The organism is Rhodoluna sp., from assembly GCF_036721215.1.
Classification (GTDB): Bacteria; Actinomycetota; Actinomycetes; order Actinomycetales; family Microbacteriaceae; genus Rhodoluna.
On the sequence record NZ_DAIMLM010000002.1, the window covers coordinates 344648 to 394060 of the forward strand.

Below are 49413 nucleotides of genomic sequence, written 5' to 3' on the forward strand. Positions count from 1 at the left end.
CTTGAGCTTGGCGCGGTACTCGCGCTCGAAGCTCTTTAGCTCTTGGATCCTGTGCTCGACAACAGCCTTCTCCTGCTCAAGGCGGTTTAGCTCGGAACGCTGCTGGGCCTCGGCTTCACGAACGATTCTGGCAGCGGTTGCGTGACCTTCGGCGATCAGCTCATCACGCTTGACCATACCTTCGCGAACGTGCTCATCGTGGAGCTTTCGAGCAAGCTGTAGCAAGTTGTTGGTGTTTGAAGAATCAAGTGTGGATGGGTCAGACACTGCCTCTGGGAACGGGGTTACCGCCACTGGAGCACTTACCGATGGAGCTGAGGCAAGTTGTCCTGGCAAGGCCGCGCCACTTCTTTGAAGCTCGGCAATACGGCCATCAGCTGCAAGAAGCCTTCTCCGAAGATCCTCGTTCTCCTGATAAACGCGTCTTAGCTCAACAACGATTTCATCTAGAAAATCATCAACTTCGTCCTGATCGTAGCCCTCGCGAAACTTGGTTGGCTGAAATCTCTTATTGACAACGTCTTCGGGTGTAAGTGGCATTGGGGATATCCTCTTTCGGTTGGCCCTATAGGCCGTAGCTCAAAAAGTCTAACGCAAGATTCTCTGTTGGGCTAGACGAGGCCTAGGGCCAAGTTTCGAAGCAAAATTACCACCAAAACCAATAGAGTCCAGGCAAAGTCTAGAGAAATTGCCCCGAATCTGACAGGTTTTATGAACCTTCTCAGAAATTTAAGTGGTGGGTCAGTTACGGTAAAAATGATCTCCGAAACCGGAAGTAGCAAGCCCTTCGGCCTGAATCCCGGCCTGAATGAAATTAAAAGATCAAGGATTAGTCTGCCGATTAAGGCGTAGAAATAAATCTGCAGAGCCCAGTAAGCAATCAGAGCAAGCATGCTCATATAAGGAATCTAGGGACGAACTAGAAGCTCGTCCACCTCGTTCAGTTGTTGTTCTGGCTCTTCCTGATTCACGGCTACATGAGTCGGGGTCAGTAAGAAAACTTTTGAAGTCACACGACGCATATGTCCTTCAAGACCTTCTTTTAGGCCCAACATGAAATCAAGCATGCGGCGTGAATCGACTTCACTCATCTCACCCATGTTGACTATCACCGGGATACCGATTCGGTAGTGAGCTGCAACCATTGGAGCCTCTTCGTAAGTTCTTGGCTCAATTGTGAAAATTTCTGCAACGTCGCTTGAACCGCGACGAGACCTTTGAGGGATGACTCTAGCTGGACGCTGGGTATTGGTCACCGGCTCCGCACGGGTTGGCAAGTCATTGGACTCCTCAGCAAAACCAAGAAATTCCATGCTGCGCTTCAGTATTCCGGCCATTAGTTCCTCCTGTTATTGGTACAAGCCAAGAATATGCCCACTAGGGCCGCTTGCCCGTTATTGCCGTGCCAATGCGCAAGTGTGTCGCGCCATAGCCAATTGCCACCTCGAAATCGGATGACATGCCCATTGACAGAGATTTGGCCTCAGGGGCAATGCTCTGAAGCTTGGAAGAGAGCTTTGCCAGGCGGTCAAACTCAATTTCGGGGTCTTTATCGAGGCCACCAACGCCCATTAGACCCTCAAGCCGGAGACCTTCGGACTCAAGCACTTTAGTGGCGAATCCGTCCAAATCATCGACTCGAACCCCTCCACGAGCCGGATCTTCGGTCAGATTGACCTGAATGAAAACGCCAAGAGCCTTGGCCCGGCCAACTGTTCGCTTCTGAAGTTCAACCAGAAGAGACTCTCTATCCAAAGAATGAATCGCGTCTGCGTAGTCGAGCACAGACCTGACCTTATTGGTCTGAAGTTGCCCGATGAAGTGCCATCGCATTTGCTCAGAGGACGATTCAAGCACCTCTTTGGCCTTAGGAGCGGCTTCCTGATCGCGGTTTTCGCCAAAGTCCCTAGCACCCAGTGCGATTAAGTCAAAAACAAGCTGCGGAGGGTGATTCTTTGTGACAACAACCAAAGTGATGTCGCTTGCGCTCTTTCCAATGGCGGCAGCGGCAGCGGCAACTTGTTCAACTATTTGGTTATATCGTTGAGCTAATTCGCTCACTTACCCTCTTAGAAATTCTGGGATATCCAGGTCATCACCAAAAGTTCCGTCGGCAGTTTGTGGTCTGCGAGGAAGCTCTGGCGACTCGTCAATCTCAATTTGATCGTCCGACTCATACTCGGAAGCAAAAGACGGTGTTGGGGCCGGGGTTGGCTCAGCCTCAACTAAGTCAAAAAATGAATTCGCTTCGGCAATCACTGGTTCGGCAACAACTGGTGCAGTAAGTGGTTTCGCCTCAGCTACCTCAGCGAATACGGTTCTAGGAATCTTTCTTGGCTTCGGGGCTCCCCCATCAAACCCAGCCGCAATAACCGTGATGCGAACTTCGTCGCCCAAGGTGTCATCAATGGTAGTTCCATAAATAATGTTTGCCTCTGGTGATACCGCTTCCTGGACCAATCTGGCGGCTTCATCGATTTCGTGAAGTCCAAGATTTGAAGCTCCCTGAACCAACAAAAGAACACCGTGAGCGCCATCAATGCTTGATTCAAGAAGTGGTGAGGAAACCGCCATCTCGGCCGCGCGTACCGCTCGGTCTTCTCCCTTGGCTGTTCCAATTCCCATCAGCGCAGAGCCAGCACCTTGCATGACGGACTTGACGTCTGCAAAGTCAAGGTTAATCAGACCTGGTGTGGTAATCAGGTCGGTAATACCTTGGACACCAGCGCGAAGCACGTCATCAGCAGTGTTGAATGCATCAACAACCGAAACCGTCTTGTTTGCAATCTCTAGAAGTCTTTGGTTTGGGACAACAATTAAAGTGTCAACTTCGGCGCGAATTGCCTCAATGCCTACCTCGGCTTGCTGCATGCGACGCTTTCCTTCAAAACCGAATGGTTTGGTGACAACACCAACAGTTAGTGCTCCGACTCTTTTCGCAACCCGGGCGACAATCGGGGCTGCGCCTGTTCCGGTTCCTCCACCCTCACCTGCTGTTACAAAAACCATGTCAGCACCACGAAGTGCTGCTTCAATCTCGTCCTCGTGATCTTCTGCGGCTCGTTTGCCGACCTCAGGATCTGCGCCTGCCCCAAGACCACGTGTTAGTTCGCGACCAATGTCTAGTTTTACGTGGGCTTCGCTCATCAGCAGGGCCTGGGCGTCTGTGTTGATTGCGACGAATTCAACGCCACGAAGTCCTGACTCGATCATGCGGTTAAGTGCGTTTACGCCACCGCCGCCTACTCCTACGACCTTTATAACGGCCAGGTAGTTCTGGTTCAAGCCCATGATGCTCCTTCAAATCCCTAGTCTCGCGAGGTAAAACGCATACTAGCTAAAACCCTCAAGCTCGCGTATAGGGTTAAGCTACGAATGCTTTTATACACCGCGCCAAAAAAATAGGCCCTAATTGCACTGGATTGAGGCAAGAGCGCCTGGCGTGTCTAAAAATTGTCGAAGCGCACGACGGGGGCGTTTGGTGAAGAAACATCAAATGTGACTCCAGTGACATCTTGGTTATTTGCGATGAGCGCTTGAAGAACCTTTGACTTCAAAACGGCATCTGAGCTATCACCCCAGCTGATTCGCTGGCCCAAACTACCACGCAAGCTCATCTGCACATCGTCTCTGGTGTTTGCCTGAATAATCTCCACTTCGGCAAGCAACTCAACAGGCAAAGCAAGCAGCACATCAACAGAATCTTTGAAGGGTTGCGAACTCGAAGGTCCCCCAGTAATCAAAATTCTCGGAAGCAAATCCGTAGGCTCTGCAACAGCGATTCTTACGCCGGCCGGATCGTGCAGCCACAACGCACCTTGGTATTCGACTATGCAAAGTGCCTGGCGCTCTGAAACGCTAACCTGCAAACCGTTGGGAGGAACAGCCGTAGCGGCAAAACTTTCAATCAGAGTAAATCCCGCAAGTGATTTTGCAATCTCATCCTGATTCAGAAGTGGCAGTGGTTTTCCAATCTGTCCGGAAAGCGCCTTGGAAATCTCGTCTGGATTTAGGCGTTGGGTCCCGACAACGTTGATTTGCTGGATGGCAAGCAACGGAGAAAAGGTTGCGACCGCAGTCAGAATTCCCAAGATGAAAATAGAGCCAACCGTTAATGAAGCCGCGATGCGCCTAGCCCTACGAGCCGAGATCATTCTAGAAAAAACAGAGTTTTCAAGATCACGAGCCATTACTCTGCGGGGTGCTCTGGTAAGAGGTGTGCCATAAGTGGCAGCCTTCACCTGCTTCTTCTTTTGATTCGGACGTTCCATAGCTTCTACTAGCCCTCGAGAGCTTCGAGAATTTCTGGGACCATCTTGTAAACATCTCCGCATCCCATTGTGAGTACAAAGTCACCTGGTCCTGCCAAATTCGAGGCAACCTTCGGAGCCTCCGACCAGTCTTTAACGTAGTGAATCTTTTGTTGATCTGCGAAAGCGTTCAGAATCAGTTCACCGGTTACTCCAGGCTCAGGATCTTCCCGGGCTGCGTAGATATCCAAAAGAACAACTTGATCACTGGCAGCTAGAGCTTGTGCGAACTCCGTAGCAAACAACCTAGTTCTTGAATAAAGATGAGGTTGAAACACGGTTATAAGTTTTCCTTTTCCCACAACCGCTCGGGCACCGCTTAGCGCTGCCGCCACCTCCGTTGGGTGGTGTGCAAAATCATCGTAGACCTTCACACCTCGCCTCTCGCCATGAAGCTCAAAACGCCTCTCCGTGCCAGAGAATTTGGCTACCTCCAAAAGTGATTTTTCAAAGTCAAAACCCAAACCAATCAATGTGGCAACTGCACCAGCCGCATTTATTGCATTATGCCTGCCTGCTATACGAAGAGTCGAAGTGATTGTCTTATCTTTGTAACTTAAGCTAAAGCTAACTTGGGCGTCATCAACAATGTCCCTTACCCTCACATCTGAAAAAGCGGATTCACCAAAGCTAATCATTGGCTTACTAACTAGCTTTGCAACGGCTACTGATCCAGCATCGTCTGAGTTGATGACAACTAGTTCTTTTGATTTGTTGGCGAAGTCGGCGAAGACCTGATGGAAAGCCTCAATACTGCCGTAGTGATCAAGGTGGTCGGGATCAACGTTGGTAATTAGCGCAACCGATGTGTCGTAATGAAGAAATGATCCATCGGATTCATCGGCCTCGATTACAAATAGTTCACCCTTACCGCTGCCCGAGCTAGCTCCAATAGAGCTGATGACTCCACCATTAACAAAGCTTGGATCTTGACCTAACCCCAACAATGCGGTGATGACCATGCCGGTGGAGGTGGTCTTGCCGTGCGCCCCCGCTACAGACACAAGTCTTTTCTTGGAAGCTAAATGCGCCAGTGCCTGAGAGCGATGAATAATCGGAATCTGATTTTTGCTCGCGAGCAAATACTCAGGGTTATTCGGCCAGAGCGCGCTGGTGACAATTACGGTGTCGGCATCGGCTACATTAGCCTCATCGTGCCCAATGGTTATCTTGGCACCAAGCTGCTCGAGTGCCACAATGTTGGGGCTGGACCTAACGTCGCTTCCTGATACCCGGTGCCCCAAACCAATAAGGATCCGTGCAATACCGCTCATTCCGGATCCACCAATGCCGATGAAATGGACATTGCCAAGATTGTTTGGAACAGGAACAGAGTAATCGGGTTTTATCATCTCCTTGACACTACCTCTTCGATCAAGGCGACAAATCGCTCGGTTCCATCTAGCACACCAGCCTGCTTGGCCGATTCCGACATTTGGGCGAGCCGCTTTGAATCAGAGATCAAAGGAATCAGTATCGCCCTTACGTACTGCTCATCAAATTCCTTATCTGTGGCTGTTATGGCTCCTCCGGCAGCAAGAACATCTAGAAGGTTAAACTTCTGTTCTCCATTGCCAACCCCGTACGGAATGTAAAGGGCAGGCAAGCCAACCGCGGAAAACTCCGAAACCGTTGCAGCTCCTCCGCGAGACACCGCAAAGTCACTGGCTGCAATAGCTAACTCCATTTGGTTAACGTAGCGAACCCTTTTATACTCGGGCTCCGAAAGCTCTGATAGATCACTCGATGCTCCAATGATGTGCAGCACCTGAACACCAGCTGCTGCGAGAACCGCTCTAGATCTATCAATTGTTTCGTTGATGCTTCTGGCCCCTTGCGATCCCCCTGTTACTAGCAGCGTTGTCGTTTGAGCTTGGAGTCCAAAGAACTTTCTTGCAGCTTCAACATCTTTGGACCTTGCCAGTTTTGTGATTGCCGGTCGGATTGGCATACCAACGAATTCCGAGTTAGCCAGGTTGGCAGATCTAAACGCCTTGCCGGCAGCCGATGCGAAGCGATTGCCAAGACGGTTCGCTATACCAGGCAGAGCATTCCCCTCATGCAAAATAAGAGGAACTTTCAATTGTTTTGCCGCGAGATAAGCAGGGGCGCTAACGTAACCGCCAAACCCAACAACGGCAGAAATACTGTGCTCTTTGATGTAACTCTTAACCTTCCTCACACAAGCAAGAAAGCGAAAAGGAAAGGCGATTGCATAAAACCCTAGCTTGCGCGGAAAAGGGAGCTTTTCAATAAGTAGCAGCGGCAGTCCCGCCTCTGGAACAAGCCTTGACTCCAATCCGGAACTAGTTCCCAGAACAAAGACCTTATCGCCTTGGTTTTTTGCTAGCAGAGCCGAAGCAATGGTTAGTAGCGGGTTAACGTGCCCCGCTGTGCCGCCACCTGTCAAAAGATAATTCGTCATCGCCTGCTAGACCTAGAGCCATTTCGATGATTGTCTTTTTCAATAGCCAGAACTATTCCGATTGCCCCAAGCGTGGCAATCAAAGATGAGCCACCTGCAGAAATCAACGGTAAAGGAACTCCCAGAACGGGAAGAACACCAAGAACAACGGCAATGTTCACTGCGGATTGAGCGACAATCCATACGATGACTCCAATAATTATGATCCTGCCGAAGCTCGAATCAGATCTATTCATTATCCCTATCAGTGAAGAAACTAGCAGCGCAAAAATTCCAATCACCACTAAAGCTCCGATGAGACCAAGCTCTTCCCCAATAACGGCAAAGATAAAATCGTTTTCCACTTCAGGAATCCAGGACCATTTCATCTTGGAATTGCCTAAGCCGACCCCAAACACTCCTCCGGCAGCTAGAGCCCAAGTGCCATGTTCGTATTGCCAGTTGAAAGCGTCGGACGAGGCAGCGTCAGGGTTAAGCCAAGCGTTGATTCTTGCCATACGCGAGGCGCTTGAAAACGCAGCCAACGCACCTGCAATAGCTACTCCAACAAAGACTTGAACCAAAGGCCTGAGCGGAGCTCCAGCGATAACTAGAGTGCCAAAGACGATGAGGGCAATAATGATTGCTGTACCTAGGTCCCTACCAAGCATCACAAGCGCCAATGCCGCGCCACCGACAATTAGAACTGGGAGCAACACTCTTCTCGGGTCATCAAGCTCATGCTCTCGGTTGCTTACAAACCAGGCCATGTACATAATTAGAGCCACTTTTAGAAACTCTGCAGGCTGAAGGGTAAAACCAGCAATCGAAATCCAGTTAGTGTTTCCGTTGACTGTGATTCCAATAAACGGAACCGAAAGCTGAAGCGCGAATCCAAAAACCACCGCGGCTTTCACTAGATTCTGAATTACTTTGAGCTTGAGACTTGAAATGAAAAGCATCACCGCGAGACCAACCACAGCGTACAGCGACTGCCTAGAAAAGACGTAGAAAGCATCTCGGTTTGCAACTAGCGAATCGATTGATGATGACGAAAGCACCATGACAAGACCAAAAACGACCAGAAACCCGGTTAGCCCTGCAAGTCGATAGAAGTAAATCGATTCTGCCTGGAAGTTATCACGAAGCCACTCGGCTATTCTTTGACGCCTTTCACCCTTTGGGCGAAATGACTTGGATTTCTTGCTAGATGTGACTTTGGATTTTCTCAAGTCCTTTACTTTAGGCATTTGAGCCTCCGACTATTTTCACAACTGCTTCCTTGAACTTCATACCGCGATCTTGGTAGCTCTCAAACTGATCCATTGAGGCCGCTGCTGGAGCCAGTAAAACGACGTCGCCAGCTGCTGCGGAGCTATAAGCAAATTCAACTGCTCGTTCCATAACATTCTCACCGTCGCCAACTTCGACCACGGGGACAGCGGGTGCTAAGGCTGCAAAATGCTCGAGAATTTCCTGACGATTGACACCAATTACAACGGCTGACCGCAAACGCTTAGCGAACTTCCCAATCAAGCCCGAAATGTCTACTCCCTTTAGCTGTCCACCGAGAATCCAGACCACGCTCTCAAAGGAAGATAGCGAAGCCGTCGCAGCGTGGGAGTTAGTTGCTTTGGAGTCATTAATGTAGCGAACACCACCATGTTCCAGAACGAGCTCGATTCGATGTGAAGAAACCCGAAAATTCCGCAACGCCTCTCGACAGGCCGCAGGTGGCACCCCAAAGGACCTTGCCAGCGCAGTTGCTGCCGCAATGTTGCTCAGTAAGTGAGGTGTAAGAACTCCCAATCCATGAAAGTCATCAAGGCTGGCAATCTCCAAAGCGCTATCGGCACGTTGGTCCAAAAAAGCTCGGTCGACTAAGAACTCGTCGACGTATCCAACATTGCTAGGTTTTGGTGTTCCGAGCCCAAAACCAATTGCTCTGGCACCATCTTGCACCGTGGCGGCCTGAACCATCTGTTCGGTAGCGGCCTCTTCAAGGTTGTATATGCACGCAACTTTTGTGCCGTCATAAATGCGCTCTTTGCTAAGGCGATAGGCTTCAAAGCTGCCGTGCCAATCCAGGTGATCCTCGGCAATGTTTAGGCACGTAGCGCTAAATGGCTCAATGTGATTCATGTAGTGCAGCTGAAATGAAGAAACTTCGACAACCAGTACTTCAAACTCTGCAGGGTCTCGGATGCAATCCAGAATTGGTTTCCCGATGTTTCCACATGCCACAGCTCTAACTCCAGAAGCCAGCAGCATTGCTTCGGTTAACTCAACCACTGTGGTTTTTCCATTTGTTCCGGTGACGCAGATCCACTCTTGTTTGACATCAAATCGGTCTCTGAGTCTCCAAGCCAAATCAAGATCTCCCCAAATGGGAATCTTCTTCTCAACAGCACTTTGCACAAGAGCATTGGTGGGTGGAACCCCTGGTGAAACAACAATAAGATCCGGGTTGAATTCCTCGATTGCAATTTTTTGATCGGCTAGTTCACCAATAACAGAAGGTATCCCCAGCACTTCGACAATGTCCAAAATTTCAGCAGAAGCCGAATCAGCAACCACTAGCAGTTTGGCGCCAAGCTCATGAAGGGTGTCTGCAACTGAGAATCCAGTTTTTGCCAAACCAACAACCACGACTGAGAGTTGAGTCCAATCGGAGTGCCAACTGGAAAAGTGATCCAGGGAATCCAACTTGTTAGCCATAAATCCACTCAAGGTAGAACAGTCCGATTCCAGACAAGACCGACAGTCCTGCAATAATCCAGAACCTCACCACGACAGTAATCTCGGCCCAGCCCTTCAGCTCAAAATGATGATGCAGTGGGCTCATCAGGAAAATACGTTTACCCTTAGTCATTTTGAAGTAAGCCCGCTGCAAAATAACAGAACCGGTAACAATCACGAACAAGCCACCAACTAGCACAAGCAGAATTTCAGTTCTTGAAAGAATCGCTAGTGCTGCAAGAGCACCTCCCAAGCTCATTGAGCCAGTGTCCCCCATGATGATTTGAGCTGGTGTGGTGTTCCACCAGAGGAACCCAATTCCCGCTCCGGTGATTGCAGCGGCAATAACAGCAAGGTCTAGAGGGTCTCGAACTTCATAGCAGCTGGCGACATTTTCAATAACACGTCCGCAGGCCTGATTAAATTGCCAGAACCCAATCACGGCATAAGCTCCGATGGCCATAATGCTGGCACCGATGGCTAACCCATCCAGGCCATCGGTAATGTTTACGCCATTCGAAGTTGCTGAGATGAGCAGGAAGATCCACAGGACCAGCAAAATCGAGCCGACAACACTGCCAAACATCATCAAGTCAAATCCGGTGTCTCGGATAACAGAAATCTCAGTGGATGCTGGAGTTACCCCACGCTCGTTTGGGCTTCCAAATGCGAAGAACGCAAAGGCCACAGCCACGACAGCTTGACCAGCGATCTTGGCCCAACCGCCAAGGCCCAGTGACCTCTGTTTGTGAGTCTTGATGAAATCATCAATGAATCCCACAATTCCTAGACCAACCATCGCCAGGATGACAAGCAGGGCAGAAATTGAAGGTGTTTCACCGTTCATCAGCTTTCCAGTGAAGTAACCAATGACAGATGCGAAGATAATGACAACGCCACCCATCGTGGGAGTGCCGCGTTTGACGTGATGGGTCTTTGGTCCATCCTCGCGAATGAACTGACCCCATTTCCACTTCCGGAACAGCCAGATAAAGGCCGGGGTTAAGAACAATGTGAAAGCCAAGCTGATAGCGCCAGCGGCAAGTAATGCTCTCACTTGACTGCCTCCATAAGCTGGTCTCCCAGAAACCTTAGGTTTGCTGACTTGGAGGATTTAACCAAGACAGTATCGCCTTGAGAGAGTATCCCACGCAGATACTCCAAAGCCTCGTCAATCGAGGGGAAAAACTTCGATTCGCCGTCCCATGAGCCTTCTTGACTAGCACCCATGTGAATCACTTTGGCTTGCTCGCCGACCACAACGAGTTGGTCAATGTTTAGCCGCACCACAAGTCTTCCAATGCTGTCGTGCTCCGATACCGACAAGTCACCAAGCTCGGCCATGTGTCCAAGCACTGCAATAGTTCTTGACCCGAATCTGCCAAGCTGTGCCAACGTCTGCAGCGCGGCTCTCATGGAATCAGGGCTCGCGTTATAGGCGTCGTTGATTACCGTCACGCCGTCGGCTCTAACAACCCGTTGCATTCTCCAGCGCTCAGCCAGCTGCATCGACCCGAGTGTTTCAGCGATGATCTGTTTGCTCACTCCAAGTAGCTGCGCCGCGCAAGAAGCGGCAAGTGCGTTCATGACGTGAACGTCTCCGAGAATGTTCAGCCTAATAGTTTGCTCATCGCCATCTGGCCAGTGCATCGTGTAGCTGGTTCCATCAACCATCGTGGTCACATTCGAAGCTCGGTAACTTGCCTCAGCGCTTGTTCCAAACCAACTAACTTCTGCCTTGGTTACCTGCTGCATGTCGCGAACGTAGCTGTCATCAACGTTTAGTACCACTTTGGCCCCTGGATGAAGCGAGCTAGCAAGTTCAGATTTGATCTTTGCGGTGACATCAATGCCGCCGAATTCTCCCACGTGGGCCAGGCCAACTTTCAAGATAATTCCAATGTCTGGGTTAGCCGTTTTGGCTAGATATTCAATGCTGCCAATGCCCTCGGCGCCCATTTCAACAACAAGAAACTCGGTCTTCTCGTCGGCACGCAAAATTGAAATCGGAGCACCGACGCGATTGTTAAAGGATTCGATCGGGGCAATGGTTGGTCCCACCCGACTAAGAATTTCTCGAAGCATGTTCTTTGTGGTTGTCTTTCCATTTGAACCGGTGATCCCAACAACTTTTAGCTTGCCCTTAGCCTTAAGCTGCCCAACCAACCAAGAAGCCAAGACGCCAAGTGCTTCTTCGCTGTTATTTACAACTATCTGATTTATTGTCTCCGGTAACTGCCGTTGCACGACCGCGGCAATAGCGCCCCTAGCCAAAGCATCACCAACAAAGTTGTGACCATCTGTGACCTCGCCAGGCCTTGCAAAAAACAGGCTGCCTGAGCTAATTAGCTTGGAATCGGTCTCGACAGTTCCAGATACTTCGGAAGTTGGATCGCCCACCAAGGTGCCATTCAAAATTTGTGCCAGATCGCTGAGCCTTAGATTTATCATGTTCTACCACTCCGTTGGAATGTCTGGAGAGACACTTGTCGAAGGAGAGATCCTGTTTGTCAAAAGCACTTGAGAAAGAATCTTTTGGTAACTGGTCACAGCTGCTTGAGAGTTTGTGTAAACCTGTTTCGGTTTGTAAACCATTACTCCAATCGCATACTGGGGATCTTCAGCTGGAGCCATTCCTAGAAATGAAGTAGCAAAGTAATCCCCGTAGCCAGAGCCTTCTGGGATTTCTGCGGTACCAGTTTTACCAGCGGAACGATAACCAGGGACAGAGGTTGCTCTACCAATCGCTCCATCCTCGACAACTTCTTCCAACATCAAAACGACATCCTGCGCGGTTTGCGCCGATACCACTTGGGTAGCAGTGGATTTAGGTATTGAGGTCATTTCGCCGTTTTCGTCTCTACAGCCAGCAACCAAAACTGGATTCAACCGCACACCAGAGTTTGCCAATGCCTGGTAAGCCGAAGTCATCTGAACTGACGACGCTGATAATCCCTGACCGAATGTTGTTGTCATGTTTGTAACGCCATCCCAGTCCCGGTAGTTGTTTAGCACTCCACTGGTTTCACCTTCAAAGCCAACCTCGGTAGGTTTGCCTAGGCCAAACCGGAGCATGTAGTCATACCTACTGCTGGCCGGTATGTTTTGAGCGATCATGATCGTCCCAACGTTTGAGGAGTACCTCAGCACACCGGCAAGAGTTAATTGCATTGTGTCGTGCGAGAAGCTATCGATGATGGTGCTATCAAAAATCCTTATCGAGTCCGGCGCACTCACTCTGGTACCCATGTTTGCAAAACCCAAATCAATTGCAGTGGCAGCGGTTAGGGACTTCATCGTGGATCCAGGTTCATAGGCAAACTGGAAAACCCTTGCACCACGTTCTTCTGGCGGAGATTTTCCAGGGTCGTTCGGGTCAACGCTTGGTGCTTCAGCAGCTAAAACGATACGGCCAGTCTTTACTTCAATGACCACCGCAGATGCCCAATCTGCATCCAAGCGCTCTACCTCGCTGGCAAGAATCTGCTGTGCCTGATATTGCAAGCTTGCGTCAATGGTTAGAACTACATCCCGCCCATGATTTACTTCCTGGGTCACCACCGCGCTGGCTGGAATCCTTATTCCATCAACGCCAGTTTCAAAACGCTCTTGGCCGTCAACACCGGCCAAGCAGGCGTTGAACTGCCGCTCTATTCCTGCAAGAGCCTTGCCGTCTGTTCCGACAAAACCAATCAGGTTTCCAGCTACCGCGCCGTTTGGATAGAGCCGATTCTGGAAGGCATCAGAGAAAATCCAAGGAATCCCAAGCTCGACAATCTGTCTGTGAGTATCGGCATCAACACGCTTTTTGAGGTTAACGTAGTTCGAGGTTCCACTAAGTTTTGGCAACAAGGTTGCAACGTCTTCCTGCAATATCCTGGCTAACTCTGAGGCAACTTGCTCCACGCTGGTAACTTGGGTAGCTCCATCAATGACTCTCTCGACTGGCCCAACCATCGCTGGCGCCGCGTTTATGTCGTAGCGATAAACAGTAGTTGCCAAAATAGTGCCGTTGGCATCAATAATGTCCCCACGGATAGCAGGAATAGTTCGGGCTACGGCGCGCTTTTCGTAGGAGAGCTGACTGATTTGTTCTGCTCGAACGATCTGAAAATCAATTAGTCGAACTGAAAAAACTAACACCAGAATTGCCGAAAGCGAGAGAAATACTCTCATTCTTCTGGATGTGTTGGTTTGCCCCGCTGGATTCATTAGTGGAGAAACCTCTCAGGACTTATCTTGTCGGTGATGCTGGTATCAGGCTGGACGAAACAATGGGCTCCGATGGGATTGCCACTGGTTCAGTTGCGCTAGCTGGAACAGTCACCTGGTTAATTTGAGTTGACTCAATAATCATTGCTGAATTGGCCACTAAATTCGTGGATTGAGCACTCGCGATTGGTGCAGGAAGCGGCTGACCCAACACTGCCTGATCGGTCAAACGAAGAAACACTGGGTTGGTATTTGCAACCATGCCTAGGCGGCTAGCGGTATTGAGCAAATTCTGATTGGAAGCAAGCGAAGATACTTCTTCGGAAAGAATCTGTGAGGTAGTTTCAAGCTCGCGCTTTTCTCTCTTCAGATCAGATAGCTCATACACAGACTGAGAGGTCAGGATGGTAAGTAGCAGGTGGAGTAGTGATACAGCTACGAAGCCTGTCACCAGAATCATTACCACCGGAGCACTGACGCGAGATTTTCTTAGTGAATTCATGCTACTTTCCTGATTTTTTCCGCCACTCGCAAGCGCACTGAAGCAGAGCGCGGGTTTGCAGCTATTTCTTGGAGGGTTGCCTGCTCGGCGCCCTTTATTACTAATTTCAAAACTGGAGCGTGCTCTGGAAGCTCGAAAGGTAAGTCAATTGGGGCCGATGAACTAGCGGCCTGCACTATGGCCTGCTTCACGATGCGATCTTCCAGCGAGTGATAGGCCAACACCAGCAACCTGCCGCCGACTTCAAGAGCATCAATGGCTGCCGGAATGGCAATTTCAAGAATTTCTAGCTCTTGGTTCACGGCGATTCGAAGAGCCTGGAAGACCCGCTTTGCAGGGTGACCGGATGACTTGCCTGGGATGAAGGGCACGATCTGGCTGATGATGCTAGCCAGCTGTTTACTCGAAACTATGGGGTCGGCAGCTCGTCTAGAAACTATCTCAGCCGCGATTTTCTTCGCAAAGCGCTCTTCACCGTATTCCTTGAAAATTCGAGCTAGTTCTAGTTCGCTAGCGGTTGCAATCAGCTCCGCGGCGGTTTCTCCCGAAGAAGAATCCATCCGCATATCCAGCGGGGCATCAAAACTGTAAGCGAAGCCACGATCTGGGCTATCGATTTGCATTGAGCTAACGCCCAGATCCATCAAAATTGCCGACGCTTCAGAAAAACCGAACTTCGAAAGAGCCTCAGGAATCTGCTCATAGGTTCCGTGAAAATACTTCACGCGTGAGCCAAATGCCTCAAGCCTTTTGCCAGCAAGGTCTAGGGCAACCAGGTCACGGTCGATTCCGATTACGGTGAGGTTCTCAAAGCTATTCAAAAAAGCCTCGGAGTGTCCTCCGAGGCCAAGGGTGCAATCAACTAGCACCGCGGAATCACTTGCGAGCGCAGGGGCCAGTAACTCCAAGGTGCGAGCTAGCATCACCGGCTCGTGTAGTGATTCGAGGTTCTTCTGTGTCATGAGGTGATAGGCCCCTTAGCCGCCTGATTGGTTTTGATGTCGGGGAAGAAAATCAAACCCAAATCAGGCAGTCAAGGTCAAAACAGGCCTGGAATCACCTCCTCGGAAATTTCCGAGAAGTCATTTTCTTTATTGGCTAGGTATTCAGTCCAAGCGGTAGCGTCCCAAATCTCTGCCCTGGACCCAACGCCAATAACAACTAGCTCTTTACCTAGTCCTGCGTAGGTTCTAAGAGCTGGTGGGATGGTTACTCTTCCCTGCTTGTCAGGGATCTCGTCCGACGCTCCGGAAAGAAAGATTCTTAGGTAGTCGCGGGCCTGCTTGCTAGTGATTGGCGCCTGGCGAATAGTTTCATTGATCGCCTCAAACTCTTTTGAGGAGAAAACGTAAAGACAACGGTCCTGGCCACGGGTAAGTACCAGTCCAGAAGAAAGATCATCGCGGAACTTGGCGGGGAGAATAACCCTGCCCTTTTCGTCCAGCTTGGGGGCGTGAGTGCCTAGAAGCATCGGAATCCCCTTCCCCTTGAATTAAGCCGCTTTTGCGATTTCCTCCACTATACACCACTTTGACCCACTTTGTGGTCAAAATTGGGAAAAAAGACCCATTTGGGCGTGTTTGGCCTTAAATGAAAAAAGACCCTCAAAATGAGGGTCAAATAGGGCTAATTACTGGGGTTTACTCTCCTTGCCTCTTATCCCAGCGGTCTTCGAAGAAGTTGCGGCCAGGTTTTGGGGAGTTTGGGGTGGATTGGCCAAAACCTGAACTTAGGTCCGGAAGTTGGATGTTGGAGGTGGCAACAAATAGTCCAGCCAGCATGATCAAGAATCCAACCACGCCAACAATGGAGAACTGAATAAGCACACCCGTTAGAAGCACCCCGAGACCCACTACGGCCAATAGTGCTCCACCGATTAGCTTGGCTGCAGGATTTCCGACCCGCTTAGCCTTAGCGGCTATGCCCTTGTCGCTATCCATTAGCCCGCGCTCTAGCTCATCTAGCAGCTGCTGTTCGCGCTCTGACAAACCCATGAGGAACTCCCAATTCGATAGCTCTTGAGCTCAGTCTAACCCAATCAAGCTAGTTAGGCTATTGCTGTGAATGAATCCGAGAGCCTGCTGAAATTGGTGCAGGAGCACCTGGACGAGTTTTGTGCCACCCAGCTGCGAGAGTTTGGGGCAATTTCGGAAGACCTAGCGCCTCTGGTGAGTTATACCCAAGCCCTACTGCAAGGCGGCAAGCGTTTTCGGGCGTTGTTTTGCTATTGGTCCTGGGTTGGCCACCTTGGCACTGCACCTATTCAATCAAGTGAACAGCGTGCGCGCTCGGCCGAAGCCATGGTTGGAATTGCGGCCTCACTCGAGATGTTTCAGGGTGCGGCATTGGTCCACGATGACCTGATAGACCAGTCCGATCTGCGCCGCGGTCAGCCAGCAGTTCACAAACGATTTGAAACCCTTCATAAAAACTCTTACTGGGCTGGCTCACCGGAGAGATTTGGTGTTGCAGGATCTGTTCTTGTTGGCGATCTAATGCTTGGTTGGAGCAGCGAGATATTCGGTAGCGCGCTATTGAATGCTCCAAGTAACGAAGTTTCGGCAGCTTGCCGAGATGAGTTCAGCCGAATGCGCGTTGAGGTCATGGCTGGTCAGTACCTAGACGTCGTGGAAGAAAATGCCGCAATCACCCGGCCAGTAGAAGATGCCGTAGGCAGGGCCAACAACGTCATTTTGTACAAGAGCGCCAAATACTCAATCGAGGCACCACTTCTAATTGGTGCAGCATTCGCGGGGGCCAATCCTGATCAGCTAAGGCAGCTATCGGAGTTTGGTGTTCCACTAGGAATGGCGTTCCAATTGCGCGACGATGTGCTGGGGGTATTTGGCGACTCGGCCGTTACCGGTAAACCTGCAGGCGATGACCTTAGAGAAGGAAAACGCACTGTGCTTATTGGTTACACCAGGGCCTCTCTGACTGCCTCCGTTGGCAAGCTGTTTGATGAAATGCTCTCTTCGCGAGAGCTAACAGATGAGCAGGTTTCGTTCTTGCAACAAACAATCGTTGGCTCTAAAGCTCTAGAAAAAGTTGAGAGAACCATTACCGAACTAGCCGATCAGGCGATGGCTGCTCTAGAAAGAATTGAAATCGATGGCCAGGCCAAGGCGCAGCTAAAGTCGATGGCTCAAAAGGTTATTAACCGCCAGGCTTAGATATCTAGCATCTGGGCTAGACGCCTTACTGGGGCCTTTTTACCTTCCAAAAGAGATTCAATTGGTGTCTGACCCAAAACATCAGAGTGAGTAAATAGCCAGTCGATGGACTCTTCAATGCTGTAGCCAGAATCCAGCAGCATGATGATGGTTCCTCGAAGTGGAGCCAAGGGCTCTCCTTGAACTATGACATCAGCTGGAATCATTAGCTGTCCATCTTTTTTGACTGCCACCAGGCTGTATTCCTCTAGGAGTCGGTTTACTCTTCCTTTTGGAACGTTGAGTGCTTCCGCGGCTTGCTCCACGGTAATCCAGTTCTTCACTGGATCTGAAGTATTGTTCACGCTACTAGATTGCCACACCCGAGCCCTTCACGGAATAACCAATCTTGCTGTGTGAACATAGAAAGGCTTATGAAGCCACAAATACGCTCAATCAAGCCAATCGAGTTGGCTCTATTGACGCTGCCGAAGCGAAGTTCATACATCTCTATAAGTGCAGGAGAGCTCAATGGCTGACCTTCTGGGTCAACTGGTAGCTGGCCGGTATTTGATCAAGGCCTTTGTGGCCTCTGGAGGCATGGCGAGTGTTTATCGAGCCGAAGACCAAATCTTGGAGCGTGAGGTTGCGCTCAAGGTTATTCACCCACACCTAGCAACCGATAGATCCTTTGTCGAAAAGTTTCGTCGGGAAGCAAAAATGGCCGCTTCGCTATCTCACCCCAACTTGGTAAACGTATTTGACCAGGGAACTGACAACGACATCACGTTCTTAGTGATGGAATTTGTACCTGGCATCAACCTACGAGATGCCCTTAATGACTTTGGCGCGCTATCGCCTGACAGGGTCTTGGAAATTCTGGAGCCCCTGACTGCAGGTTTGGCTGCAGCTCATACCGCCGGAGTTTTACACCGAGACCTAAAACCCGAAAACGTATTCTTATCGGACAACGGAACAGTCAAACTCGGTGACTTTGGTTTAGCTAGGGAAATCTCTTCCCATACGCAAACAGGATCGATTGTTGGAACCGCCGCCTACCTATCCCCCGAGCTGGTGCTCCGCGGTCAAGCTGACGCTCGAAGTGATATCTACTCGCTTGGGGTTATGGCTTTTGAAATGCTTACCGGTAAACAGCCCTACTCAGGTGATCAAGCCGTTCAGATCGCCTACCAACATGCAAATAGCAACATTCCGGCGCCATCTAGTTTGAACCCGAAAGTTCCTGAACTGCTAGATGAAATAGTGCTCTGGGCCACTGCTAGAAATTCGAATGACCGCCCCGCTAGCGCCAAGGAATTACTTCCTGTTATTTCTCGAGCCAAATCAGACATCAAGCGCGGTCTGACTACAACCTTCGAAGACTTTGGAGTTATTAGAAACAACACCGAAGTGTTTGTTGCTCCGGCCGGTGCGACCGAAGTTATTGGTGAATATCAGATAGATCAGCCTTCGCAAATAAATGATGGCTTCGTAAAGCTCAAAAAAGCTAACAGACGCAGCGGGCGTTGGGTAGTGATACTAACCTTGCTGGCAATTTTTGCTTCTAGTGGAGCGGGCTGGTGGTTTGCCAGCGGTCCAGGTGGTCTAGCAATTGTCCCCGAGCTCGAAGGTAGGTCATTAGAAGTTGCCGTTTCTGCCCTTGAGCCAATGGGTCTCACAGTTATTGAGCAAGAAGAGCACGACGCCCAAGTTCCCGTTGGCCTAGTCATAAGAACGGAGCCAACCGCTGGCACCAGAGTTTTCAAGCAGTCCGAGGTGACTGTGTTCATCTCCCTTGGGCCAAAGCAAGTGCTAGTTCCAGAATCCTTAGGTCTAGACCTAGAACAAGCTACCGAGTTGCTGGAGTCAACTGGGCTCATAGTTGGAAATGTTTCTTCGTTTTTTGGCCTCGCAGAGGCAGGTCAAGTTCTAGAATTTTCGAAACCGACTGGGACTTCGCTAGATGAAGGCAGTGTGGTGGATTTACGCGTTTCGCTTGGGCCGTTGCCGGATGTTATCGCGGAGGATTTCTCGCAGGCTACTCAGACCCTGGAAGCACTGGGGCTTACCGTGACTTCCCTAGAGGTGTTCAATGATGATGTTCCAGCAGGGCGGGTTGTTTCCATAACCGCGTCATCTGATCCACTCCCTGAATCAGGATCTGTGACCCTAAACGTTTCTAAGGGTCCGGAGTTTATGACTTTGCCAAATGTTGTTGGAGAGACGGTAGCTGCCGCCAAGAATGCACTTGAATCGCTCGGGTTTACTGTGTTGGTAGACACCGATCAACTCAGTAGTCGATTTGGGGTTGTGAAGGTCACCAGGCAAAACCCTGCAGCATCTACAAGGGTTCGTGTTGGAACCCAAGTAACTATCTATACGCGCTAGCGCTTCGAGAGCTTTTCTGAAACCAAGAAGGCTAGCTCGAGTGACTGCATGTGATTAAGTCTTGGATCGCAAAGCGATTCATAGTGCTGCTCCAAAGTAGCCTCATCAATTTTCTCAGATCCGCCCAAACACTCGGCAACATCGTCACCGGTTAGCTCAATGTGTAAACCGCCAGGGAATGAGCCAAGCGATTTGTGAACATCAAAGAATCCGGAAACTTCATCCATAACATCGTCAAAGTGACGAGACTTGTAACCATTTTTGGTTGTGATGCCATTGCCGTGCATCGGATCGGTTACCCAAAGCGGCTTAGCATCGCTTGCCAAAACGGCCTCAATAAGAGGTGGCAGTTTCTCTCTGATTTGAGATGCACCCATTCGGGTTATAAAGGTAAGCCTGCCAGGCTCACGATTTGGGTCAAGCTTTTCGATTAGGTCCAAGACATCCTTTGGTTTCGTGGCAGGACCAAGTTTTACGCCAATTGGGTTTCTAAGTCTTGCCATGAAGTCAATGTGAGCTCCATCAAGCTGCCTGGTTCTCTCGCCCACCCAAAGAAAATGTCCGCTGGTTCCGTAAGGGTTACCGGTACGAGAATCAATTCTGGTCAGCGGGCGTTCGTAGTCGAACAACAAAGCCTCGTGTGAAACGTAGAACTCGGTGCTCTTGAGAGCGTCAAAGTCAGCGCCGCATGCAGCCATGAACCTAATCGCGCGGTCAATTTCTCCCGCTAGTTGTTCGTAACGAGAGTTAGCTGGGTTATCAGTGAAGCCCTTGTTCCACTCGTGAACCGAACGAAGATCTGCAAAACCACCAGTAGTGAAGGCGCGAATCAAATTCAGCGTTGAGGCCGAGGTGTGATACGCGCGCACCATCCTGGCTGGATCAGTAGCTCTGGATTCGGGTGTGAAATCGTAGCCATTTACCGCATCGCCTCGGTATGCAGGTAGGGTTACATCCCCTCGAGTTTCGGTGTCCGAAGAACGAGGCTTTGCAAACTGGCCGGACATGCGACCCATCTTCACAACCGGCAGTGATGCTCCATACATCAAAACAACAGCCATCTGCAAAATTGTCTTGACTCGGTTACGAATACGATCGGCTGTGGCGTCAGCAAAGGTCTCAGCGCAGTCACCGCCTTGCAACAAAAATGCTTTTCCTTCAGCAGCTGCAGCGAGCCTGATCCTAAGTGTATCTACTTCTCCGGCAAAAACCAACGGAGGAACAGCTGATAGTTCCTGTCGAGCAGCAGCTAGACGAGCCTGGTCAGTCCAGACCGGTTGCTGAGCGGCAACAAGATTCTGGTAATTGTCGAGCCCGCTCAAAACCTTCGGGTCAGCTTGTATGTTTGGCTCCATGATTTATTCTAAGTGGCGAGCGCTGCTCGCTTTTCCTTCACTGTCGAAGCGTACTGATCCGCGTATTCTTGACCGCTTATTCGCATCAGCTCGTACATAATTTCATCGGTAACCGCGCGCAAGACAATTCGGTCACCTTCCATTCCATCAAATCTAGAAAAATCCAAAGGTTTTCCGTAAACAATCCCCACCCGGCGAACCCGTGGAAACCTGGTTCCAATTGGCTGCACTTTTTCGGTGTCAATCATTGCAACGGGAATCACGGGAACTTTTGCCTCTAGCGCCATGCGGGCGATTCCTGTTCGTCCACGGTAGAGCTTGCCATCAGGTGATCTGGTTCCTTCTGGGTAGATACCAAGAAGCTGGCCTTGCTCCAAAACACCCAGTCCGGTATTCAAAGCGGCCTCCGAGGCCTTGCCGCCAGATCTATCAATTGGCAGCTGTCCCGTGGACTTGAAAAATAGCTTCACAAAAAATCCCTTGATGCCCTTGCCTGTGAAGTATTCGCTCTTGGCAAGGAAAACTACCGGTCTTGGGCACTGGAGTGGCAAGAATATGGAGTCCGAGAAAGAAAGATGATTGCTGGCCAGAATTGCAGCTCCTGAGGTTGGCACATTCTCAACCCCGCGAGTCCATGGTCTAAAAATAAAGCGCAGCAGAGGACCTAGAACGAACGTCTTCAGAATGAAATACGTCATGGCTACCTCCCTATCCTGGGCTAAATCTCAAGTTTAGTGTTCGAGCCTAGCTAACGCTATGGCGGGCTAAGTCGGCAGCTCCGATAAGGCCTGCCTGGTTCAAAAACTTTGCTTTCATGATCTTCAGCTCCGGCCGATAACCCTTAGCTGGAATCAATCGCTCAAAAGAAGACCTAATCGGATCAAGTAATCGATCCCCCACCGCGCTAACGCCACCTCCGATAACTACAAGTTCAGGATCCAGCAACGGCACATAAATAGACGCGATAGCTGTCCCAAGGTTTTGACCGAGCTCAACAATTAGCTCATTGGCAGCACTATCGTCTTCGGAAATGGCCTGGTAGAGCTGCTCACCGGATAGCTCACCTGTTGCAAGCATCAATTCATTTAGCCTTGCTGCCTTTGAGTCACTCGATTGGGCAAGCTCACGTGCCGCTTTGAGTAGAGCCGTACCAGAGCAATATGACTCAACACAGCCACTTTGCCCACAACCACACTGCTTGCCTCCTGGATGCAACACCGCGTGGCCAAGTTCTCCCCCGATACCGAAACCACCTTTTAGCAAGATGCCGTCCGAGATAATCGCCCCGCCAACGCCAGTGCCAATTGTGAGCATGATCATGGATTTTGAACCTTCACCTGCACCAAAGCGAAACTCTGCCCACCCAGCAGCGTTTGCATCGTTTTCAAGGAACACGGGAAGCTTGGTTTTGGCCTCTATTCGCTTTTTCAGCGGTTCATTGCGCCAGGCGGCAATATTTGGCGAGTGATACATAATCTCTCGATCGGCGCTCATAAATCCCGCGGCAGCCACCCCGACAGCAACTACTTGCGCACCTTCAGCGAGTGTTGAAATCAGCGAGCCAATGGCCTCGATCATCTGGTCTGAATCATCAATTGGGCTGGGAACCTTGAGCTCACTCAAGATGTTGCCGGAGTCATCAACAAGGGCGCCGGCCATTTTGGTGCCACCGATGTCGATACCTATTGCGTGCATTAGAAGAGCCTGCCTAGAAAGTCCAAATTTGACCAAAAAAGGAGTTTACCTGCCGAATTGAGATTTCGGCAGGGGTAGTTTTGCTCAAAACAGGGATGGATGGGTCTATAGTTATCAAAAATTGCGTGAATTAGGAGACAAAAATGAGATCCTACGAACTGCCTTCCTTGGTCGAAACCGCTGCAAGCGAGAACATAACTGACCTGCTTAGAAACAGAGTCCGAAAGACTCCGAACATCCCGCTGTTCGCAATCGAAAAAACCCCTGGAGTTTGGACCGATGTTAGCGCCAAGGACTTTCTTGAACAGGTAGAGGATCTCGCCAAGGGCTTTATTGCAGCTGGCATAAATCCTGGCGACGCCGTTGCCATTATGAGTCGAACTCGTTATGAGTGGGCACTAGTTGACTACGCTCTTTGGTTTGCCGGTGCGGTAAGCGTTCCGATTTATGAAACAAGTGCTCCAGCTCAAATTGAGTGGGTGCTGTCGGACTCTAACTCGGTTGCGCTATTTGTTGAGACTTCAGAGCACCTCAGCAGATTCGAGAGAATCAAAGCATCGGTTCCTTCAGTAAAACAGGTATGGAAATTTGACGATGACCCGCTGGTAAAACTTGTCGCTATGGGCAAAGAAGTTTCAGCCGAACAACTGGAGAAAGCTCGCAGCTCACAAAACCTTGATTCGCTAGCGACAATAATCTACACCTCCGGCACAACCGGTAAGCCAAAGGGTTGTGAGCTACTGCACCGCGGTTTTGTGGACCTTTCCAAAAACGCCATGTTGGAGCTTCCAGAAGTTGTCCAAGAAGGCAAAGCTACAGTTTTGTTCCTCCCTCTGGCCCACGTTTACGCAAGGTTCATTTCGATTCTTTGCGTGCACGCTGGTATCAAGGTCGGACACCAGCCAGATACCACCACGGTGGCCGCATCCATGCAGTCGTTCCACCCAGACTTCTTATTGGCTGTTCCTAGAGTCTTTGAAAAGGTTTATAACTCAGCGGAGCAAAAGGCAGAAGCTGGCGGCAAGGGCAAGATTTTCCGCAAGGCAGTTCAAGTTGCAATCGACTATTCAAGAGCACAAGACACCAAAGGTGGCCCGTCGCTTCTTTTGAAGCTTGAGCACAAGGTCTTTGACGCGCTGGTTTACAAGAAACTGCGAGCTGCAATGGGTGGTCAGGTTAAGTACGCAGTATCTGGTGGCGCACCACTAGGCGAAAGATTGGGACACTTCTTCCGCTCAATAGGGCTGGTTGTTCTGGAAGGTTACGGTCTCACCGAAACCAGTGCACCAGCCATGATCGGAAGACCCTCTGATGCCAAGATTGGCAAGGTGGGAAGGGTGCTTCCCGGTTGTGCTGTAAAGATTGCCGATGATGGCGAGATTCTTTTGAAAGGCTCGAATGTCTTGCGCGGCTATTGGAAGAATCCAGAAGCCACCAAAGCCGCAATCCAGGATGGTTGGTTTAGAACCGGAGACATCGGCGAACTAGATGAAGAAGGTTTCATATCCATCACTGGTCGCAAGAAAGAGCTAATTGTCACTGCTGGTGGTAAAAACGTTGCCCCTACCGCCTTGGAGGATCCGCTTCGAGCCAGCCCAATTATTGGTCAGGCCGTTGTCATCGGTGACCAGAGGCCTTTTGTTGCAGCTCTACTCTCATTAGATCCAGAGATGATGCCGGTGTGGCTTGCAAATAACGGTCAGCCTTCAGATCTCACCCTTTCTGAAGCGGCCACTAACCCGAGGGTATTACAGGAGCTTCAGAAGGCAGTTGATGAAGTCAATGCAACTGTTTCCAACGCCGAAGCTATCAAGAAGTTTGAGGTAATCGACAGTGAGCTTTCGGAGAAGTCTGGGCACCTCACCCCCTCGATGAAAATCAAACGAGAAGCGGTGGCAAGAGATTTCTCACCCCTAATTGACAAGATCTACGGCGGAGCACCGACTACCTCGGACGCTATTAATCTTCCGAGCTAGTTGGCCATAAACCAGCTGGTTTCGCGAAGCGCTGCCATGCTGATTTTTCTAGCTTCAGGGTCTAAGCGATCTAAATACACCTTGCCGTCTAGGTGGTCTATTTCGTGCTGCAAAACTTGAGCCAATAACCCTTCGGCTTCAATGTTTACTTGATCACCCTCGAGAGTTGTTCCAGAAACTTTTACCTTTGGGTACCTTGGGGTTTTTGACCAGATCTCCGGAAGTGAAAGGCAACCCTCGTCAACTAGTTCTGGTTCACCAAAAGTTTCAACAAGAACTGGATTGATCAGGTGCCCAATAACCCCATCGACCTTATAGCTGAACGCTCGAAGGTTCACACCGATTTGTGGAGCGGCAACTCCTGCGCGACCCGGTAGGTCGGTTGCCCGCTCTAAATCAAGAATCAGGTTTCGAATGGAATCGGTTATCTCAGGTATTGGATCCGACGCAGTTCTAAGAACTGGGTCCCCAAATAACCGAATCTGTCTATCGGCCATAAATTAGAGCGGGGAAAGAATGGAGCCAACAACCTCGGCAGCTAGTTCTCTAGCCGCTTCACGAGTTTGTTTGTTTAGCTCATTGAACTTGATAACTGATCCAGCAGCAAGAGCTGAGTCATATGGAATACGAATTACTGAGCGAACCCTAGTTTTGAAGTGCTGTTCGATCTCGTCTAGCTTTACCAAAAGTGTCGCTTGGGTTGCGGTGTTTAGTGCAACAACAGAGTTTCTAACCAGTTCACCAAATCCGTTCGCTTCTAGCCAGGTTAGAGTCTCCGAAGCCAGTCTTGCTTCGTCAACAGAACCACCGGAGACAATAACCAAGGTACTGGCTCGTTGCAGGGTGGGTCTCATAACCGAGTGAACAATTCCTGTACCGCAGTCAGTAATTACTACCGAATAGTAACGAGCTGCCATGTCGGCAACCACGTTGTAATCACCCTCGTTGAAAGCTTCTGAAAGCATTGGGTCAGCATCTGAAGCCAAAACATCAAGACGTGTCTCATCTCTTGAAACCATGTTGGAAAACTCGGCGAAGCCATCTATTGAAGCAGCTCTATTGACGACGTCTCGAACAGTGAATCTAGTTGACTTGCTAACACGCTCGGCTAAGGTTCCACGGTCTGGATTGGCATCAATTGCAATGACTCGGTCTTCCCTGATCTGAGCTAGTGCCATACCAAGAAGTGTGCTGATGGTGGTTTTACCAACACCCCCTTTTCTAGTGAGAACTGGAATGTACTTTGTTCCACCCTCGAGCAATGCGCCAATTCTGGCATCCATGGCTTTGCGTGCTTTGACTTTGGGCGAATCACCTAAATTAATTAGTTTCAGACTGATAAAGAAAACAAAGCGGCGCCAACCAGATTCGGGAGCCGCACGAAACTTTGCTGATGCGTCAATCAGCCTATCCGCCGTGAGCATCGCGGCTGGCTCTGGTTCGTCAAAAGTCTCGCCACGAAGACTGTCTCTTCGTGAGTATCCAGTTCTTGCTTGGTCCTGCTCTTCGGTGACAATAGGCTCAAGCTCTTGCGCGCTGGTGTCTGGAATCACCTCGATGGAAGATGTGGCTGGTGAGATGTCAACTTCGTTTGAAACCACAGAAAGTTGAGAACTACCCTCAGAACCAAAATCCGCTGGGTCAACATTTGGAGAGTTTTCTCCAAGACCTGCTCCGTCTTCCCCGAATCCAGAACCTTTTTTCTTTGACAAGAACTATCTCCTAAGTGACCGAATCAAAATCAACTATGTAATTCTAAGGCAGTTGCCTAAGGTGCGCGAATTAGCCCTCTATTTCAAGGATTAGATCGCCCGCGTCAACAGACTGGGTGCTGGAAATGGCAAGCCGCTTGACGGTTCCGGCCATGCTGGCTGTAATTGTGGCTTCCATTTTCATGGCCTCAATGCTTGCAACCGGCTGACCCAATTCAACTTTTGCCCCGGCCACTGTTTTTAGGGTGACAACACCCTGAAATGGTGCAGCAACGTGGCCAAGTTTAGAAACATCTGCTTTTTCAGAGCTCACCACATCGCTAACAATCTTTCGATCCCGCACGTTTATTGGACGTAGCTGACCGTTGAGCGTTGCCATAACTGTTCTAAAGCCCTTAGCGTCAGGTGTTCCAATCGCTTCCAGGCCAATAAACAATGTGAGGCCTTTGGAAAGTTCAATAACGTGTTCTTTTCCTTGCTCAAGACCATAAAAGAAGTCGATGGTGTCTACTTGATCCAGGATTCCGTAGTTCTCTCGCATCTTCTTGAACTCCCGGTATGGGTCCGGAAACAATAATCTGTTTAGCGTTGCACGTCGATCAGAACTGCTGCCCGCCAGCAAAGCCAGATCCTCAGCAGAAACCTCGGTTAGCGATAGATCGACAGTTTTGCCCTTGAGTACCTTGCTTCGGAAAGGTTCTGGCCAGCCACCAGGTAGGTCACCCAATGCTCCAGCCATAAAACCGACAACTGAGTCTGGGATGTCATAATTCTGCGGATTATTTGCAAAATCCTCTGGGTCAGCACCCACTGCGACGAGGTGCAGGGCAAGGTCGCCGACAACCTTCGACGAAGGTGTCACCTTCGGTGGCCTTCCTAATATCTTGTTGGCGGCCGCATACATGTCCTCAATCTGTTCGAACTGGTCCCCGAGTCCTAAAGCAATTGCCTGCTGACGCAGGTTCGAGAGCTGTCCACCTGGAATCTCGTGATCATAGATCCGACCGGTAGGTGCCGGTAAACCTGATTCAAAGGGTGCATACACTCGCCTGACGGCTTCGAAATACGGCTCAAGCTGGGTGAATGCAGACAGTGGAATCTGGCAATCGCGGTCCGTGTTCGAAAGCGCTGCAACCAAAGACGAAGCCGATGGCTGTGAGGTGGTTCCACTCATCGGAGCGCTTGCAACATCCACAGCGTCAACACCGGCTTCAATTGCTGCCAATAGTGTCGCTAGTTGACCGCCCGCGGTGTCGTGGGTGTGTAGGTGAACGGGTAAATCAAATTTCTCACGCAGGGTGGCAACGAGCAACCTGGCAGCTTCAGGACGCAACAGACCTGCCATGTCCTTGATTGCAATAATGTGAGCACCAGCGCTAACAATCTTCTGAGCAAGCTTCAAATAGTAATCAAGTGTGTATAGATCTTCTTTAGGGTCAAGTAGGTTTCCGGTGTAGCAGATTCCAACTTCCGCAATCGCGGTCTTGGTTGCAAGTACCGCTTCAATAGCAGGACGCATCTGCTCCACATCGTTTAGCGCATCAAAGATCCGGAATATATCCACACCCGACTCAGCAGCTTCTTTCACAAACGCATCTGTAACAGTTTCTGGGTATGGTGTGTAGCCAACGGTGTTTCGACCACGAAGCAGCATCTGAAGGCAAATGTTTGGGATTGCCTCACGCAGAGCGGCTAATCTTTCCCAAGGGTCTTCGGCCAAGAATCTAAGTGCCACATCATATGTTGCTCCTCCCCAAGCTTCAACAGAAAGAAGCTGTGGGGTTAGACGCGCCAGATGCGGTGCCACCTGAACCAGGTCTCTGGTTCGCACTCTCGTTGCAAGAAGCGATTGATGCGCGTCTCTGAAAGTTGTGTCGGTAATTGCAACGTGTTTTTGGCCTCGGAGTTCCTTTGCAAACGCTACCGGACCAAGAGCCAAAAGTCTTTGCCTTGATCCAGCTGGGGCTGGAACCGTTAGGTCGACAGTGGGAAGTTTGATGGCAGGGTTCACGTAGTTCAGCCTTGGGCCGTTTGGTTGGTTCACGGTAGTTTCTGCTAACCACTGCAACAGCTTTGTTCCACGATCTTTTGAAGGTCTAGTGAGCATAAGCTCAGGTCGCTCTTCTATGAAGGCGGTACTCAAGTTTCCAGTTGCAAAGGTTTCATCTTCTAAAACGCCTTGAAGGAAAGAAATGTTAGTTGCGACTCCGCGAATTCTGAATTCGGCGAGCCCTCTTCTGGCTCTTGCAACAGCTGCCTCAAAGGTTAGACCTCTTGCGACCAGCTTCACGAGCAAAGAATCAAAGTGTGGTGAAACTTCTGAACCGGCTGTGACCGTTCCCCCATCGAGTCGAATTCCTGCTCCTCCGGGAGAGCGATAGGTAGTTATCTTTCCGGTGTCGGGCCTGAAGTTAGCTGAAGGATCTTCGGTTGTGATTCGGCACTGAATCGCAAAGCCTCGCATCGAAATAGTTTCTTGTGAAAGGCCTATGTCCTGAAGGCTCTGGCCCGAAGCAATACGCATCTGAGACTGCACTAGGTCGATGTCAGTGATTTCCTCGGTTACGGTGTGCTCCACCTGAATCCTTGGATTCATCTCAATAAACACGTGCTTGCCCGCGTTTGGGCCTACAGTTTCGACCAGGAACTCAACCGTTCCGGCGTTTTGGTAGCCAAGCTCCTTGGCGAAGTTGACGGCATCTTTGTATAGCTGCTTACGGAGAGTCTCATCGATGTTTGGGGCTGGAGCAATCTCAACCACCTTCTGATTACGGCGCTGAATTGAGCAATCGCGCTCAAAGAGATGAACAACATTGCCTTCGCTATCGGCCAAGATCTGAACCTCGATGTGACGAGGTCTAAGAACGGCTTGCTCAAGAAAGACCCTGGCATCGCCAAATGCGCTTTGCGCCTCCCTTGAGGCCTGATCGATTGCCTCGGCAAGATCCTTGGCATCTGCGACGCGGCGCATGCCGCGTCCGCCACCACCAGCTACCGCTTTAACGTAAAGCGGAAAGCCAATCTTTTCTGCCGCTTTGATTAGCTGCTTTGGATCTTCGGAAGACCCAGAGGATTGCAAAACTGGAACGCCGGCTTTGGTCGCTGCGGCAATTGCGTTTACCTTGTTGCCAGCTAGCTCTAAAACCTCTGAGCTTGGACCGATAAATGAAATGCCGTTTTCACGAGCAGCTTTTGCCAGGTCAGGATTCTCGGACAAAAAACCATAGCCCGGGTAAATGGCGTCGGCTCCGCAGGCTTTTGCAACTCGAATGATTTCGGCAACGTTCAGGTAAGCACTTACCGGGTGACCCTTTTCACCAATTTGATATGCCTCGTCAGCTTTTTGACGGTGTGTGGAGTTCCGATCTTCATATGGAAAAACGGCCACTGTCTTGGCACCAAGCTCATAGGCAGCTCGAAAGGCGCGAACAGCGATTTCGCCTCGATTTGCGACCAAAATCTTGCTAAACATGGGCCCTTACTGATGGTTAGAAACAGTTCGTTTCGCGTAAATACATTAACTCAATAAAAAGGTAGCCTATTTGGGTGCATGTACTAAGCGTGAGTTCCCTAAAGGGCGGTGTCGGAAAGACAACCGTTGCCCTAGGGCTTGCCTCAGCATCACTTTCTAGAGGCCTTCGCACCCTCGTGGTCGATCTAGACCCTCAGTCTGATGCGACCACTGCTCTTGGGGCCACGAGAGAGCTCAAGTTGTCTTGCGCAGAGGTTCTAAAGCTTCCAAAGCACGCCAACGTGGTTCGGGCCATCGTGGCTAGTGACTGGGAGTCTCCTTCTGCGGGAACAATGGATCTTCTCCCGGGAAGTCCCAAGGTAGTGGAGTTCGATAGCCCGACTCCGACCAAGAGGGATCTTTGGAGGCTCGAGGAGGCCTTGAGTCGGGTGGAGACTGATTACGATCTTGTGATCGTTGACACTCCTCCGTCATTGAATGGACTTACCCAACTCGCTTGGACGGCAAGCGACAGGGTTTTGATTGTGGCAGAGCCTTCTATTTTCTCTGTGCTTGCTGCCGACCGGGCAATGCGAGCGATTACAGAAATCAGCAAGCAAACAGCCGGCCGCTTGAAACCCCTTGGTGTTCTAATCAATCGCTACATTCCAGCATCTAAGGAACATCAGTTCCGGCTAGCGGAACTTGAGCAGCTGTTTGGATCAGATTTATTCTCAGTTGCAATTGAGGAACACTCCGCAGTTCAGCAAGCCCAAGGTGCAGCCAGACCTATTCACAGTTGGCCAGGTGAAGTAGCAGGCAATACCGCTAAGTCTTTCGAGTTAGTTCTAGATCAGATGTTCCAGTCGCACAGCGCAGACACCAGCAAGAGATCTTCAAAGCGGAGCTCCAAGATTCTAAAGGGTGCGAAGATTCGACGCGGAGCTATTCAGACAGTGCTTGATTTGGTAGACGAGCCCTAAACGGCTTTTCTGCTGGCTCTTCTGGAAGCTAGCTCGTCCATGTCATCTAGGTGCAAACTCTGAATGTTAACAAGCGATGCCTCAACCTCACGAAGCACTCTTCCAACAGCAATTCCAAATACACCCTGACCACGGCCAAGTAGGTCAATAACCTCATCTTGTGAGGTGCAAAGGTAAACCCTGGCTCCATCGCTCATCAAGGTGATGCGGGCTAGGTCATTCATACCCTCTGAACGCAATTGTTCAACTGCAATTCGAATCTGCTGCAGCGATACTCCAGTGTCAAGAAGCCTCTTGACCAGTTTTAGAACCAAAATGTCTCGGAATGCGTAAAGTCTTTGGGAACCAGAACCGGTTGCGGAGCGAACCGAAGGCTGAACTAGTGCGGTTCTGTCCCAGTAGTCCAACTGGCGGTAGCTAATCCCGCTCGCGGAAGCTGCCGCGGTTCCGCGGTAGCCAACTTTTGGGTCCTGCGAGATCATGCCGTCGGTAAATAACATGTCGTTATCGAAACCGTCGTTTTGAGACATCGCCTAACCTTTCTGTACTGGTTGAATGTTTCAATTCTCCCGCTTTAGTGCCAGCTAGGCCAGTTAATCGGTAAGGGCGGCGTGTCGAGCGCCAAATTAAGGGGTTTTTACTTGTCGATCTTAGAGATGACGGACTTGATTAGCTCGGAACGGATGGTTGCGAACTGGTTCTCAATTTCCTGGGCGTAGTGGGTAGCTCGGGACTTGCTAGCTGCTTCGTTCTTCGAAAGTACCGGTGCGACAACACCCTCGATGATTCCAATCTCGCGATCAGCCGAAGCCTTTAATCCTCTCAAATGCCTGGGTGAAATACCGAAGCGCTGCAGGTGAACAATCGCGCGGGCAATCTCAAGATCTGAACTTTCAAAAGGTTCTTTATTGATCAGCATTAGAGTCTGTGCGTCTTGCAATAAGCCCGCACTGATTCCAGTCTCGCTCATAAGAGCAACCTTGGTGAGTTTAATTGGATTTTTCGGCTGAAGTTTTGCAACCGATGCTTGAACCTGAGGAAGGTTTGGGGTCTTGCCTGAATCAAGCTGCTCTAGGTAGTCGCGAATAACTCTCAGTGGAAGATACTGATCTCTTTGCAGCTCAAGAATGACTCTGGTGCGCTGAACATCTTGTTCGGAGAACTTACGGTAACCAGCAGGTGTGCGCTGCGGTTCAATCAGACCCTGCTCTTCAAGAAATCTTAACTTGGAAGGAGAAAGGTCTGGAAATTCGCGATTCAAAATTGCAAGCACCTGACCGATGGTGAGCAATCTTCCAGAGGAAGATATTGGCCTCACATTGGATTGGGCTTGAGCCATTAGATGTTTCCTGCTGCTTTCGATGGGTAGAACGTGAAGCGGAACTTGCCGATTTGAATTTCAGCACCTTCTTCTAAAAGGGCGCTTTCAATTCGAACCCCATCGTAGTAGATGCCGTTTAGCGATGCCAAATCCTGAACTTGGAAGGAATTGCCATGACGACGGAACTCTGCGTGGCGTCTCGAGACCGTGACATCGTCCAAGAAGATTGCTGATTCTGGGTGTCGGCCCACGGTTGTCACGTCTGCATCGAGCAGGAATCTTGCTCCAGAATTTGGGCCCTGGCGAACTACTAGAAGGGCGTTTCCTCGAGGAAGAGCATCAACGGCTGCCTTGTGCTCCGGATCTAGATCGGGGCTATCGTCGCTGAGCCACTCGGAATTGAACCGAAGGGTCTTCTCGACCTCATCGCGGTTTTCGTCGCCCATTTCACCCTCCCCCTTTGTTATCCAATAGATTACTGCTATTTCCACGCTCCTGACGCCACAGCAAAATCAGGTGCCAAAGGTATACAAATCCAGACCACCAGTAAAGCGCCACCCCCCAAAGAGCAAATGCCCAGGCCAAAGGAAGCAGTATGAACTGTGCCTCAACAAAGATCTTCCCCATCAATAAAAGCGGGAACGAATACAGCAAAGCAAAAGTGCTTGCCTTACCCAGGTAGTGAACCGGAAGAGTTGCGTATCCAAGAGACACCAGAGCTGGCAGTGAGATCAGCATGAGTAGATCCCTACCGATAACAAGCGCTGCAAGCCACCAAGGAATGTGTCCCGTGATTGACAGCGCCAGTAATGTTGCAAAGATGTATAGCCGATCGGCTACCGGGTCTAGAACCTTACCCAGCTTGGTCATTTGGTTTAGCTTTCGAGCCAGATAGCCATCCAAGAAGTCAGTAATACCCGCAACCATCAGAACAAAAATCGCTGACAGAAACATCTCATTCAGTAGCAGCCACAAAAATACCGGAACAAGTGCTATTCGCAGAAAGCTAAGCAGGTTCGGAATGTTCACTACCTCACCCTTGAGGAAGCTGGATTTCCTAGCTGTCGGCATAGCTTGATTGTATTAGATTGACTAACTTGCGAAAGTTCGAGTATTTGCTGGTCGGGCTAGCGGGATTTGAACCCACGACCCCTTGACCCCCAGTCAAGTGCGCTACCAAGCTGCGCTATAGCCCGTCTAAGCAAAAAGCCTAACGCTTACGCTTTTCTCTAACCCGCATGGAGATCTCTATTGGGGTCCCCTCGAACCCAAAGCTTTCACGCAGTCTTCTTTGGATGAACCTGCGGTACTGCGGGTCCAAAAAGCCAGTTGTGAAAAGAATGAACTTTGGAGGCCTAGTCGAGGCCTGGGTAGCGAACAAGATCCTAGGCTGCTTGCCTCCCCTAACTGGGTGCGGAAACTCCATTGCTAGCTCTTGTATAAAGGTATTGAGCTTGCCGGTAGGAATTCTTAGGTCCCAGCTGTGTAGGGACACCTCTAGGGACGGAACAAGCTTTTCTAGGTGGCGGCCAGTTAGGGCCGAGATGTTTACCCTTGGAGCCCAGGAAACGTGAGATAGGTTCTGTTCGATTTCTCGCTCGAGGTATTTTCTTCGCTCATCGTCCATCTGATCCCACTTGTTGAAAGCAAGTACTAGTGCACGCCCTGACTCGAGTGCCAGATCAACAATTCGGATGTCGCCATCGCTTAGCGGTTCGGTCACATCGAAAAGCACTACCGCCACCTCGGCTCGCTCAAGGGCGGCAGCTGTTCTCAAAGATGCATAAAAGTCTGCCCCCTGAGCTAGCTTGATTCTTCTTCTGATGCCCGCGGTATCAACAAAGCGCCAAGTCTTGCCACCTAGCTCTACCTGCTCATCGATTGGGTCACGGGTGGTCCCAGCGATTTCGCTTACTACTGCCCGAACTTTACCCACGGCCTTATTCAATAGCGATGACTTGCCAACGTTGGGTCTACCAATCAGGGCTACTCTTCTTGGGCCACCGAATTCTTGCTCAGCAACTGCCGAGATTTCGGGAAGCTTTGCCATTGCGGCGTCAAGCAGATCCGCTACCCCACGACCGTGAACTGCTGAAACTGGATGTGGCTCACCAAGCCCCAGCGACCACAAGGCTGCCGCTTCTGGTTCTTGTCTGGCATCGTCAATCTTGTTCGCTACCAAGATCACCGGCTTGCCAGATGCACGAAGCATCTTCACTACCCTTTCGTCGGTAGCGGTAGGGCCGACCATCGCGTCCACCACAAACAAAACAGCATCAGAAAGCTCAACTGCTACCTCGGCCTGGGCCGCAACTGCAGCATCAATTCCCTTGGGGTTTGGCTCCCAGCCTCCGGTATCAACCAGGGTGAATTTTCTGCCATTCCATTCGGCCTTGTAAGAAACTCGGTCACGGGTAACCCCAGGAACATCTTCAACTACCGCTTCACGACGGCCAAGAATTCGATTTACTAAAGCGGATTTACCAACGTTTGGACGACCAACAATTGCCAGCACCGGAAGAGCTGGAAGATAACCCTCGAAGCCTTCTTCGGCTAGCTCGATCTCTAAGAGCGCTAAGTCTTCTTCATCTAGCTCGTAGTCGCTTAGCGACCCGCGCAGCACGTCGGCGCGTGCTTGCTCGTCGAGCTGATCTTCTTCCATTTCTTTATTCCTTAGCCAGTTAGTGGTTGATTAGATCAACCAAGGCAGTTACCGATTGCTCGAAGTCGAGTTCGGTGGTATCTAGAAGGGTTACCCCGGGTGCTGGGTTCAAAAAGTCAACGACCTTAGAATCCTTCTTGTCTCGATCGCTAAGTTGGGCTGCTAGAGAACCGCTTCCTAGCAGATCGATTGACCTTCTACTAAGTCTAACTTCTTCGCTGGCGGTTAGCAGAACTCTAACTTTGGCATCAGGCATCACCACCGTGGTGATGTCCCTACCTTCAACGATGATTCCATCGTTTGGGCAGCTGGCGGCCAAGGATCTAGTGATTTGCCTCATAAAGCTCCGCACTTTTGGCTGGGCAGCGACTTTACTGACATTGAGCTCGACTTCTTGGCTACGAATAGCATCGGTTAGGTCTTTATCCCCAACCTTGACCCAATAGTTATCTGGCTCTGTCGAAATCGAATAATCAAACAAGACATCCAGGTCTTGCTCGCCAACGGTTGCAAGATCAATCCCTGAATCTAATGCGGTTTTGGTTAGTGCTCGGTATCCAGCCCCGGTATCTAGATATCCAAAACCAAGCTGCCTAGCGGCTTGTTTTGAAACACTTGATTTCCCAGATCCTGCTGGTCCATCAACTGCCACTATGGTCTTGCTCATCCGACAATCTTCCAACCGCGGCCAGTCAAAGCTGAAACAAGCTCAGCTTCCGAACTTGGCAGAACATAAAGTTCTGGAAGTCCAACCTGTGCTCCGGTTGCGTGCTCCAAGGTTAGGTCTTCTAGGTTGATACCAATCTGGCCGATCTCAGTTAGTAGCCTTGCAAGCTCTCCAGGCTTATCGTCGATCATGACCGTGACCTTGGCGTACTTTGTCGCACTAGAACCGTGCTTACCTGGAATCTTGGACACTCCTTGGTTTCCAGATTCAAGTAGTTTTCCGATGCTCGTTAGCGAACCAGGCTTTGATGTGTCTTGCAATGCTTCGAGAATCTGGTCCAGGTCATCCCGCACACTTCTCAAAACATCAGAAACCTGATGGCTGTTCGCTGAAAGAATTTGCATCCAAAGCTTAGGATCAGATGCAGCAATGCGGGTGGTGTCTCGAAGCCCCTGGCCAGCAAGTGAGACATCGGAACTATCAGCCGTGGCAAGCCTTGCAGCCAATAGCGAAGAAACAATCTGCGGAGCGTGTGAAACGAGTGCGACGGCTCTATCGTGCTCAATAGGGTCCATAGAAACTAACGAGGCTCCAACATCATGAGCAAGTGCTTCCACCAACAGGATTGATTCTTTAGAAGATTTCTTGTTTGGTGTCATCACCCAGGGTCTGCCAATAAACAGGTCCCCTCGGCCTGCAAGAGCTCCGGTTTGCTCGCGACCGGCCATAGGGTGTGATCCCACGTAATTCGCAAGCTCTAATCCCTGCTGTTGCAGCGCTGTCAACACTGTTCCCTTAACGCTTGCAACATCGGTAACTGTTGCCTTGGGATGAGCCTTGAGCTCTGCTGCAATAACGTGAGCCGTTATATCAGGTGGTGTGCAGACAATAACGAGCTCTGGCTCGGTGCCCATTTGAAATTTGCTGCCCGCGCCAAAATCAATTGCCAGATTCAATACCGCTGGTGAGGAGTCTTCAAGCAATACTTCAAGTCCCTTGCTTTTAAGAGCCAGGCCAATAGATGTTCCAATAAGGCCGGTGCCAACAATCTTGATTGGCCCGGTTAGTCTCGAGTCTTTCACTGGGCTAAATCCAAGCGCAGGGCTGTTGCTCCGCGAAGATAAACGTGCTGGATCTGACTTCTTGGAGTGTCTGACTCAACGTTTATAAGAACCCTGATAACTCTTGGCAGCGCTCCCGTCACATCCATTTCAACAAAGCACATCAACGGAACATCTCCGAGGCCAAGCTCTCTGGCTGCTAAGGCTGGAAACTCGGAAGTTATGTCAGGGCTTGCCGTGAAGAGAATAGAGATCAATTGGGACTCATCGACTTTGTTGTCGCCCATCATTTTGGTAAGAAGCTCAGCGGTTGATTTAATCAGATGAGAACGTTCATCAACATCTAGTTGGATGGCACCGCGAATTGCACGAATTGACATGATTATGTCCTTTTCTTGTCAGCGGCTTTCAAAATTGCTCCGAGCTCTATTTTAGACAGTTGCCTCACAGCACCAAGCTTTAGATGGCCTAAATGTAGCGGTCCAAACTGCCTTCTTACCAGGGCCACCACCGGAAACCCAAGAGACTCAAACATTCTTCGGACAATGCGGTTTTTTCCACTGTGTAGCTCAACTTCGACCAGACTGTGGTTTCCAGAAGCGGACAGGAATCTGGCCTTATCTGCCTTGATTGGACCATCCTCTAATTCGATGCCGGCAAGCAGTTGGTTCAATACAGGTTGAGTAATCTGGCCGTGGACTTTTGCCTGATATGTCTTAGACACCTCAAAAGATGGGTGCATTAGCTTGTGGGCTAAATCGCCATCATTGGTCATCAGCAACAATCCGGTGGTGTCAACGTCTAGTCTGCCAACGTTGAAGATGCGATCGTAATCAAGTGCATATTGCGAAAGATCTGGTCTGCCGTGTTCGTCTTGCATGGTGCTAACTACCCCAGCTGGTTTATTGAGCATCAAATAGACCCTTGAGACATCAAGTTGAATCGGAGTTCCCTTGACAACAACCTTGTCTACTTCGGGATTGATTCTGGTGCCCAGCTCTTTGACTACCTTGCCGTTAACCTTGACGGACCCGGATGAGATCAAGTCTTCACAAACTCTTCTGGATGCCACTCCGGCATTAGCCATAACCTTCTGAAGTCTTATGCCCTCGGTTGATTCTCTATCGCTCATTGAAATCGCTATGGATATCAGGCAGGTAAGGGCTAATTGGAGGCAGCTGGTCCAAGGAATTGATTCCTAGCTGCTCCAGTAGCAACGAAGTTGTTCCGTAGTGAATCGCACCGGTTTCAGAATCGGTATACAACTCGGTGACTAGTCCTCTAGAAGTAAGCGTTCTAACAACCGAGTCGACGTTCACGCCTCGAATGGAAGCGATCTGGCCCCTAGCAATTGGTTGCTTGTAAGCGATTACAGACAGTGTTTCAAGGGCGGCTTGAGAAAGCTTGGTTGGGTTTTCGTTGGCAATAAACATCTTCACGGCCCAGTCGTAGTTTTGGCGAACGTAGATTCTCCAACCACCGGCCACTTCTCGAAGCTCAAAACCTCTAGCGCTGATACCGTCTTTCCCGTCGTAGTCATCGCGTAACTTCATGACGGCATCGCGAACTTGGTTGACCGGGATCTCTAGAGCGGTGGCCAGGGCAACCAGCGAGATTGGCGCATCGGTTACCATCAAGATTGCCTCGAGTGCTCCTTCGATGCTGTCTTCTTGCAAGGTGTTCTCGGTTCCTTGATTCTCATCACGCGTCATAATCTGCTCCCAGGGTTGCTAGTTGTTCATCATCAAAGTTATCGGCTTGCCAAGTAATCAATAGATCCGCCAACGGGCCATCCTGCTGCATGGCAATCGCCGAAAGCCTGTATAGCTCTAGCACCGCGAGGAACCTAGCGACTATCTTGGCTCTTTCTGGTTCATCCCGAATTAGATCAAAAAAAGTCAAGCTGCCGGCTTTTCGAAGTCGGAGAATTACCTCGGTTGCCTGCTCACGGATACTTACTGCGGGTGCGTGAAGGTGAGTAAGTCCAATACCCGGAATTTCTCTCGGTGTGAAAACCTCTTGCGATAAGGCGTGAAACTCTTCCAAGGTCATTGTCCAAACAAGCTCTGGGGTACTTTCACGGAACCTGGTTTCAATTGGAACAGCTCTGGCAACCCGAGTAGCTTCCATATCTATCCTGGTTGCGAACCAGGCAGATACTTCCTTGAAGGCCTTGTATTGCAACAACCTAGCAAACAGAAGATCTCTTGCTTCGAGAAGTGCAACATCTTCGGCGTCAACTAGCTCTCCCTGAGGTAGCAACGAGACAATTTTTAGATCCAATAGCGTTGCGGCAATAACTAGAAACTCGCTAGCCTGTTCCATTTCTTCATGCTCGTCTAGCTGCTTAACGTACTGGATGAATTCATCAGTAACACGGCTAAGTGAAATCTCGGTGATGTCCAACTCGTGCTTAGAAATTAGTGTCAACAATAGGTCAAATGGGCCCTCAAAGTTGCTTAGCGTTAGCGCAAAGCCTTTGTCTTTTTCGGGTTCCATGACCTCGAGGTTATGGGGCGTTGCCACGAGACACTAACTCTCTTGCCACGGTTCGGTAATATTCAGCGGCATCTGAAGTGGGCGCAAATTCAGTGATTGGAACGGCTGCGATCGTGGCGTCTGGGAATTTGACGGTGCGGTGCACAATGGTGTCGAAAACCTGATCACCAAAGGCCTCATAGAGTCTTTCCACTACTTCCCTGGCGTGCAGGGTTCTAGGGTCATACATCGTGGCCAAAATACCATCCAACTTGATAGCTGGGTTCAACCGATCGCGCACCTTTTCAATTGTCTCGATTAGAAGGGCTACCCCTCGAAGAGCAAAGAACTCGCAGTTCAAGGGAATCAGGACTCCATGAGCTGCAGTTAGAGCATTTACAGTCAATAAACCAAGAGATGGCTGGCAATCAATAATCACTACGTCATAGTCGTCAGTTACCGGGCGAAGCACCCGAGCAAGAATTTGCTCTCTAGCAACCTCGTTGACTAACTGAACTTCAGCTGCGGAAAGGTCGATGTTTGCAGGTATTACGTCGAGGTTATTCACGCCAGTTGGCAAGATGACATCTTGAGCCTTTAGGTCTTTTTCGACTAGGAGATCGTAAATTGTTTTGATATCGTGCGCAACAACCCCGAGCCCTGCTGAAAGAGCACCCTGAGGGTCAAAATCAACTAGCAATACCTTGCGGCCATAACCTGCAAGAGCAGAGGCCAAGTTGATTGCTGTGGTGGTTTTTCCCACCCCACCTTTTTGATTACACATCGCAATGATTCTTGCGGGACCGTGACTTTGCAAGGTGGCGGGGATGTCAAAAACCGGCCTTTTAGCTGGTCGCTGTGCCATGAATCCTCCCGAGCTAATAGCCTACCTGCCCGTTGCGACCGCTATTTCCTGGCCCGCGGATGGCTGGTGGCGTAAACCTCGCGTAGGGCATCAACCGTAACAAGCGTATAAATCTGGGTGGTGGCAACCGAAGAGTGACCCAGTAATTCTTGGACCACTCGCACATCCGCCCCGCCCTCAAGAAGGTGGGTTGCAAAAGAGTGCCTAAGCGTGTGAGGTGAAACCTCCGATGAAATCTTCGCGGCATCAGCGCTATAGCTAATGATCTGCCAGGCCGACTGCCTGGATAATCGGCTACCGCGCTGATTCAGAAAAAGAGCTGGAGTCCCCTTACCCTTTTTTACCAACACCGGTCTTGCCCGAACCAAATAAACCTCAAGAGCACTCTGGGCAAAACTTCCAACTGGAACCATGCGCTCTTTCGAACCCTTTCCAAACAATCGAATCATTGTTGGGTCAACTAGGTCATCCAAGTTGAGCGCGGTTAGCTCGCTGATTCTGGCACCTGTTGCATAAAGAAGCTCCAGAATTGCCCGATCGCGCACTCTCGCTAGATCGGGTTCACCAGCCTCGAGTTTTTTGGGATCTGGCCCCGAGGCTTCTATTAGTTTCTCTATTTCTGAAACACTGATGGCTTTTGGCAGGCGCTTTGGTAGCTTCGGAGGCTTCACCATAGAACTAGGGTCGCCGATCGTGATGGACTCAAAAAGCCAGAATCTGTGTAACCCTCTAACACCGGCGAGCATTCTGGCAACCGAGTTGGCCGAGAGTGCTCCCGATTCAGAAATCGAACTTACGTAGCCAGTTACTTGAGCTTCGGTGACTTGGCTGGGGTTTGTGATGTTTTGCTTCTCTAGGTAGCCAAGATAGGAGTTCAGGTCACGCCTATAGGCGGCAATTGAGTTCTTTGCTAACCCTCGCTCAATGCTCAGGTGTCGAAGGTAATCATCAACTAGCTGCGCGAGGGTTTTCATTAGCTTTTTTGTGAACCGTCTTTACGTAACTGGTAAGCCATGATTCCAACAACCGCACTCGGGCTCATAATCTTTCCCGTTAGCACGAGCTTCACGGCCTCGGATATTGGAACCCATGATTGTGGCATGTCAACTTCCTCGCCAGTTGCTTCAAATACCAAACTGGTTTCTGAAAGCTGCTTAGCAACAAAGATCGTAATCACCTCGTTGTTGCCGCCCGGGGTGGTGTGAAAGCTAATCAACTCGGACCAGTCAGCGGCATCAAATCCTGCCTCTTCAGCAAGCTCACGCTTGGCGCAATCAAGGAGTGACTCTCCTGGAACATCCAGTATTCCTGCAGGAAGTTCAATTAGGAACTTTCCAACCGGCCTTCGATACTGCTTCATTAGAAGCAGCTCCTCTCTCTCGTTGAAGGCCAATACGGCAACTGCGCCGGTGTGATCCACATACTCGCGAGTAAGACGCTGTCCGTTGAATTCAAATGTGTCTGAAACTAGATCCCAGACCATACCTTTGTGAATGAGAGTCTTTTTGATAGAGGCAATTTCGACGCTCTGGTCGTTAGGCATCCTTGACCTCGAAGAGTCGGTTGGACTCTTGACGCTCCAAACTTGCCTTCACTAAACCAATAAACAGCGGGTGCGCTCTATTTGGTCTGGATTTAAATTCTGGATGCGCCTGAGTTGCAACAAAGTAAGGGTGATCAGCTTTTGATAGCTCAACAAACTCAACGAGAGAACCATCAGGAGAGGTTCCAGAAATAACCATTCCGCCAGCTGTTAGCTGCTCACGGTAAGAGTTGTTGACTTCATAACGATGACGGTGACGCTCAGTAACTTCGTTGCTGCCATAAACCTCGGCGGCAATAGAGCCCTTAGTAAGTTTTGCTTCGAAAGAACCAAGGCGCATTGTTCCGCCCATTTCACCTGCTGCAAGAATGTCGATTTGTTCTGCCATGGTGGCAATAACAGGGTGCTTGGCTTGCGGATCAAACTCTGTCGAAGATGCGTCTTGTAATCCAAGTACATTTCTTGCAAACTCAATAACCATGCACTGCAGTCCAAGGCACAAACCAAGAGTTGGAATCTTGTTCTCACGAGCAAACTTCAAAGCTCCTAGCTTGCCTTCGATTCCTCGAACACCAAAACCGCCTGGAATACAAATTCCATCAACATCGGCTAGCTGGGTAGAAGCGGCTTCTGCAGATTCACAAAGATCAGAAGCGACCCAGCGAATGTTTACTTTGGCCTGATGGGCAAAACCTCCAGCACGAAGTGCTTCGGTTACCGATAGGTAGGCATCTGGTAGTTCGATGTATTTACCCACAAGAGCAATGGTGACCTCGTGCTTTGGTTCGTTTACCGCGCTTAGTACTGAGCTCCACCTAGTCCAGTCAATCTCTCCGGCTTTGAGGCTCAAGGAGTTGATGATGTAGCTATCGAGCCCCTCGTTGTCCAGCACTGTGGGAATGGCGTAAATACTCGGGGCATCCGCGGCGTTTACAACAGCCCTGATATCCACATCACACATCAAAGCAATCTTTTTCTTTATTGAATCAGGAAGTGCCCGGTCTGAACGGCAAACAATGGCATCTGGCTGAATACCAATGGATCTAAGCATGGCAACCGAGTGCTGAGTGGGCTTGGTTTTTAGCTCCCCCGAAGGGCCAAGGTATGGAACCAGTGAGACGTGAACAAAAAAGACGTTGTCCCGACCGACATCGTGCCTGATTTGCCTGGCAGCTTCCAAAAATGGCTGGGATTCAATGTCACCGACTGTGCCACCAATTTCAGTGATGATTACGTCTGGAATTGGTTCTTCATTTGCCTGAAGCCTCATGCGACGCTTGATTTCATCGGTGATGTGAGGAATTACCTGGACGGTGTCGCCTAAGTATTCTCCCCTGCGCTCCTTGGCAATAACGGTTGAGTAAATCTGACCGGTTGTTACGTTAGCGGCTTTTGACAAATTTATGTCGAGGAATCTCTCATAATGACCGATGTCTAGATCTGTTTCGGTACCGTCTTCGGTAACAAAAACCTCACCATGCTGAAACGGGTTCATGGTTCCTGGGTCAACGTTTAGATAGGGGTCTAGTTTTTGCATTACAACGCGAAGACCGCGTGCTCTTAGAAGGTTTCCTAGACTGGCTGCTGTGAGGCCTTTTCCAAGTGAGGAGGCAACTCCGCCGGAGACGAATATATGTCTTGTACGCCCCGGATCCACAGTTTCTACCATGGAATTTTAGTTTACTCACTTTTGCTTGCTAGTCTCAACCCCAGCAAAACGACACGCAAAATTTTTTAGATTGAAGCTCTTGCCAACTCCAAAAGCTCTTTGGCGTGAGTCTTTCCGCTTTCGGATTCGCTCAAACCAGAAAGCATGCGAGCGAGCTCTTCCACCACAGCTTCGCCTTCGAGGCGAACTACGTCGGTCGAGGTGTATTGATCACTGACGCTCTTTAGAACCCTCAGGTGCCTGGTGGCAAATGCTGCCACCTGAGGCAAGTGAGTAACAACGATAACTTGGGCATTTTGGGCCAAGGTGGCAAGTCTTTTACCGACCTCAGTAGCCGCAGCACCGCCAACTCCGGCATCAACTTCGTCGAATATAAAGGTAGGAGCCAGTTCACTACTAGCCAGCACGACCTCGATAGCCAACATGATCCGAGATAGCTCTCCCCCGGAGGCACCTTTGCCAAGCGACCTGGGTTCCGCCCCCGGATAAGCACTTAGCAATATGGCAACCTGGTCTGCCCCGTTAGCCCCCAGCTCTGAGCCCTGGGACACCGTCACCTCAAGGGAAGCACCAGTCATGGCCAGAGCAGCTAGCTCTCCGGTCACTGACTTAGCCAAGGCGCTGGCTGCCTTGTTGCGAAGCTCGGTAATTGTCTTGGCAAGTGATGTGGCCTGCTTACCTAGCAATTGCTCAAGAGCCGTGAGCTCTTGAATCTCTTTGTCTGAAGAATCAAGCTCTAGAAGCCTGGCCCCAGAGTTTTCAAAATATGAAATCACTTCTTCGAGAGTTGGGCCATACTTACGCATCGCGGAAGTCAGATCCGCCCTTCTTTGCTGCACCCGCTCTAACTCTTGGCTACCCTCGCTATCCAACGAGGCTAAGTAGCCAGAGATGCTAGCGCTAGTTTCATTCAGCGAAAAGCCGATCTCCTTTAGCTGCTGCGCAAGAGCGGCTAGTTCTGGGTCATGTTCGCTAACTGCCTCCAGTGATCTTCTGGCTTTACCGACCAAAGTAATGGCATCAGATGAGTCGTCGAAGCCCTCGCTGCTTAGCTGGTCATGTGCTGCGGTGGCAGCGATTCGCAGTTCTTCTAGGTGAGTGAGCTTTGATGCTTTCTCGGCAAGCTCAATGTCCTCTCCCGGCTTTGGATCAAGACTCGTGAGCTCTTCAACAGCAGACCTAATCTGGTCGGCTTCGCGAGATCTAGCTTCTAGCTGGGTAGTGATCTCGGAAAGCCTAGAAGCTGCTTGCTTCCAGTTTGCAAAGACGCTTGTGTACTCGGTCATTACTTTTGCAAGCTCTGCGCCTGCAAATTGATCTAGAGCTTCGCGTTGAGCGGCTGCGGAGCGAAGTCGAATTTGATCGGACTGACCGTGAACAACCACAAGTTGTTCACCAATTTCTGACAAGATTCCAACCGGCACCGATTTACCTGAAAGAGCAGCCCGTGATCTACCCTCAGCTGAAACAGAGCGGTTCACTAAGAGCTCAGCATCGTCTAGTTCGATACCTAGTTCGCGAATTCTTGATACTGCCGAATCGGCAAGCAACCATCTGCCTTCAACAAAGGCTTGTTCCTGGCCCTTGCGAATAGCCGACGAGTCACTTCTTTCTCCAAGTAACAGACCAAGGGCGTTTAGCACCATTGTTTTTCCAGCACCGGTTTCACCAGTTAGGACCGTGAGCCCTGGACCAAATTCCAGCTTGGCTTCGCTAATGACCCCGAGGTCGCGAATAAGAATCTCTTCAATCACGAGCTAATCCTTTTTAGAATCCGGTCCACGCCAACCTTCAACCGGTAACGCAAATTTCTTTACCAATCGGTTTGTAAAGGGACCCTGATTCAATCTGGCAAGTTTCACAGACTTCGAGGATTTCCTTACCTCTACTCTTGCACCAGCCGGTAGTTCAGTCGATCTTCTTCCATCGCACCACAGCACACCGTGGCCAGGAGATCGCTGCAAAACTTCAACAGCTAGTAGTGCTCCTGGGCTGATAACAAGCGGTCTTGCGAATAGGGCATGAGCACTTAGTGGGACAAGTAAGAGTGCATCAACCGATGGCCAAACTACCGGTCCCCCGGCAGAAAATGCGTAAGCTGTGGAACCGGTTGGTGTGGACATCACAATTCCATCGCAACCAAAACTTGATAGCGGCCTGCCATCGATTTCAACAACTACCTCGAGCATCTTCTCGCGAGCGCTTTTTTCAACCGCGGCTTCATTTAGAGCCCAGGTGCGGTATACCTCTTTACCTTCTAGCAAAACTGAAACGTCAAGCGTCAGGCGCTCTTTCACTATGTAATCGCGCTTGGCAACTCTCTCAATGGTGGAACCAATTTCGTTCTTTTCGCTCTCGGCTAAGAAACCAACGTGGCCCAGGTTGATACCAAGCAGCGGAGTCTGAGATTCCCGAACGATTTCGGCGGCTTTCAAGATGGTGCCGTCTCCGCCAAGAACTACCGCGAGCTCAAGCTCTGCTTCTTGACAATCAGATCCAAGCTCAAGAACCTGTTCCATGGTTTTTGCGGCCTGACCGGTAGCAAACTTTTTAGTTTCGGTAATTTGTTCTTTGGTCATTACTGGCGTGATTCCAGCAGCCAGCAGCGCAGTGGCTGACTCTAGGGTTGCAACAATTGCTTCATCCCTGGCGGTATGGGAAACCAGCAAAACTAGTCGTTTTGCGCTCATTTTCCCTCCCTGGCCAGTTTTTCAATTCTCTCAGTCCATTTTGACTGATTTGGTCGCTCGGAACTAGCAACCCAGATTAGGTACTCGATGTTCCCGTGGGTGCCAGGTAGCTCAGAACGCTCCAATCCAAGCACCCCAAGACCCAGTTCGTTACAACAATCCACAACCTGCTTGATGGCTTGGGCCCTAAGTCGGTGATCCGACACTATTCCTGACGCCGAAAGCGATTGCTTACCCACCTCAAACTGAGGCTTTATAAGTAGTACAAAATCAGCCGTTGGCGCCACCTTTACTAGAGCTGATAGCACCAATGTGACAGAAATAAAGGAAAGGTCCGCTACCACCAGCTGAAACTCAAGATCTGCGATCCCGGTTTGCTCGCGAAGCTCAGTCATCGTCACCTCGCGGGCATTAATACCTTCAAAAGAGAGCACCCTCGGGTTAGTAAGTAGCTCTGGGGCTAGCTGATCATGGCCTACGTCAATAGCGACAACCCGGCTTGCTCCGTGGCGAAGTAAGACATCGGTGAAGCCGCCCGTGGAAGCTCCAACATCTAGGGCACATTTGCCGACAACATCGATTTCAGCGAACTTGTCTAAGGCTCCCTTGAGCTTTAGTCCTGCCCTAGAGACATACTCGTCGGCAGCCACCACGGTGATTTGGGCTTCGGTATCAACTAGCTGACTAGGTTTGGTGAGTTCGCGTTCGCCAATAAAGACTCGGTGGGCTTTGACCAGGTCAGCTGCGTGACCTCTGGATCTTGCAAGCCCAATGTTTACAAGGTGCGAATCAATTCGAAGATTACTCAGTTTCTTGTGGCCTGTTGTCAGAAATCATGGCTTCGAGCTTGGCCCTGATGGCCTCGAAAGCTGCTGGTTGCTCGGCAAGCGGCAATTCACGGGCGCTGGAAATCTCAACAGCGAGTTCATCCAATAGATCTGACATGATTACCTTTCCTCTGTTACTAGCTTATTCGTATAGAGCTTGCTCTACATCGAGGGTATGAATTGGCTGGCCACTCTCCCAGATGGTCAAACATGCGCACCTTAAAGCTTCCAAAGACTTTGGGTCTCCAAAGCTCACAAGAACCTTCTGGCCCAGTAGCTCTACCTCAGCGCTACCTAGTTTGTAGCCACGCTTGGTCATTACAGGTACCTGATAGCTACTCAATAGATCCTTTAGTGTTTCAAGAATATATGCCGGCCTCGAGTCAGGCTTTGCTGCCAATAACTCTTTGCGGGTAGTAACCCCGGTCATCACCAAAGCTGAACTAATTCCTGCTCGATTGGCTCCCAAGACATCGGTATCTAACCGATCGCCTACGTATACCGCACTCGAAGAGCCAAAGTGCGACATGGCTGTATCGAAAATTGCTTTCTCGGGTTTGCCTGCAACAACCGGCAGCTGCCCAACTGCGGTGTGAACCGCAGAAACCAATGTGCCATTTCCTGGTGCAAGGCCCTCTTCTCTTGGAATGGTCCAGTCTTGGTTTGTAGCTACCCACTTAGCGCCATTTTGTATTGCATAGCTAGCTTCAGCTAGGTGTTGCCAACCAACAGATGGATCAAAACCTTGAATAACAGCGGCTGGTGAATCCTTACTTGATTCGACTATTTCGAATCCAGCAAGTGAAACATTTGAACGCAGTCCCTCGCCACCGACCACCAGAACTTTTGATCCTGCAGGAACAATCTGTTTTAGTAAACCGGCTCCAGCTTGCGCTGAGGTGATTACATCCTCGGCATTTAGCACCAAACCAAAATCTCTAAGCTGCTTAGCAATCGCTTCGCTGGTTCTCGAGGCGTTGTTGGTTATAAACCCAACCTGAACGCCTTTGGTCTTGATTGCAGTTATCGACTCGATTGCTTCAACAATTGCGCGGCCACCTTCATAGATAACTCCGTCAAGATCCAGTAGCAGTGTTTCAAAACTGTCCAGAACTTTAGCGGCCACGAGGTGCACCTCGTCGTTCGCCGCCTGGATTGTCGAATCCCCTGCGGGGTTTACCTAAGTCACGGCTACCAGAACCAGACCTCCCAAAAGGTTTTCTAGGTTCGCCATCGCTGGAAGACCTAGCTGGGCGATCGGCTAGTTTCGGAATTTCAATTTCTTCAATAATCTCCAGAACATCTTCTGGCTTGCCAGCAAGTGCAACTTCTGCACGCTTGGCCAAATCAAACCATTTCTTGGCGTCAGCTGATCTCCCAAGTAGCTCAAGGGTGTCGGCATATGCCCGAAACAGTGGCGGCGAATACGAAAACACCTTTGCTGGGTTGAGCTCTGGAATTTCAAGTTCGGCCAATGCGAGCTCGTTTTCGCCAAGGTCCAATCTTGCACCGCTAGTGACAATTGCCAAGTTCACTCGAACAGCTGGAGTTAGCTTCTTACGGTCTACCTCGCGGGCCATCTTTAGCGCTCTATCTGGTCTATTCATGCCGCGCTCCGAGTCCACGATTAGCGGAATCTGATCATTCGAGGCAGAAATTCTTCTATGGGCCAGGAGTTCTCGAAGTGCCAGTGTGTAATCGCCAACGGTATACGCAGTTACTCCAACAGTTTCTCGAACAATTGCGATTCGACCCGCTCTTCTAGCTGCAGCAAGTGCGTGTTTATGGGCTAGCTCTGGGTCTTGGTCAATCAACAGATTCACCATTGCAAGATGTCTTGCCACCATTTCGGCATTTTCTGGGGTGAGGGTTTTCAACTGCACCCGAACTCCGAGATCAACATCATCAGGAGTGATGGCATCTGGAATTACAGGAGACTTCTCGCGATTTGGGTCGCGAGTTCGCTCAACAAGTTGCTGCCAATCAGGCCGTTCTGATTCTGGCTGCTGACGCTCTGCGCGACCGGATGGTCTCGGGCGATCGGGGCGAGCAGAATCACGACGAGGCTTACGGTCTCGATCTTCGCTCATATGCAACTTGTCCTTAAATGAAGATGGTCACCAACATACATTGGTGACCATCTCCTAAATTAAGTCCGGCGGTGTCCTACTCTCCCACAAGGTCACCCTTGCAGTACCATCGGCGCAGGAGGTCTTAGCTTCCGGGTTCGGAATGTGACCGGGCGTTTCCCCTCCGCTATGGCCGCCGAAACACTATTGAGTTATGTTTCATTGACACACGAAAGTGTGTTGTTTGGTTCCCATACCTCGGGAACCACATAGTGGACGCAAGCAAAAAAATTGTTATCAAGTAGTTGGCTTATTAGTACCGGTCAGCTCCATGGGTCTTTAGTCCCCACTTCCACATCCGGCCTATCAACGCAGTAATCTAGCTGCGAGCCTCTCGACTAAAAGTCATGGAAATCTCATCTTGAAGCAAGCTTCCCGCTTAGATGCTTTCAGCGGTTATCTTTCCCGAACGTAGCTAATCAGCGGTGCTCCTGGCGGAACAACTGACACACCAGAGGTTCGTCCATCCCGGTCCTCTCGTACTAGGGATAGGTCTTCTCAAATTTCCAACGCGCGCAGAGGATAGAGACCGAACTGTCTCACGACGTTCTGAACCCAGCTCGCGTGCCGCTTTAATGGGCGAACAGCCCAACCCTTGGGACCTACTCCAGCCCCAGGATGC

At 50.2% G+C, this 49413-nt stretch carries 49 protein-coding genes, 1 tRNA gene and 2 rRNA genes (1 of these 52 running past the window's edge); 4 read left to right on the forward strand and 48 right to left on the reverse strand.

The genetic code is table 11. The annotated features are described in order from the left end of the window. The 17 genes from AC9UCN_RS04975 to AC9UCN_RS05055 all read right to left on the reverse strand — a co-directional run. Window positions 1-540: the 5' portion of a DivIVA domain-containing protein gene (locus AC9UCN_RS04975; RefSeq protein ID WP_509524416.1), read on the reverse strand. The gene continues 90 nt to the left of window position 1, outside the view; only the first 540 of its 630 coding nucleotides appear in the window; it begins with the start codon at window positions 538-540; the stop codon falls past the left edge of the window. Between the two features lie 71 nt (window positions 541-611). Next, entirely contained in the window at window positions 612-899 is a 288-nt protein-coding gene (locus AC9UCN_RS04980; protein ID WP_509524419.1) for a YggT family protein, read from the reverse strand. Window positions 900-908: 9 nt separating this feature from the next. After that, a complete protein-coding gene (locus AC9UCN_RS04985) occupies window positions 909-1337 on the reverse strand; it encodes a cell division protein SepF (RefSeq protein ID WP_509524422.1) in 429 nt (142 codons plus the stop codon). A gap of 40 nt (window positions 1338-1377) precedes the next feature. After that, on the reverse strand, window positions 1378-2061 hold the full coding sequence (locus AC9UCN_RS04990; RefSeq protein WP_509524425.1) for a YggS family pyridoxal phosphate-dependent enzyme: 684 nt from the start codon (window positions 2059-2061) through the stop codon (window positions 1378-1380). After that, window positions 2062-3291: a cell division protein FtsZ gene (gene ftsZ / locus AC9UCN_RS04995; protein WP_509524428.1), complete on the reverse strand. Its 1230-nt coding sequence runs from the start codon at window positions 3289-3291 to the stop codon at window positions 2062-2064. Window positions 3292-3446: 155 nt separating this feature from the next. Beyond that, window positions 3447-4271, reverse strand: a complete 825-nt coding sequence (locus AC9UCN_RS05000) for an FtsQ-type POTRA domain-containing protein (protein ID WP_509524431.1) — start codon at window positions 4269-4271, stop codon at window positions 3447-3449. 8 nt (window positions 4272-4279) lie between these two features. Next, on the reverse strand, window positions 4280-5662 hold the full coding sequence (gene murC / locus AC9UCN_RS05005; protein WP_509524434.1) for a UDP-N-acetylmuramate--L-alanine ligase: 1383 nt from the start codon (window positions 5660-5662) through the stop codon (window positions 4280-4282). Then, window positions 5659-6735: a UDP-N-acetylglucosamine--N-acetylmuramyl-(pentapeptide) pyrophosphoryl-undecaprenol N-acetylglucosamine transferase gene (locus AC9UCN_RS05010; protein WP_509524436.1), complete on the reverse strand. Its 1077-nt coding sequence runs from the start codon at window positions 6733-6735 to the stop codon at window positions 5659-5661. Before AC9UCN_RS05010 ends, murC begins: the two co-directional genes overlap by 4 nt. Continuing rightward, window positions 6732-7964 (reverse strand): putative lipid II flippase FtsW, encoded by a 1233-nt coding sequence (ftsW, locus tag AC9UCN_RS05015; RefSeq protein ID WP_509524439.1) that lies wholly within the window; start codon window positions 7962-7964, stop codon window positions 6732-6734. The genes AC9UCN_RS05010 and ftsW overlap by 4 nt, the downstream gene beginning before the upstream one ends. Next, window positions 7957-9432, reverse strand: a complete 1476-nt coding sequence (murD, locus tag AC9UCN_RS05020) for a UDP-N-acetylmuramoyl-L-alanine--D-glutamate ligase (protein WP_509524441.1) — start codon at window positions 9430-9432, stop codon at window positions 7957-7959. Before murD ends, ftsW begins: the two co-directional genes overlap by 8 nt. After that, window positions 9425-10510: a phospho-N-acetylmuramoyl-pentapeptide-transferase gene (gene mraY, locus AC9UCN_RS05025; RefSeq protein WP_509524443.1), complete on the reverse strand. Its 1086-nt coding sequence runs from the start codon at window positions 10508-10510 to the stop codon at window positions 9425-9427. The genes murD and mraY overlap by 8 nt, the downstream gene beginning before the upstream one ends. Next, window positions 10507-11853: a UDP-N-acetylmuramoyl-tripeptide--D-alanyl-D-alanine ligase gene (locus AC9UCN_RS05030; RefSeq protein ID WP_509524446.1), complete on the reverse strand. Its 1347-nt coding sequence runs from the start codon at window positions 11851-11853 to the stop codon at window positions 10507-10509. The genes mraY and AC9UCN_RS05030 overlap by 4 nt, the downstream gene beginning before the upstream one ends. A gap of 54 nt (window positions 11854-11907) precedes the next feature. Continuing rightward, on the reverse strand, window positions 11908-13629 hold the full coding sequence (locus AC9UCN_RS05035; RefSeq protein ID WP_509524448.1) for a peptidoglycan D,D-transpeptidase FtsI family protein: 1722 nt from the start codon (window positions 13627-13629) through the stop codon (window positions 11908-11910). Between the two features lie 58 nt (window positions 13630-13687). Beyond that, a complete protein-coding gene (gene ftsL, locus AC9UCN_RS05040; protein WP_509524452.1) occupies window positions 13688-14167 on the reverse strand; it encodes a cell division protein FtsL in 480 nt (159 codons plus the stop codon). Further along, the gene (rsmH, locus tag AC9UCN_RS05045; RefSeq protein ID WP_509524454.1) at window positions 14164-15129 is read right to left on the reverse strand and encodes a 16S rRNA (cytosine(1402)-N(4))-methyltransferase RsmH; all 966 of its coding nucleotides are present in this window, start codon (window positions 15127-15129) and stop codon (window positions 14164-14166) included. The genes ftsL and rsmH overlap by 4 nt, the downstream gene beginning before the upstream one ends. A 77-nt stretch (window positions 15130-15206) precedes the next feature. Then, on the reverse strand, window positions 15207-15638 hold the full coding sequence (gene mraZ, locus AC9UCN_RS05050; RefSeq protein ID WP_509524456.1) for a division/cell wall cluster transcriptional repressor MraZ: 432 nt from the start codon (window positions 15636-15638) through the stop codon (window positions 15207-15209). Window positions 15639-15807: 169 nt separating this feature from the next. After that, a complete protein-coding gene (locus tag AC9UCN_RS05055) occupies window positions 15808-16161 on the reverse strand; it encodes a DUF3040 domain-containing protein (RefSeq protein ID WP_509524458.1) in 354 nt (117 codons plus the stop codon). Between the two features lie 66 nt (window positions 16162-16227). Here AC9UCN_RS05055 and AC9UCN_RS05060 point away from each other — a divergent pair, with 66 nt between their 5' ends. Further along, a complete protein-coding gene (locus tag AC9UCN_RS05060) occupies window positions 16228-17340 on the forward strand; it encodes a polyprenyl synthetase family protein (RefSeq protein WP_509524461.1) in 1113 nt (370 codons plus the stop codon). Here AC9UCN_RS05060 and AC9UCN_RS05065 read toward each other — a convergent pair. Continuing rightward, window positions 17337-17684, reverse strand: a complete 348-nt coding sequence (locus AC9UCN_RS05065) for an Rv2175c family DNA-binding protein (protein WP_509524463.1) — start codon at window positions 17682-17684, stop codon at window positions 17337-17339. The genes AC9UCN_RS05060 and AC9UCN_RS05065 overlap by 4 nt on opposite strands. A 166-nt stretch (window positions 17685-17850) precedes the next feature. On the opposite strand from AC9UCN_RS05065, the gene pknB reads away from it, so the two are divergent. After that, on the forward strand, window positions 17851-19707 hold the full coding sequence (gene pknB, locus AC9UCN_RS05070) for a Stk1 family PASTA domain-containing Ser/Thr kinase (protein ID WP_509524466.1): 1857 nt from the start codon (window positions 17851-17853) through the stop codon (window positions 19705-19707). On the opposite strand, the gene AC9UCN_RS05075 is transcribed toward pknB, so the two are convergent. From AC9UCN_RS05075 to AC9UCN_RS05085, 3 genes are read right to left on the reverse strand one after another with little or no spacing between them, the layout of a single operon-like run. Further along, a complete protein-coding gene (locus tag AC9UCN_RS05075; protein WP_509524468.1) occupies window positions 19704-21062 on the reverse strand; it encodes a class II 3-deoxy-7-phosphoheptulonate synthase in 1359 nt (452 codons plus the stop codon). The genes pknB and AC9UCN_RS05075 overlap by 4 nt on opposite strands. A gap of 8 nt (window positions 21063-21070) precedes the next feature. Beyond that, complete coding sequence (locus AC9UCN_RS05080; protein WP_509524470.1) at window positions 21071-21760, reverse strand: lysophospholipid acyltransferase family protein; 690 nt, start codon at window positions 21758-21760, stop codon at window positions 21071-21073. A 46-nt stretch (window positions 21761-21806) separates the two neighbouring features. Further along, on the reverse strand, window positions 21807-22757 hold the full coding sequence (locus tag AC9UCN_RS05085; protein WP_509524472.1) for an ROK family protein: 951 nt from the start codon (window positions 22755-22757) through the stop codon (window positions 21807-21809). Window positions 22758-22900: 143 nt separating this feature from the next. On the opposite strand from AC9UCN_RS05085, the gene AC9UCN_RS05090 reads away from it, so the two are divergent. Beyond that, complete coding sequence (locus AC9UCN_RS05090; RefSeq protein ID WP_509524475.1) at window positions 22901-24733, forward strand: AMP-dependent synthetase/ligase; 1833 nt, start codon at window positions 22901-22903, stop codon at window positions 24731-24733. Here the strand turns inward: AC9UCN_RS05090 and def are convergent. From def to AC9UCN_RS05105, 3 genes are all read right to left on the reverse strand, one after another. Continuing rightward, the gene (gene def / locus AC9UCN_RS05095) at window positions 24730-25230 is read right to left on the reverse strand and encodes a peptide deformylase (RefSeq protein ID WP_509524478.1); all 501 of its coding nucleotides are present in this window, start codon (window positions 25228-25230) and stop codon (window positions 24730-24732) included. The genes AC9UCN_RS05090 and def overlap by 4 nt on opposite strands. A gap of 3 nt (window positions 25231-25233) precedes the next feature. After that, window positions 25234-26445: a MinD/ParA family ATP-binding protein gene (locus AC9UCN_RS05100; protein ID WP_509524481.1), complete on the reverse strand. Its 1212-nt coding sequence runs from the start codon at window positions 26443-26445 to the stop codon at window positions 25234-25236. Window positions 26446-26515: 70 nt separating this feature from the next. Next, on the reverse strand, window positions 26516-29917 hold the full coding sequence (locus tag AC9UCN_RS05105; protein ID WP_509524484.1) for a pyruvate carboxylase: 3402 nt from the start codon (window positions 29915-29917) through the stop codon (window positions 26516-26518). Between the two features lie 89 nt (window positions 29918-30006). On the opposite strand from AC9UCN_RS05105, the gene AC9UCN_RS05110 reads away from it, so the two are divergent. Continuing rightward, entirely contained in the window at window positions 30007-30879 is an 873-nt protein-coding gene (locus tag AC9UCN_RS05110) for a ParA family protein (protein ID WP_509524486.1), read from the forward strand. Here AC9UCN_RS05110 and AC9UCN_RS05115 read toward each other — a convergent pair. From AC9UCN_RS05115 to AC9UCN_RS05230, 24 genes are all read right to left on the reverse strand, one after another. After that, a complete protein-coding gene (locus tag AC9UCN_RS05115) occupies window positions 30876-31409 on the reverse strand; it encodes a MerR family transcriptional regulator (protein ID WP_509524489.1) in 534 nt (177 codons plus the stop codon). The two genes, AC9UCN_RS05110 and AC9UCN_RS05115, sit on opposite strands and share 4 nt — an antisense overlap. Window positions 31410-31516: 107 nt before the next feature. Next, window positions 31517-32218 (reverse strand): transcriptional regulator FtsR, encoded by a 702-nt coding sequence (ftsR, locus tag AC9UCN_RS05120; RefSeq protein ID WP_509524492.1) that lies wholly within the window; start codon window positions 32216-32218, stop codon window positions 31517-31519. Next, the gene (locus AC9UCN_RS05125; RefSeq protein ID WP_509524495.1) at window positions 32218-32646 is read right to left on the reverse strand and encodes an FHA domain-containing protein; all 429 of its coding nucleotides are present in this window, start codon (window positions 32644-32646) and stop codon (window positions 32218-32220) included. Before AC9UCN_RS05125 ends, ftsR begins: the two co-directional genes overlap by 1 nt. 1 nt (window position 32647) lies before the next feature. Continuing rightward, a complete protein-coding gene (locus AC9UCN_RS05130; RefSeq protein ID WP_509524498.1) occupies window positions 32648-33229 on the reverse strand; it encodes a CDP-alcohol phosphatidyltransferase family protein in 582 nt (193 codons plus the stop codon). A gap of 90 nt (window positions 33230-33319) precedes the next feature. Then, window positions 33320-33396: transfer RNA gene (locus AC9UCN_RS05135), tRNA-Pro, on the reverse strand. Window positions 33397-33410: 14 nt separating this feature from the next. Beyond that, a complete protein-coding gene (gene der / locus AC9UCN_RS05140; protein ID WP_509524500.1) occupies window positions 33411-34862 on the reverse strand; it encodes a ribosome biogenesis GTPase Der in 1452 nt (483 codons plus the stop codon). Between the two features lie 19 nt (window positions 34863-34881). Then, entirely contained in the window at window positions 34882-35529 is a 648-nt protein-coding gene (gene cmk, locus AC9UCN_RS05145) for a (d)CMP kinase (protein ID WP_509524503.1), read from the reverse strand. Beyond that, window positions 35526-36611, reverse strand: coding sequence for a prephenate dehydrogenase (locus AC9UCN_RS05150; RefSeq protein ID WP_509524505.1), 1086 nt, complete (start codon window positions 36609-36611; stop codon window positions 35526-35528). The genes cmk and AC9UCN_RS05150 overlap by 4 nt, the downstream gene beginning before the upstream one ends. Next, window positions 36608-36970, reverse strand: coding sequence for a chorismate mutase (gene aroH / locus AC9UCN_RS05155; RefSeq protein WP_509524507.1), 363 nt, complete (start codon window positions 36968-36970; stop codon window positions 36608-36610). The genes AC9UCN_RS05150 and aroH overlap by 4 nt, the downstream gene beginning before the upstream one ends. Window positions 36971-36972: 2 nt before the next feature. Then, window positions 36973-37722 (reverse strand): pseudouridine synthase, encoded by a 750-nt coding sequence (locus AC9UCN_RS05160; RefSeq protein WP_509524510.1) that lies wholly within the window; start codon window positions 37720-37722, stop codon window positions 36973-36975. Beyond that, entirely contained in the window at window positions 37712-38302 is a 591-nt protein-coding gene (gene scpB / locus AC9UCN_RS05165; protein WP_509524513.1) for an SMC-Scp complex subunit ScpB, read from the reverse strand. The genes AC9UCN_RS05160 and scpB overlap by 11 nt, the downstream gene beginning before the upstream one ends. Beyond that, window positions 38292-39089: a segregation and condensation protein A gene (locus AC9UCN_RS05170; protein WP_509524516.1), complete on the reverse strand. Its 798-nt coding sequence runs from the start codon at window positions 39087-39089 to the stop codon at window positions 38292-38294. Before AC9UCN_RS05170 ends, scpB begins: the two co-directional genes overlap by 11 nt. Window positions 39090-39099: 10 nt before the next feature. Then, entirely contained in the window at window positions 39100-39933 is an 834-nt protein-coding gene (locus AC9UCN_RS05175) for a ParA family protein (protein ID WP_509524519.1), read from the reverse strand. Window positions 39934-39974: 41 nt separating this feature from the next. Beyond that, window positions 39975-40907, reverse strand: a complete 933-nt coding sequence (xerD, locus tag AC9UCN_RS05180; RefSeq protein WP_509524522.1) for a site-specific tyrosine recombinase XerD — start codon at window positions 40905-40907, stop codon at window positions 39975-39977. Continuing rightward, window positions 40907-41476, reverse strand: a complete 570-nt coding sequence (locus AC9UCN_RS05185; RefSeq protein ID WP_509524524.1) for an NUDIX domain-containing protein — start codon at window positions 41474-41476, stop codon at window positions 40907-40909. The genes xerD and AC9UCN_RS05185 overlap by 1 nt, the downstream gene beginning before the upstream one ends. Beyond that, window positions 41469-43133, reverse strand: coding sequence for a CTP synthase (pyrG, locus tag AC9UCN_RS05190; RefSeq protein WP_509524526.1), 1665 nt, complete (start codon window positions 43131-43133; stop codon window positions 41469-41471). Before pyrG ends, AC9UCN_RS05185 begins: the two co-directional genes overlap by 8 nt. A 77-nt stretch (window positions 43134-43210) precedes the next feature. Next, window positions 43211-44899, reverse strand: a complete 1689-nt coding sequence (recN, locus tag AC9UCN_RS05195; protein ID WP_509524529.1) for a DNA repair protein RecN — start codon at window positions 44897-44899, stop codon at window positions 43211-43213. Between the two features lie 3 nt (window positions 44900-44902). Then, the gene (locus AC9UCN_RS05200; RefSeq protein ID WP_509524532.1) at window positions 44903-45835 is read right to left on the reverse strand and encodes an NAD kinase; all 933 of its coding nucleotides are present in this window, start codon (window positions 45833-45835) and stop codon (window positions 44903-44905) included. Further along, the gene (locus tag AC9UCN_RS05205; protein ID WP_509524550.1) at window positions 45832-46665 is read right to left on the reverse strand and encodes a TlyA family RNA methyltransferase; all 834 of its coding nucleotides are present in this window, start codon (window positions 46663-46665) and stop codon (window positions 45832-45834) included. Before AC9UCN_RS05205 ends, AC9UCN_RS05200 begins: the two co-directional genes overlap by 4 nt. Beyond that, window positions 46637-46780, reverse strand: a complete 144-nt coding sequence (locus tag AC9UCN_RS05210) for a hypothetical protein (protein WP_509524535.1) — start codon at window positions 46778-46780, stop codon at window positions 46637-46639. The genes AC9UCN_RS05205 and AC9UCN_RS05210 overlap by 29 nt, the downstream gene beginning before the upstream one ends. A gap of 24 nt (window positions 46781-46804) precedes the next feature. Then, window positions 46805-47788 carry an HAD-IIA family hydrolase gene (locus AC9UCN_RS05215; protein WP_509524537.1) on the reverse strand — a complete coding sequence of 328 codons (984 nt, stop codon included), beginning with the start codon at window positions 47786-47788 and terminating at the stop codon, window positions 46805-46807. Then, the gene (locus AC9UCN_RS05220) at window positions 47778-48752 is read right to left on the reverse strand and encodes a hypothetical protein (RefSeq protein WP_509524539.1); all 975 of its coding nucleotides are present in this window, start codon (window positions 48750-48752) and stop codon (window positions 47778-47780) included. Before AC9UCN_RS05220 ends, AC9UCN_RS05215 begins: the two co-directional genes overlap by 11 nt. 63 nt (window positions 48753-48815) lie before the next feature. Beyond that, window positions 48816-48932 (reverse strand): 5S ribosomal RNA (gene rrf, locus AC9UCN_RS05225). Window positions 48933-49024: 92 nt separating this feature from the next. After that, a 23S ribosomal RNA gene (locus AC9UCN_RS05230) occupies window positions 49025-49413 on the reverse strand; the annotation flags it as partial.

What these genes read in the sequence shown, in the direction of transcription:
- AC9UCN_RS04980 (WP_509524419.1), bottom strand. Translation starts at nt 899, where the DNA reads ATGAGCATGCTTGCTCTGATTGCTTACTGGGCTCTGCAGATTTATTTC.
- AC9UCN_RS04985 (WP_509524422.1), bottom strand. Translation starts at nt 1,337, where the DNA reads ATGGCCGGAATACTGAAGCGCAGCATGGAATTTCTTGGTTTTGCTGAG.
- ftsZ (WP_509524428.1), bottom strand. Translation starts at nt 3,291, where the DNA reads ATGGGCTTGAACCAGAACTACCTGGCCGTTATAAAGGTCGTAGGAGTA.
- AC9UCN_RS05000 (WP_509524431.1), bottom strand. Translation starts at nt 4,271, where the DNA reads ATGGAACGTCCGAATCAAAAGAAGAAGCAGGTGAAGGCTGCCACTTAT.
- murC (WP_509524434.1), bottom strand. Translation starts at nt 5,662, where the DNA reads ATGATAAAACCCGATTACTCTGTTCCTGTTCCAAACAATCTTGGCAAT.
- AC9UCN_RS05010 (WP_509524436.1), bottom strand. Translation starts at nt 6,735, where the DNA reads ATGACGAATTATCTTTTGACAGGTGGCGGCACAGCGGGGCACGTTAAC.
- ftsW (WP_509524439.1), bottom strand. Translation starts at nt 7,964, where the DNA reads ATGCCTAAAGTAAAGGACTTGAGAAAATCCAAAGTCACATCTAGCAAG.
- murD (WP_509524441.1), bottom strand. Translation starts at nt 9,432, where the DNA reads ATGGCTAACAAGTTGGATTCCCTGGATCACTTTTCCAGTTGGCACTCC.
- AC9UCN_RS05035 (WP_509524448.1), bottom strand. Translation starts at nt 13,629, where the DNA reads ATGAGAGTATTTCTCTCGCTTTCGGCAATTCTGGTGTTAGTTTTTTCA.
- ftsL (WP_509524452.1), bottom strand. Translation starts at nt 14,167, where the DNA reads ATGAATTCACTAAGAAAATCTCGCGTCAGTGCTCCGGTGGTAATGATT.
- rsmH (WP_509524454.1), bottom strand. Translation starts at nt 15,129, where the DNA reads ATGACACAGAAGAACCTCGAATCACTACACGAGCCGGTGATGCTAGCT.
- mraZ (WP_509524456.1), bottom strand. Translation starts at nt 15,638, where the DNA reads ATGCTTCTAGGCACTCACGCCCCCAAGCTGGACGAAAAGGGCAGGGTT.
- AC9UCN_RS05055 (WP_509524458.1), bottom strand. Translation starts at nt 16,161, where the DNA reads ATGGGTTTGTCAGAGCGCGAACAGCAGCTGCTAGATGAGCTAGAGCGC.
- pknB (WP_509524466.1), top strand. Translation starts at nt 17,851, where the DNA reads ATGGCTGACCTTCTGGGTCAACTGGTAGCTGGCCGGTATTTGATCAAG.
- AC9UCN_RS05075 (WP_509524468.1), bottom strand. Translation starts at nt 21,062, where the DNA reads ATGGAGCCAAACATACAAGCTGACCCGAAGGTTTTGAGCGGGCTCGAC.
- AC9UCN_RS05080 (WP_509524470.1), bottom strand. Translation starts at nt 21,760, where the DNA reads ATGACGTATTTCATTCTGAAGACGTTCGTTCTAGGTCCTCTGCTGCGC.
- AC9UCN_RS05085 (WP_509524472.1), bottom strand. Translation starts at nt 22,757, where the DNA reads ATGCACGCAATAGGTATCGACATCGGTGGCACCAAAATGGCCGGCGCC.
- AC9UCN_RS05090 (WP_509524475.1), top strand. Translation starts at nt 22,901, where the DNA reads ATGAGATCCTACGAACTGCCTTCCTTGGTCGAAACCGCTGCAAGCGAG.
- def (WP_509524478.1), bottom strand. Translation starts at nt 25,230, where the DNA reads ATGGCCGATAGACAGATTCGGTTATTTGGGGACCCAGTTCTTAGAACT.
- AC9UCN_RS05105 (WP_509524484.1), bottom strand. Translation starts at nt 29,917, where the DNA reads ATGTTTAGCAAGATTTTGGTCGCAAATCGAGGCGAAATCGCTGTTCGC.
- AC9UCN_RS05115 (WP_509524489.1), bottom strand. Translation starts at nt 31,409, where the DNA reads ATGTCTCAAAACGACGGTTTCGATAACGACATGTTATTTACCGACGGC.
- ftsR (WP_509524492.1), bottom strand. Translation starts at nt 32,218, where the DNA reads ATGGCTCAAGCCCAATCCAATGTGAGGCCAATATCTTCCTCTGGAAGA.
- AC9UCN_RS05125 (WP_509524495.1), bottom strand. Translation starts at nt 32,646, where the DNA reads ATGGGCGACGAAAACCGCGATGAGGTCGAGAAGACCCTTCGGTTCAAT.
- der (WP_509524500.1), bottom strand. Translation starts at nt 34,862, where the DNA reads ATGGAAGAAGATCAGCTCGACGAGCAAGCACGCGCCGACGTGCTGCGC.
- cmk (WP_509524503.1), bottom strand. Translation starts at nt 35,529, where the DNA reads ATGAGCAAGACCATAGTGGCAGTTGATGGACCAGCAGGATCTGGGAAA.
- aroH (WP_509524507.1), bottom strand. Translation starts at nt 36,970, where the DNA reads ATGTCAATTCGTGCAATTCGCGGTGCCATCCAACTAGATGTTGATGAA.
- AC9UCN_RS05160 (WP_509524510.1), bottom strand. Translation starts at nt 37,722, where the DNA reads ATGAGCGATAGAGAATCAACCGAGGGCATAAGACTTCAGAAGGTTATG.
- scpB (WP_509524513.1), bottom strand. Translation starts at nt 38,302, where the DNA reads ATGACGCGTGATGAGAATCAAGGAACCGAGAACACCTTGCAAGAAGAC.
- AC9UCN_RS05170 (WP_509524516.1), bottom strand. Translation starts at nt 39,089, where the DNA reads ATGGAACCCGAAAAAGACAAAGGCTTTGCGCTAACGCTAAGCAACTTT.
- AC9UCN_RS05175 (WP_509524519.1), bottom strand. Translation starts at nt 39,933, where the DNA reads ATGGCACAGCGACCAGCTAAAAGGCCGGTTTTTGACATCCCCGCCACC.
- xerD (WP_509524522.1), bottom strand. Translation starts at nt 40,907, where the DNA reads ATGAAAACCCTCGCGCAGCTAGTTGATGATTACCTTCGACACCTGAGC.
- AC9UCN_RS05185 (WP_509524524.1), bottom strand. Translation starts at nt 41,476, where the DNA reads ATGCCTAACGACCAGAGCGTCGAAATTGCCTCTATCAAAAAGACTCTC.
- AC9UCN_RS05200 (WP_509524532.1), bottom strand. Translation starts at nt 45,835, where the DNA reads ATGAGCGCAAAACGACTAGTTTTGCTGGTTTCCCATACCGCCAGGGAT.
- AC9UCN_RS05210 (WP_509524535.1), bottom strand. Translation starts at nt 46,780, where the DNA reads ATGTCAGATCTATTGGATGAACTCGCTGTTGAGATTTCCAGCGCCCGT.
- AC9UCN_RS05220 (WP_509524539.1), bottom strand. Translation starts at nt 48,752, where the DNA reads ATGAGCGAAGATCGAGACCGTAAGCCTCGTCGTGATTCTGCTCGCCCC.